Source organism: Nostoc sp., assembly GCF_041747015.1.
Lineage (GTDB): Bacteria > Cyanobacteriota > Cyanobacteriia > Cyanobacteriales > Nostocaceae > Nostoc.
On sequence record NZ_JBGTFY010000137.1, the window covers coordinates 1 to 55237 of the forward strand.

The following is a 55237-nucleotide window of genomic DNA, read 5'->3' on the forward strand; positions in this document are numbered from 1 at the left end:
TACCTTCGCCATTTTTTTGTAGGTTGGGTTGAGCGTTCGCGTAGCGTCCCGTAGGGAAGCAAAACCCAACGTATTTGTTGGGTTTCGTGCCTCAACCCAACCTACGAATCCAGGCATTTTTCGATTTGGCTAAGGTATTGAAGCTAGGATCTATTTTCTATTTGCCAAAAGCATCTTTGATGCTATCAACGGTACGTTCAACAGCATTCTTTGTTTTGTCTACTGCTTCTTTAGTCCGAGATGCATCTTCATTTGCTCTTTTCTCAATTCGAGCGGCATCTCTCTTTGCTTTACGTTCAACAAAACTACCATTGTCTGTTGTGTTGTCAACTTTATTGGCATTGTTCTTGGCAGTTTGCTTGACTTTATCTGCCGTATCATCGATAAAATTCTTGGCTCGTCCAGCATCTTTACTAGTTTTCTCTTGAACTTGATCGCCCACGTCTTTTGATGCGATCAAGTTTACACCATTATCAGCCATTGCTGAAGTGTTTGAGAAAAACGCACCTTGCCAAACAAAAGCGATCGCTAATAGACAAACCAGTGTTGTAGTTATCCAACGTCCAACAGTCGAAAACCCTTTTGTAAAGTAATTCAGTTTCATAGAATCCAATCTTCATGAGATTTAGCATACTATTTTTACTTCATTTAGCTGATCCGCTATATCGTTCTTTAGATAGAGGTTCTTCCGCCATAAGTTGTTAGTTAAATTCACTATTTTGATAGATTGAACTTTGTAACTATTTTTATCTACTAATTAAGGAGCAAATTAAACTGGTTACAGATTTTCAACATGAGCGATCAAAAGTTAGCGATCAATGTCAATACGCTTGGGTTAAGAGAATAGTAGATTGGGTTGAGCGATAGTGAAACCCAACAAAGTCTCGATAATGTTGGGTTTCGTTCCTCAACCCAACCTACACCTACACCAGCTTTAGTTTTTAGCCTTAGCTGAACTGTATTGCGATCAATGTTGGTTAATTAACTTGCAACCGCGACTGACTTTTTGCGGCTAAGATACTTGCATTCTGATTTTTTCTTCAGTCTAACCGCTTGGGCTTGATCGCTATTTAAGCCAGATTGCCCACGTATCACCTCTTTCATAGCTAATACAGCAGAATTTTATATCGCGTAATTATAGTTATAGTTTGATATATTCTTACCGACTTATTTAAGCAAAAATGAAGACAATAAGGCAAATGTTGCTATATCAAAGCAGATAAAATTTAACTCCAACAATTTGTATTATGTTTTTTTACATACTTCTAAATTTCCTTGTAAACCTAACTTATATAGCAATCTTAAATAAGTTATGAACAAAAAGATCCCCGATTTCTTCGAGAAGTCGGGGATCTAAATCTTTCGACCTTTACAAATCAAATAAGATTGCTATACTCGTGAGTATATTTGTTGTTAGGTACAATTTATGCTTTATCGGAGAAAATTCTTAAAAAGAGCAGGATGCACAACCCTTTCTACCTTATTGGCTATGGGGTTTTTAGAAAAAGATAAGCAAAAAGAAGCACATAGCAGGAATGTTGCTATGGCAAGTACAAATGTAAATTCTCCCCTCCGGCAATTAGCTGCCGCTAAGGGAAAGCTTTATGGCAGTGGAGGAATCGCGGCTAGCGATTTACAAGCGAATGCAAAATATTCAGCGCTAGTTGCTGCCCAGTGCGGAATTATAACGCCAAATGGGGAATTAAAATGGAACGCCACGGAACCACAGGCAGGAATATTTACCTTTAAAGATGCTGATTATATTGCTAATTTCTGTCAGCAGAATAATATGAAGTTGCATGGACATACACTTTTGTGGGGTCAGGCATTGCCCAGTTATATCCCTACTTTTCCCCCGACAATGGAACAACTCAAAAGACATATTACTGGGGTCATGGGACACTATAAAAATAGCCCAGTTTTAATTTCTTGGGATATCACTAATGAAATTATTGCAGCCAATCCAAACGCGACAAGCGATCAGGTTTATGGTTTACTTCCAGGATTAACACCGGAATATATTCTAGAGTTGTTTAAATTTGCGGCTTCGGTTGATAGTAGTAAACTATTTTATCTAAACGAGAGTAGCATGGAAGGCGATTCATGGAGAGCAGACCGTTGGTTAGCATTGATCGAATATTTGAAGAATAATGGAGCTAAAATCGACGGCGCGGGTATCGAATCGCATATATGGTTTTCTACTGCCTATGGTTTTGACGCTACAGGATTTAGTTCTGTCTTAAAAAGACTTAATGATCTTCAAGTTAAACCAATAATTTCCGAATTAGATATTATCATTGATTTCCCATTACCCAGCACTATCCAAAAGTTAGATCAAATGGTAGCAGACAGTTACAAACGATATCTTGACCTCTGTTTTGCGGCTGATGTTGATACCGTACTTACATGGGGGATGACTGACAAATATTCTTGGATACTTAATCCCAGTTATATGCCAGCAAAATTTCAAGCCAATCCAAGTGCCCAGAAATTTCTGCGTCCGCTTCCCTATAATAAGTATTTGCAAGCTAAACTTGCCCGCAATGCTATTGCCCAGGCTTTTCAGCAAGCAACTTAACACTCCATCTAACCGTAAATAACGCTTTTAAGTGTTATTTTGATTTTGAGCGAAGTAGGTGGAGAGATACTTTGATGCCCAACTTACGGGTATTCTTGACAAGAGACAGTATGATCGTTTGGTGCGATCGCTAATCTTGTAGGCTACCTTAGCTCTTACATCACATAATACAATCTACTCTGCGATTACGCCGGCATCAATTGCTGGATGCGCTGTGGCTCCTCTCCCAACCAATCTGGATTTTGGGCAGTGCTGTCGAAAATTGATGAGGTTTTGAATGGCTCAAACTCGCCGCGGGAAGCCGCTTCTGCCGTTTTTGCTAAGAGCGATCGCACTTGCTCGTCGTTCATTGGCTGAAACGTCCGTATTGCTTCAAACGCTTGCTCCAGAATCTCCATACTGTCAATTCCTGTAATCACAACCGACGTAGGCAGATTCAAAGCATAGTGTAAACATTCAATTGGCGTTACAGTATTTGACCGTAAAAGAATACCATTTGCTAGGCTTTTCATCCCCAGAACGCCAATGTTTTGTTTGATTAGTTCTGGCACAACCAGCTTTTCAAAGCTTCGGTAGTGTGCATCCATGACATTGAGCGGCATCTGAACTGTATCAAATTTAAACCCGTGAATGGCTGCAACTTCCAGCATATGCAGATGAATATGAGGGTCTTTATGTCCAGTGAAGCCAATGTATCGCAGCTTACCAGCTTCTCGCGCCTCAATAAAAGCGGCATTTGCCCCTTCTTCATCGAAAACTCGATGGGGATCTTCGTAGCGAATGATTTCGTGATGCTGAACTAGATCAATGTAATCCACTTGCAGACGTTGCAGTGATTCGTCTATCTGTTTTGCGGCTTCTTTCTTAGAGCGTCCGTCGATTTTCGTCATCAGGAATACTTTATTTCGGTAGCCATCGCGGAGCGCTTTCCCCATGCGAATCTCGCTGACTCCACCGTTGTAATCCCAACTATTATCCATAAAGGTGATACCACGATCAATCGCCGTGCGAACAATTCGGATACCCAGTTGCTCATCAACAGTCTTCAAGCCGATATGCCAACCACCCAATCCAATCGCCGAAACCCTCTCTTCTGTACCGCCGAGAATTCGGTATAACATTTCGGAATTTGACGTAGTTCCTGACATTTGTCTCCAAGTCTTTCAGCTATTACTTAAGTAGATATAGCTGTGTGCCAATTCAAATACAAGGGAAAGTTGATAATATCTTTCTGTAGATACACTTTTTGACCCAATCAGGAAAAAACTGAAGAAGCCAAAATATCGATGGCAATTTGGCTTCTGTGAGGTAAATAATTGAGTTGATTGCGATCGCATTGTGTTGCTACAATCAACAGAGCTACCCAACACAGGTTTTGTAAGTAAAAATAATGTCAAGCAAAGGTAGAAAAACCTAGATTCGGTGGAATATCCTGAATCCGCCCAGACCCGATCGCTCGTAATGCTTCTTTGAGTAAAATATCCCCAGTATACAAAGCACGTCCGACAATTACACCAGTCACGCCTTGAGGTTCTAACGCCAACAAACTCAACAAATCGGTAACAGAACTTACCCCGCCAGAAGCAATTATTGGGATGGAAATTGCCGCCGCAAGTTCTCGCAAAGCTTCTAAATTGGGGCCTGTAAGTGTACCATCTCGTTGGATATCTGTGTAAATTATGGCGGCTGCACCCAATTCTTGCATTTGTACAGCCAGTTGGGTTGCTAAAATCTCCGAGGTTTCCAACCAACCGCGAGTCGCTACGAGTCCGTTACGCGCATCAATACCGATAATAATCTGTCCGGGAAATTCTTGGCAGAGTTCTTGCACTAGCTGGGGTTGTTCTACAGCGATGGTTCCGAGAATTGCCCACTGTACGCCTAGATTGAATACTTGTTCTACACTGGTGCGATCACGCAATCCTCCACCAATTTCAATGGGTACTGTCACCGCTTGAGCGATCGCTTCAATTGCCCTCAAGTTTACTACTTTACCTGCTTTGGCACCATCTAAATCAACTATATGTAATCTGGTAGCACCCTGATCTACCCACTGTTTGGCAACATCAACCGGGTTTTCACTAAAAACTTGCGAGCGATCGTAGTCTCCTTGATATAGTCGCACACAACGACCTTCTAGTAAATCAATTGCTGGAATTACATCCATTTACTTGTTCCTCATAACTTAATGCAATCAAAACACTAGTCCTGACTCCTGACTCCTGACTTATTCTTCAATAATTTTTCATTTTTAATTGCCTTACAGCTTCCCCAAAACCCAGCACAAGCAAGATATTAGAAAGCGTCAAAAATACTTCTGCGCCGCCGTGCAACCAATCTATATTGGCTAAAGACTCGCCATAATGCAATTGGGCGTAAATTCCGGCGGGGATGGTGACGGCAACAAAGACGAGAGTGCCGTAAAATCCATATAGCGCCAAACGCGGCATTTGTGGACTGCGGCTAATAAACCACAAGAAACCCAAATAGGGAAACAATGAAAGTGCAAATAGGGTTTCTTTAGATATCATGGCTCTGATTTGATAGGTTTTGGTTCAACAGTGTTGGCAGACTTGGTGGAACGCCAAATTAAAAACGCTGCTGCCCAAAGCGTAAAATTACCAACTAAGGTCATGGTAGCTTGAAGCGTTACCAGCCATTCTAGAGATTCGGCGTTATCGAAATAATGCCAGGTACAAGCACACATGGCGCTGACCAAAGCTGGTAACAAGGCAAGGGACAATCCCCACCAATTGCGGTTATTAGTGAGTTCGCCGTAAGTCCAGATTAACCAAATGGCAACAATCCACTCAATAACGCTAGAAATATGAATAATCCAGGTGGGAATTGATAGGGCGTGCATAAGAAAGGAGTGGGGAGTGGCAGTGTCAAGGTAATATGTAGCTTAAATTTTATATTTGTTTAAACAAAATTTTTAGTTGTTCTTTTAAAATTTTGCAACTTCCAAGCTCAAAGGTGCAACTTCCGAGTTCAAAGGTGCAACTTCCGAGTTCAGAGGCTCAATTTCCGAGTTCAGAGGCTCAACTTCCGAGTTCAGAGGCTCAACTTCCGAGTTCAAAGGTGCAACTTCCGAGTTCAAAGGCTCAACTATCGAGTTCAAAGGCTCAACTGTCGAGTTCAGAGGGGCAACTTCCGAGTTCAGAGGCTCAACTTCCGAGTTCAAAGGCTCAACTGTCGAGTTCAGAGGGGGTTTTAACTATCTTCTGTACTATTCAAAGTAGAACTTGGGAATGAGTTTACCATCTGTATCGGGGACAGAGATTTATTTAATAAGATTTGATAATCCAAAATCGTTCGACTGAGCGAAGTCGTTCGCGTAGCGTTCCGCAGGAAAGTCCAAAATGGTCAAGATGCGAGCATTATTGTCTGGGTATTACGGCAAAGGTAATGGTGGTGACGAAGCTTTATTGGCAACGCTTTTGCAAATGTTACCATCTCATGTAACGCCTGTGGTGCTTTCTGGTAATCCAGAGGAAACCCGCGATCGCTACAATGTAGAAACCTACAATCGCATGGCTCCCTTACTTATATTTGAAGCTTTACGCTCTTGTGATGCCTTGATTTGGGGCGGCGGGAGTCTCATTCAAGATATTACCAGTACTATCAGCCCATTTTATTATGGGGGACTGATGGCATTGGCGCAGAAAATGGATTTGAAAACCATTGCTTGGGCGCAGGGTATTGGCCCTTTATTGCGTCCGCAAACTCGCTGGCTAGCACGGCAAACCTTTGGTAATTGTACCAAAATCAGTGTCCGCGATCGCGCCAGTGCTGGATTATTATCTGATTGGAAAATTCCTTGTATCATGGCTCCTGACCCGGTTTGGGCGTTAGAGTCGAAACCAGTACCGGGACTTTGGGATTTACCTGCGCCGAGAGTTGCGGTAACATTGCGATCGCATCCCCAACTTACAGAAACACGGCTAGCAAACTTAACTCGTGCTTTGGTTGACTTTCAAAAAGCCACGCAAGCTTTTATTTTATTACTGCCATTTCAAAAAAGTGAAGATTTAAGTATCGCCGAAGCCATTCAACCACATCTTAAAGATGTCAGCAAGATTTTATGTCTAGAAGATCCGCAACTGTTGAAAGGTGTGTTTCGCGGCGTTGAAATGGCAATTGGAATGCGTCTGCACAGTCTGATTATGGCTGCTGCTGAAGGTTGTCGCTGTTTTGCTCTCAGTTACGACCCTAAAGTAAATCGTCTCATGGAAGACTTAGAAATGCCTGGGTGGGATTTAGCGAGTTTACCAGATGACCCCAATTTGATTAGTCTGACTTGGATGGAGCATTACGCTAATGGTTATCCATTATCACCAGAGCAAATACAATCTTTAGTAGATAGAGCATTAATCCACCGCGAGGTGTTGAGCCAAGCTTTAAGTAATAATTAATACCCAAAAATCTAGAGCGAAGAAAAGCACCAACGAGACGCGCAAGGAACAAAGACCCTGCGTGTAGCGATGAGTATGGGAGGTTCCCCACTTGTACCCCTGCGGGGAAGCAAGCTACGCGCAGCTTCTCCGAGTGGCGTGGAAAGACGCATCTTGTTTATTAAACTTATAGCGGCAAGGAAGTAAATGTCAAAATTTTGTGAAGGGATTATGAAAATACTAGGAAGTAATTGTCAAAATTCTGTGAAGTGTTTATGATTCTATTATAAACACTGACTTCAACGATATTATTTACACAATGCATAAAAAATTACTGAGATCATTCTGATGATAAGCTTTGGCTTTTGGAACCTAATTATAGTAATTTTAGTTGCTTTAGTTCTCAAAAACAATTGGCGATTAGATAACGAAAAAGCAGCCTGGAAAAATTCTTTATTCTTAAAATCTTCTGTCATCCAGCAGTTGATGCAATTTTTTCGTCAACCCATTGTTAACTTTCTCGTCCAAGCAAGTGTAGTATTAGTCGTTACAAGATTCCTTTGTTATACAGGTTGGCTAATTCATTTCCTAAATCAACCAAATCCACCCTTATGGGATTTTCAGTGGTACTATGTGGCGAGTAAATTGGCTCATCAGCATTTGAGTCCTTTTAATGTCGAGATTTTTCACCAAAGTTTCTGTACCAAAATTAACGGGTGTGGATTTATTCCACCGTTTGTTTATCCACCTAATATCATTCCTCTCATCTGGTTTCTCGGTTATTTTTCGATTTATACTGCATTTAAAATCTGGATTGTGATGCATATATTAGCAATCGGTTTGGCTTTATGGGGAGCAAATATCCTGCTGGAGTCGAAGTCACGAGCTTTTAGAACTATTTGCACAATCTCGGTTGCCTTGATTTATGGCTTAGTTCGAGATCTTCAAGTTGCTAATATTGCCATTTTTGTTGCAGTTTTGATTTTATGGATGTTTATCTTCGCTAAAAAACATCAGGATATTCCAGCAGGAGTTTGCTTGGGGCTTGCCCTTTGTAAACCAACATTAGCTGCATTATTCGTTTTATATTTTCTACTTAAAAGACGGTTTTCTCTAGTTTTTGTATCTGTTGTCACAGTAACTTCTTTAGTATTTTTAGGTCTCGCTTTGACGGGCAATTCTTTGACACAATTCCTAGCAGATGCGTCTCAAGGATTTCCCCTCTGGCTAAATGATCCATCGAATAGTCCCTATCTTTCGATTACTCGCCTTGATTTGATGGTCGTAGGCCCGAGATTATTTCCCAATAACCCATTCATTGCCAAGCTTTTCTCAGACTTAATTGTTTTGATACTTGTTGGTTTGGTGGGTTGGTATTGGTATCTACAACAATCTCTCACAGCCTGGTCAAAAAAAATCTACTTAGGAGAAATAGTACTAGTTTCTTGCTTGGGTATTGCCATCAACTATTCACAGCAAACTAGTAGTGTGATGTTAATACCTGCTGTTGTTTTTTTGCTAAATGATTTGCTATATCAGATCAGGCATTGTACATTCTCCTGGAAAAGAATGTCTGTTTGGTTAGCAGGAGTTTGCTGTCTAGCAGTGCAAACAGCAGTTATTCATGGCTGGCTCATCGGCTCTCTAGCAAACCGATGGAATGTGAAAGCAGGGGAATTGCCATACATTATGAAAGTAACTATCTTCGCCCTACCGAGTTATGCCGTTTTAGGAATCACCCTAAGTATTTTAGTCTTAGCAATTAGTTCTCTTCGTCAAAAACAGGTGATGAAATTTGAGCCTTTGAATCGGGTGTCAAATTAGAACATCAGAAATCATAAGTAAACACTTGGGCAGCACAAGATAATCTAGAAGTAGAGTGAACTACTCAGACTTGCCTACGGCTAGAAAATCGTTTTGCCGCTGACAATTCCTGACCATTGAACTTTTTTCTCTTTCTCCCGGCGGTAAGAAAAGAAATGCTCTGGAGTTTGGAAAGTACAATAAGGTGCGATCGCAATTTGTTCTGCACTAATCCCCATATTTTCCAGTTGTAAGGCATTCACTCGCCGGACATCCAACCTTACCTTTCCCGGATTGGGATCTTCTAGCAAAGGTGAATTGGATAATTCATGCAATGCTTGAAGAATTTTTTCTTCATCGTCATGTGGTATGATACTAGCGCCGATTTCAGCAGCCACATCCATAGAGACTTGGTAAACCTCACCAGCGATCGCTGGTCCCATTGCAATTCTCAAATCATCGATTTGGCTGCCTTGAGATTGGAGTCGAGCGATCGCCAAGGGTACAATCTTCTTAGCAGTCCCCCGCCAACCTGCGTGTAATGCTGCCACCCGCCCAGTTTGCACATCCCCAATCAACACGGGTGTACAATCTGCACTAGCTACCCAAACAGCTTGTAGAGGCTGTTCGCTAATTAAACCATCTGCCGATGCTAAATCATCTCCAAGAGTGCTTAACATAGAGTCAATCTCTTGGGGGGTAAGAACAGTATTGCCATGTACCTGCTTTAAGCGATAGACTGATGCCTCAGGTTGCAATACTTCTGTGATAACTTGTGGCGATCGCGGCCAAAACTGCTGAGTAAAAAAGCCGTGATGCCAACGTTCCAGAATACTACAAGTTAGATAAGGCAGTCCTTCCCAATTGCGCCAGTGCCAAGTGTGCATCTTCAACCAAACCTAAACAGAAATCACTAATCAGCCAATCAATGCTAACTTGAACAACGGAATTTGGGTTAATTGCTGTGGGATTTGATCTGCAAAACTTGGAAGCAGCCTTGAAAGCAGGGCGTAAGTATACACATATACCATTTTCCCTCCACTTTTTTGAAACCGTCTCCTCAACTAACCAAACCCTCTGGAACCTACTCAACCAAGGAACTGGTTCAGAAACAGTAGTAATTGCAACTCAGCAGACTGCTGGGCGGGGACAATGGGGACGTGAATGGATATCTCCTGTTGGGGGATTATATATTTCGGTGGCGATTTCCTTCGACCACAAAATAGAGGCTACCGACAGTTATCAGCTAACTTTTGCCACTGCTTGGGGAATTGCGTCTCAATTGCGACAGTGCGGTGTAGATGTTGGCATAAAATGGCCTAATGATTTAGTTTTAAATGGTCGCAAACTAGGCGGCATTTTGACAGAAACCAAAGTAAACAAAGGACAAATCACCCAGGCAGTAATTGGTGTTGGGATTAACTGGGCAAACCCAGTACCGGAAACTGGAATCAATCTGGAATCGTGGCAAGCTTCCCAAGATTGCAGACCAATTTCTTGTCTGGAAATGCTAACCTCTAAAGTCTTACTGGGAATAGAATCCGGTATGGAGTCCCTTTACCAAGAAGGAGTAAGCATACTCTTGTCTCGCTATTTAGATTTGCTTACAAACATCGGTGATCAGGTATACGTCAATAATCTTTCAGGTACTGTAGTTGGGGTGACATCTCAGGGTAATTTACGAGTTAATTTAGAAACAGATGATACAAAGGAACAAATAACACCGGAAATTTATATTGAACCCGGTACAATCAGTTTGGGATACCATAAATCTTCCGTTTAAATTTGAGGTTTGTTCATAATTTCGCTCTTTGGGCAAGACAAACCACTAGCATCATCTCTTTAGGCTAATTACACACAACTGAGAGAACAAATGACGCAGCGCAATAATTCTGCCCATCATCGTTTGCACTACTTATGGCAGCGAGGTCTGACAAAAAAACGTTTGGCGTCTACGCTACCAGCACAGAGCCTCTGTTGGCTGAGTAGCTTCAGCCTCCTCAGTGGCGGCTTCGTGTTTGCCCAAACGGAAACACCAATAGACAACATCGTTCCTACAATTGAAACTTCCCAACCAACAGCATTCAAAAGACAGGCTGTTGCGCCGGAAGCGCAACCGGAATTTTCCCAACGGCGAGTCAAACTCAGACAGAGATTACGCAGGTCAGAGGTTGTTCAATCAAAAGAGCCAGTTAGGCAGTCTACACCCAAAATCGAAGCTGCCCAACCTGTTGTGATTATCAGACAGTCAAAGCCCAATGCCCCTGTCCGCTCTTTACCTGAGAAACTAAGAGAAGTTGCTCAACCATCGAATAACTCAAACAGCACTGCCAATACAACGGCACAGAAAACCAAGGATTATAATAACGCCTATATTGATCCTAATAGTTACGACAGTAGTGCCACAGGTACTTATCAAGCACCAAATTCCGTAATCCTCACAGAACGCTCCGGTGGTTGTCGAACCATTTTACCTTCAGGGCAGAACCTACTAGGCGGCGTTTGCGCCAAATTACCCCAAAGGAGTGTAGCTGATTCTAATAGTAAACCAGCACCTAATTGGCTCAGAAGAAGTCAAAATACACAATTAGCAGTAGTTTCACCTGTGCGGCAGATTGCAACTACTGGCAACACTAGCAGATGGCGTACTCCTCAAAGTGGTTCTAATGGTGTCACCAAGAGCGCATTCCGCCAGAATCGATTTATCCCAAATCCCGGCGAGTTCGCCACTACCAGAGTGAGTACAACTCCCATCGCGCCGAGTGGTGGTACTTTACCTCCACCAATGGCAGATGGCAACGTTGCACCCCGCCCCAGTAATGTAGCTTACGACTTTTCACTTGCCTCAGTATTACCGCAAATTCCCTACACCGGCAGAGTCGCCTATAGTGGTACGGGAATGATGTTTCCACTATCAGTCCCCGCTTCCATTACTTCTATGTTTGGTTGGCGAGTTCATCCAATTACAGGTAATCAACGCTTCCACTCTGGTACAGATATAGGTGCAGCTATGGGAACGCCAGTTTTAGCAGCTGCTGGCGGTCAAGTAGAAACTGCAAACTGGTTAGGTGGTTATGGTTTAACCGTTACCCTAAATCACAAATCTGCTGAACAAACTCTCTACGGTCATATGTCAGAAATCTTTGTTCAACCCGGTCAGTGGGTAGAACCTGGAACGATGATCGGGCGGGTTGGCAGCACTGGGAACTCTACAGGCCCCCACCTGCACTTTGAAGTCCGCCACCTAACACAGGATGGATGGGTTGCTACTGACCCAAGCGCAAATTTACAAAGCGGCCTCAGCCAGTTAGTACAATCTTTACAAACTGCTCAGATAAGCCAGCGACCAGGCAGTTAGATGGGAAATTTTGGATTTTGGATTTTAAATTAATCTAAAATCCAAAATCTAAAATTTAGAGATAGCCGTGTTCTGCTAAGAATGCGGGTGTAACACCATCTAAACTCTTGTCATCAGTGGCTGTGATCTGTGGGTTGCCAGAGTAGAGGAATTTTTCCACGTATTTGCCGAGAATATCCCCTTCTAGATTCACCAAACTCCCAGGAACCAAATAGCGAAGATTTGTCTCGGTATATGTGATGGGAATTACTGCTACTTTAAATTGGGAGAGTTCAGACTCGTATGCGGCTACTGTGAGGCTGATGCCATTGATAGCAATGCTACCTTTAGAGACAATGTACCGGGCGATCGCCTCGGATGCAATAAAGGTCATTTCCCAAGAACTAGCCGTTTGTTCTGCCACTAGCAATCGCCCGATGCCGTCTACATGACCCATCACAAAATGACCGCCAACTTTGCTCCCCACCTTTAGCGACGCTTCTAAATTGACATATTTCTGTGGCGTTTGTTCACCTCCCAACGTCGTGCGGCGTAGCGTTTCTGGTGAAGCCGTGGCAATAAACCCGTCTTTTAAAACTTTTTCCACCGTCAAGCAAATGCCATCTACTGCAACACTGTCACCATAGGCTAAATCTTGCATAATTACTTCACACGAATGGCTTACACAAGTAATTTGCCAAGAATCGCCACCTAAGGGTTCTATCGTTCCTAATGCTTGGATTAATCCTGTAAACACGGCTTTTTTGTCAAACTAACTTTAGTTATTGCCTAATTTTGCCTGAAATCAATTCGTAATTCTCACACAAATTGAGAATATTTCAGTATAAATTCTGACTTTTTTCGTATAGGGATATTAACACATTAGCATCGTTCACAAGTCATACTTGGGTAAGAAGGTTATTGTTTAAGAAGACCAATTTGACTTACTCTGGTTTTCACCACAAGTTCGGAGTTTAATAGAAGCAATTATAGAGAACGAATGCTTATGTTTATTACTCTCACCAAACCGCCTAAAGAAAGGTGCTATTTGTTACATAGTATCCCAGGCTCTCAAAGGATTGTAGAGGCTTAGTCAATGATTGAAATGAAAGTCGCTGGCATAGCATTAGATGCCATAACCCGCAGCCCGATTGTACTTTTGAAAGATTCTTCAGATCGGCGGGCTTTGCCAATTTACATCGGTCAGGAACAGGCTAGGGCAATTATGGGTGCACTGGAGAATCAGAAGCCTCCTAGACCCTTAACTCATGACCTGATTGTGAATTTTCTAGAGACTTGGAATATGACTCTAGAAAAGGTGATTATTCATTCCCTGCAAAAGGATACATTTTATGCAGCTTTAATCGTCCAGCAAGGCGATGTCAAAAAAGAAATTGACGCACGTCCTAGCGATGCGATCGCCATTGCCCTCCGTACAAATACCCCTATTTGGGTAATGGAAGAAGTCGTTGCCGATGCTTCTATCCCTGTTGATCGCGATGCAGATGAAGCCGAACAGCAAGCCTTCCGTGAATTTATTTCCAATCTCCGTCCTGAAGATTTGATCAAGCGCTTTGATAATGGTGACAGCTAAAAGAGTGCTGAGTAATGAGTGCTGAGTAATGAGTATAAATACGATTAGTAGTGTCTGTACAATACTAAAAGTAAAGAGTAAAGAACTTATTTGATTCTCTAGATTCTCTATTCTTTCTCATTACTCAGCACGGGCTAAACGCCCCGCTACCGCTAACAGCACTCTTTACTCAGGACTAAATTTATGCAATACCGACGCTTTGGGAAAACGAATCTGCGCCTCTCGGTTTTTTCTTTGGGAACAATGCGCTACTTGGCTTCTTTTGAAAATGCTCACCAGACCATCGAACAAGCCTTAGCGCTAGGAATTAATCATCTAGAAACTGCCAGAGGCTACGGCGAAAGTGAGGAGTTTCTTGGTACGGCACTAAAAGCTGGGTTGTCAGTACCCCGAACGAGGCTTTATGTTACTACCAAAATCTCAGCCACAGCAGATGCGGACACCATGCGTCGGTGCATCGACGAATCTCTAGAACGATTACAGATAGATTATTTAGATTGCTTAGGGGTTCATGGTTTGAACACTTGGCAACATTTGGAGTGGGTGCAAGCCAAAAATGGCTGTATGCAAGCCGTAGAGGAAGCTGTTGCTGATGGTCGAGTGCGACACGTTGGTTTTTCCAGCCACGGGTCATTAGAATTAATTCTAGCGGCGATAAATACAGATTTTTTTGAATTTGTCAATCTGCATTATTACTATTTCTTCCAAAGGCACGCACCAGCGATTCAGCTAGCAACTGAGAAAGATATGGGCGTTTTTATAATTTCTCCTGCTGATAAGGGAGGACGGCTCTACACGCCACCCCAAACTCTAAAAGACCTGTGTCAGCCGTATTCACCTTTAGAATTAAACTACCGATTTTTACTTGCTGATAACCGGATTACTACCTTGAGTATAGGCCCAGCAACCCCAGATGAATTAATAGAACCTTTGCGAGCTGCTGACGATGATGGAGAGCTAAAATCAGCAGAAATTTCTGCTTTCTGGCGTTTAGAAAATCACGAAAAAGTTGCTTTGGGAACTGATAAATGTAGCCAGTGTTATGCTTGTTTGCCTTGTCCAGAAAATATTAATATTCCAGAGGTATTACGGTTACGTAATCTTGCCGTGGCGTACGATATGAGTGACTATGGACAATATCGTTACGGAATGTTTGAAAATGCCGGTCACTGGTTTCCTGGGATGAAAGGCGATCATTGCACAGAATGCGGCGACTGTTTGCCTCGGTGTCCAGAAAAATTAGATATTCCAGCTTTGTTGGAAGATACTCATGAAAGATTAAGTGGCAAAGCAGGTAGGAGATTGTGGGGTTGACACTCTCCGGTCTAAAGACTTACTGTGTACACAAGTTGGAAAACCTCATCCACATTGGCTTGAATCTGGTAGGTGCGTTATGGACATTAGTCCTAATGCACCGAAAATCTGAGATGGTGCGTTAGTAGGGTGTTGACTTTAAAAAATTAGAATTGGGATATCCACAAAGGAAACAGACAGAGATCTAACGTTCTCAGTTAGCGGCTGCAATAGACCTCAACTCAGCACCACGCCGCCCATCAGTCCGCGGCACTGGGGTTGTTAGGCACGCAGAAACCTGCTTAAGTGAAGTCTTTCTGAATTTGGGCAATGGTTTGGTGAAAACCATCTGAGTGAATCCAACCAACAAACCCACCAAAAATCATATTTCCGCTTTTATCTGCAATAAACACATGGTCTACGCCTACAGGATTTCCCCAAGTTTTCACCACTGAACCATCACAAAGGTCAAATTTCGGCACTGCACGGTTGAAATCCCGACTATGTGCTTGAGTCATTCCTGGCACTTGATTCAAAATGCTTATAACTTGCTCCGAAACATTGGATGTTGATCTTTGACTCTCAGTTTTCTGTCTAGCGTCCCGTGGATTGTCTACAGGAGTTCAGTGCCCGTTATGTTCGCAATAATCCTTGAGAACTTCATATGACTCATTAACCTGCTGTAATTTTAGATGAGTACGCTGCTGTAAATTGGGATTGCCATGAAACCGATCTGGATGCCAGATATGAACCAGTTCCCTGTAAGAGGCTTTAATTTCCTCTAAGGAGGCACCTGGCTTGAGTTCAAGAACTGCTAAGTGTTTATGAAGATCTTGATTATCCATATTTATTGTAAGCTTCTCATTTCACGAGTATTCGTTAGCATCACTGCTAGGTTTGTCAGACTGCCGAAAGGCACGTCCATATTCTATAGCTTCAAGAAAAGCTGCATCGTCAGAAATTGAGCCTATGAGCTTTTCCAGCCAATTATCAGAGCTAGGCTTACTATCAAGTTTATTCTGAAGATTAAAAACCGCTTGTTCAAGAGTCGTTAAGCGTCGTTCAAGAGTTGTTTCGTCTAACATGGCTTCTCCTGGATTGCAAATTATCACCTAGCTATCTGCTAGGTGATAGAACTTTCTCCAGTCTAATTGAAAGACTGCAACTCTGTTTGGTTCAGAACCAGTATTAAACTGCTTAACTAGTTGAGCTTTGAGGCAGACTTCAGTCTACCCCGAAACTCACCAGCAGATTAAAATTGCACCATTAACACCATCAAGCGATCGCCCTACTTTGACCTGTGCAATTGCACCCTCTGGAGCTATATGTATAACGACGTATAACGTTGCCCATCACCTGCCGCAGGCAACCTCAAACGCTCAACTGATAAGCTCTCTTGGCGGTCGGTGTGCATGGGCGTTGTTAGACCGCGCCGTTTACCTGAGTTGGAGCTACCCTGGATAGAAAGAATTGGTAAACTATCAATATAGAACCCAGAGGTCAAAGACTTATGTTTAGGGACTCCTCAATCATTAGCGCATCTCCAGAGATTATGGGTGGCACTCCAGTATTTACTGGTACTAGGGTTCCTGTTCAAACACTTCTGGACTATCTCAAGGCGGGAGAATCCATAGACGATTTCTTGGATGGATTTCCAACTGTAGCCAGAGAGCAGGTCATCGCCTTACTTGAAGAGGCTGGGAAACAGGTGATTGGCATGGTGGCATAGCATGAAGCTCCTGTTGGACGAGTGTATTGATCGTAAACTGGCAAAAGAGTTTGTTGGTTACGAAGTAAAAACAGTTCCCCAAATGGGATGGGCAGGAGTAAAGAATGGTCAACTTCTTACACTTGCAGAAGCGGAGTTTGATGTTTTCATTACAGTCGATCGCAACTTGTCGTTTCAACAGAATCTGCCGCAGTTTGACATTGCGGTAATTGTTTTGCAAGCACCATCCAATCGCTTGGTAGATATAAAGCCTCTAGTACCAAAGGCTTTAGCTATTCTAGCTACCGTAGCCAAAGGACAGGCTATTGTAGTTGGTGCGTGAAATAGAGATGAACAGCATCAACATCCGCTTTTGTGGGAAGGCTACTGCGTCCCAAAAATTGCTCTGCTCACATCTTGCACAGATTGGTTCAAATCGAGTAACGCAAGATCATGAATGATTTCAAGTCGTTTAGATGCGATTTGAGCATCTCCTTGGGAGGTTTCTTTTACGACTGCTTGGGAGGAGTAGAGTTGGAAGTCACTGCGGCGCGTATCCCACCACTCGCACGTTATCTCAATATTTGCAGCCACGACAATATCTCTACTGGGTCGAGCAGTGAGATAGCCTAAGATACTCGTCTCGATGTAGACAGTTTCACTCATGCGGGAAATGGGCGACAGCTTTTTCTATCCATTTTAGTCCACACCACTGCGCGTCCGTCTCAATGCCTTGTTAGCCTCGCAAAGGCCTGTGATTGTTGGGTTTCGTGCCTCAACCAAACCTACAAGATCGGCGATCGCCCTCTCATTTTAGCCTCGCGATCGCATTCACGGTTGCAGCTTAAAGTGCAATCTGGCTTCTGGTTAGTACTAAAGAGAGAAAAGTGATGCTGGGTTTCCTGTTGTCATACCCAGCCTACGGCGATAGGCGATCGCCCTACTTTGACCTGTGCAATTGCACCCTCTGGAACTATATGTATAACGACGTATAACGTTCCCAATCACCCGCCGCAGACAACCTCTCGGCAGCCAGTGTGCATTGGGGTTGTTATGCCGCGATCAGCACGACTATTTCTGTTGATGCTTCAAACCGTCCAATCTTCGATCAGTAACCCTGATACTTTACCAAAATCTCGATGATTACGAGTTAATAGAATCAATCCACGGAACAGCGCAATTGCCGCAATCCGCGCATCCATCTTTGCCAGTTGTATCCGTTGTGATTGTAATTGGTCAAATGTCGTAGCCGCACCAGCATCGAATGAAACAAGGGGCAGCACTTTGAAATCGCTGACGAGCCGCGCCATCATTTCATATCCTTTCACTACATCATTCAGGTTACGAGCGCGATTGATATAAGCGTGACAACCAAGCACCTGTTCATGAAACGTCACAGTTGATACAGCAAAATCCGATACTGGGTATTGATCCATGCGTGCCGAAAGATTGCTGTAATCCTTCCCGGCTTGGCGCTGAAGAACGCTCAGATGATCTGTATCCAACAAATATCTCATAGCTCGTCTTGCACTTCGAGGATAGACTCATCCCCTTGGCGAATCGCTTGTCCATAAGCAAGTACTTCCTCAAAAGCAGGTTCATCCTTGAAAGACCCTGTAATTTGTTGCAGCCAATTCGTCGGCTGAGGAGCCGCAACCTGCTTCTGCAACTGTGCGATCGCTGCTTCTACTGCTGCAAGCCTTTCCTCTAAAGAAGTGTTAGTTGTCATTCGAGTTTCCTCTAATCCCCTAACCTAGTCGTTGTCTGTCTGAAGGATAACGAGTCAAAGAGCATTTGACAATTCAAGAGAATTTTACATCGCCCCTTACGGGATGATTATAAGGTACAAGATTTACAGTAAAATAAGCCAAGTGTGGTATCAGAGGCGACAAATCATGTTGGACTGGTGGAGAAAAATTTTGCAACCTGTGAATTAAGCGATCGCCCTCTCATTTTAGCCTTGCAATTGCATCCACGGTTGCAGCTTAAAGTGCAATCTGGCTTCTGGTTAGTACTAAAGAGAGAAAAGTGATGCTGGGTTTCCTGTTGTCAACCCAGCCTACGGCCATAGGCGATCGCCCTACTTTGACCTGTGCAATTGCACCCTCTAGAGCTATATGTATAACGACGTATAACGACCAAGCTCACCGGACGCAGTTAACCTCTACTACCCACCGACCATCTCGGTAGTTCCGGTGCAGCGACTTGTTAGACCGCGCAACTACTTCATCTACAATCCTAAATTCAACAGATTTTTGATTATCACCTACATTTTACGAAATGCTAAATCCTGGGGAACTATCTGATTTGTTTCTAAAAAACTTCTAACTTCTGAAAGTTGCTTGCGAACCAATCGAATCTTGTCCTCACGATTACTTGTAGAAGAGATTTCATTGATTGACTGAAATAAGGAGCTATAAAAGATGAGAAAATTAGACTCGTCTTCCTGGAGAGAATAAATGAAATCGGAAAAGGTCATAGGCTTATTTTCACCCTCCCGAATCAGCTTTTCTCCAATTCCAGTCACATAGTAATGCCAAATTGTAAAGTTGCGAGAGATTGTACTTCTTAAGTTCTGGGTCAGGTGGAAAAATTTTATTGTTAAAGATTTACTCCGAAATTGTAGAAAAGCAACATCTCTTTCAACCAGAACAATCCATGCTGCAACAGAGGCTACCAAATAAGCTGTGGACGTAACACAATATCCTTCAGTTATAAACCAGCTAATAGATTTTGCATCTTGTAAAGAAGCAGTTAATAAGCCTTCATCGTGGCTGTTGTAGCCTATATCCCTATCATTTATACGTGTCAATCTATATTCAAGTTGATAGCAATCTAACCAGAAAGGCTTTGCATAGAAATACAACTTTTTTCGTGCTTCGAGTGATTCACCCACGAGTGGAGCAATAACGTAGCTCTCTAAAATTTTGAAACTTGCTGCAACTAACCCTCCTCCAATTGCCCCATAGAGAAGGTTACTCAAATTGGTGTTCATGTCTCAACACTTACTAAACTTTGATAGAGAACTCATAATTACTTGAACAGCTTATCATACAACAATCTCCAGATTGCACCTCAACAGAGGAATTAGGTTCTTTTTCTCTACAAAGAGGTATTAAAACAAGATTTAGATTTGAAAGTCGATGCGGTTCGTGCAAAGAAATCTAAATATTTACCAACCGTTTTGACAAAAGATGAAGTTTTAGCATGAATTTTGAACACCTAAAATGGTACAAAGTTAACACCCTAGTGCGTTAGCCTACGGCATAACACACCCTACAAAACTAGTTTTTAGGTTTCAACTTCGGGGTTTTCAGCCAACATTCTGATAAAAATGTAAAATTTATAAAGATTAATATAGAGTTAGGTAGATCCGCCCAAGCTGGGGTATCTCGCGCAAAGAAAGATGAAAACTAAAAAAAAAGAAATATCTTACGCCAATCACTGACGGTTTTCCGCTACAGTGGACGGGCTGTAAGTTTAGTATGGACTACTAGCCGATCGCTTACTATTCTTTTGGCTAGTTTAACTTTAGTGGGTGGTCTTTTGCCGGCGGCGATATCTTACATTGGTAAGTTGATTGTTGATGCGGTGGTATTTGCCTCTCAAGTTAATTCAGACACCAATGGTTTTGTCAATATTTATCCCTCTCTGTGGTATGTAGGATTAGAAGCGATCGCAGTAATTTTACTAGCAGGTAGTCAGCGTGGACTGCTCATGTGTCAGTCGTTACTGCGGGCATTACTGGGTCAGCGTGTGAATGTACTCATCCTAGAAAAGGCGCTGACACTGGATCTTAGGCAGTTTGAAGACTCAGAATTTTATGACAAATTGACCAATGCCCGACGAGAAGCATCGGTTCGTCCCCTTTCCCTAGTAACCCGCACCTTCGGGTTAGTGCAGAATGCTCTTTCCCTAATCACCTACGGTATTTTGCTAGTAAATTTCTCATTTTGGGCGGTGGTAATGCTGATTGTGGCAGCTATGCCTGTATTTATTGCAGAAACAAAGTTTGCTGGAGAAGCCTTTCGCTTGTTTAGTTGGCGTGCGCCAGAAACGCGTCAACAGCATTATTTAGAAAATCTGCTAGCAAGAGAAGATTTTGTCACAGAAGTCAAACTCTACCAGTTGGGAGAGATGCTGCTAGGACGTTACCACGATTTGTTTGATCAACTCTATGGTCAAGACCGCGATTTGACTCTGCGGCGAGGACTGTGGGGGTATCTGCTAAGTTTAGTCAGTACTGGCGCTTTTTACGTAGCTTATGCTTGGATTGTCCTGGAAACAGTGCTAGGTAAGATTTCCTTGGGAGACATGACACTGTATCTCACCGTGTTTCGCCAAGGACAGTCTACTTTCTCCAATGCCCTGACTTCTATTGGAGGGATGTATGAAGACAACTTATATCTATCAAATCTCTACGATTTCCTGGAAGAGGAAGTACCAAAGTCTTGGGGAAAGGCAACCATTGGTTTAAATCCTCAAGATGGTATCCGTTTCGAGAACGTATCATTTACCTATCCAGGAAGTTCTCAGCCAGCGTTGAGAAATATTTCGCTGCATTTGAAACCCAGAGAGAAACTGGCAATTGTCGGTGAAAATGGTTCTGGTAAGACTACCTTAATCAAACTACTTACCCGACTCTACACCCCTGACTCTGGGCGAATTTTCTTAGATGGCTTGGATTTGCAGGAATGGGATGTAGATGTGCTGCGGCGACGCATTGGTGTGATTTTTCAGAACTTTGTTCGCTACCAATTTACTGTGGGTGAGAATATTGGCGTGGGCGATGTAGAACATCTCGAAAATAAAACCCGTTGGCAAACTGCTGCTAATAAAGGCATGGCCAAATCTTTTATTGACCAATTACCCGAAAGCTTTCAGACTCAGCTTGGTCGTTGGTTTAAGGGAGGACAGGAACTTTCGGGGGGACAGTGGCAGAAAATTGCTCTATCTCGGGCTTTTATGCGATCGCAAGCAGATATCTTGGTATTAGATGAACCAACATCAGCAATAGATGCCCAAGCTGAGTTTGAGATTTTCAATCATTTTCGCGCTATTACTCAAAATCAGATGGTACTTTTGATTTCCCATCGCTTTTCCACAGTACGAATGGCTGACAAAATCGTAGTAATAGAAAACGGCGAAGTTATCGAACAGGGAACTCACGAAGAATTGTTACAGCTAGGAGGACGTTATGCCAAATTATTTCTGTTACAAGCAGCTGGTTATCAATAAGCAGTCTTTGTGAATTTAGATAGCGATGCCTACGGCGGGCTGCGCCTACGCCTACGTTATACAAAGAACTGGCTCTCTATCTAACCACATTAGACTGTTCGGTAAATATGGGTAAAATATCTTTAGTACCCAGACATTCTGTATCGTTAAATATTGCTACCCAATAAAATTATGCAAATAACACAACAGCGATACTATACCCTAGAGGAATATTTAGAGCTAGAAGAAGCTGCTGACTACAAAAGTGAATACATTGATGGGCAAATAATTCCTCTGGCAGGTGGAACAGTAAATCACAATCAAATAGCACTCAACTTAAGTACTGAGTTGAATTTTGCTTTTAAAAAGCAGAACTACCGGGTTTTTAGGGGTGATGTTCGTCTGTGGATATCCCAAAAGCGAACCTATAGGTATCCAGATGTGATGATTCTGGCGGGTGAACCAGAGTTTTTTAACAACCGAAGGGAGATAATTCTGAACCCACAGGTCATTGTTGAGGTTTTATCAAAATCTACCAAATGTCAAAATAGACTTAATCTCAGTATTCCCAGAAATAATCTTGGTGTATCACTCGTTCTCTACAAAAGAGCGATCGCCCTACTTGGGCAGAGGATCTTGAAAAGATTTAAGCAACTTTTAACGGTTTCTGAGGAAAAGTAATTGGCTCTGGCAAAGCTTTTCCTTGCTCTTGATACCATTCAACTAGAGACTCAATCACTTCCTGTCCATGTTTAGCGGCTTCTTCATAACTCTTGCCATGAGTGTGGAATTGCTGCCAAGGGAATTCTGGTAAGTGTACTAAGTAGCAATTATCCTCATCTGACCATTGAATTACCATACAGTAGCGATCGCTCATTATTCTTCCTCTATTTCTCCTAGTTGCTTCAAAACACGATTGACTTGCTTTTCCAAGTATCGGGGTGCATCGTCTCCATCCTTTCCAGCAATGGTAACTGGTTCCTTAGGTATCAATGGGTGAGTCCAGAACGTATGACTACCTTTAGCAGGACGGTAGACAAACCCAGCCTTCAACAAAATTGCTTTTAACTCTCTAATTTTCTTGGGCATCTACCCTCAATTTAAATCGCCATACTGATTATTGTCTATTAAGTTGATGAAGCGATCGCTTATTTTTGCTAAAGTGAGAAGTGTTAATACTGCTTATACTAAATACTAGTCATTAACTCTTTGTTGTCTCCGGCTAGCAAAATTATGTTGAAGACGATAAAAATAGAAAATTTCCGCAGTTTCCAATCTTTTCAAAATCCATGACTTGTACACCTGATTAACTGAAAAGACCGAGAGATTTCTAGCTTGAGTATTTTCAGTAATATAACTTAATTATTGGTATTATTTAAAGCTTTGATGAAGTGATGTAAATAATACCCATTACCCAAAGCGACTTTATATAAACTCAGTTTCAATTTCCGAAACCAGCCTGACAAAAGCTGTAGAAAGAGGTTAGGTTAAGTGTTAATCATAAGCCGTACTCCAGCAGCAATGGTAAAAGAATTAGCAATTTGCACTCGTGGTCTAACTAAGCAATTTGACCGATACATTGCTGTCAATAATGTTGATTTAGAAATTCAGGCGGGTGAAGTATATGGACTGATTGGGCCGAATGGCGCGGGTAAAACAACTCTTATCCGAATGTTGGCAACTGCTGAGGAACCAACTACGGGTGAGATTTACATTAATGGCGATCGCCTCCTCCGTGACAAGAGTAATCCCAAGCTCAAGCGTCGTCTAGGCTACTTACCCGATGACTACCCCCTATATGAGGATTTGACAGTCTGGGACTACCTAGATTATTTTGCTCGACTGTATCGCCTGCGGGAACCACGTCGCACTCAACGCTTACATGAAGTTTTAGAACTAATTCAACTTGGTAATAAACGCCACAGCCAGATTTCTACTCTGTCGCGGGGGATGAAACAGCGCTTAAGTTTAGCGCGAACCATTATCCACGAACCGATTTTACTACTACTGGATGAGCCTGTTTCTGGGCTTGACCCTATTGCTCGGATGCATTTCCGCGAAATCATTAAGGCTTTACGAGAAGCTGGGATGACTGTAATCATTTCTTCTCACGTTCTCAGTGATTTAGCGGAACTCTGTACTTCTGTGGGAATTATGGAACTTGGCTTTTTGGTAGAAAGTACTTCCCTACAGCAACTTTACCAACGTCTTGCCCATCAGCAAATTATGTTATCAACTTTAGGGAACCTAGAAGCACTTTTGAGTGAACTAAAACATCATCCTTTAGTAGAAGAGTGGGAGGTAATACCAGGAAAGAACAGCGTGCGGGTGAATTTTTCGGGTAAAGATGAAGATAGTGCTGAGTTGTTGCGATCGCTCATCAAAGCAGGCATTCCTCTGACTGATTTTCACTGCATACAAGAAGACTTAGAAAGTATTTTCTTAAAATTAGGTCACAAACAAGCATCTTGATACGTCAATAAATATCACTCCCCATTTTTGGAGAAATTTTTCTATGATACCCAATTTGATAGACAAAATCGGCGATTGGAATCCGCAACTATTGCGGGAACTCAAAGGACGGCTGAAGTTTTTTAATGTAGCGATCGCAGTTGCAACATCCTTATTATTGCAACTGGTAGTTTTTTTATATCAGTTCCGCGAGTTTCCTAATGATCAATACCCCTTAGTCGGTACATACTGTCATTTGCGTCAAGTATACGAACTGCAACAAAAAGAGGTTTACCAGGAATCAAATCAATCCAAAATTGCTGACTTAAGTAGTTTTCTTTCAAAGAATTTTTGCGCCCAAAACGAAATTGATTGGCAATTGTGGTGGCGAGACCACTGGGAATACATATTCCTAACCTTTAGTGTAATTTTTGTATTTACACTATTAGTTGCAGGAACTTATTTGCTAATCAACGATTTAGCCAAAGAAGAAACTCGCGGTACGTTGAATTTCATCCGTCTCAGTCCCCAATCAGAAACAAGTATATTGACTGGCAAGTTGCTAGGAGTTCCGAGTTTAATTTATCTCGTAGTCTTAGTAGCAGTTCCTTTACATTTGTGGGCTGGGCTTTCTGCCAAAATTGCCTTTAGTTACATTTTGAGTTACTACGCAATTCTTGCCGCTAGCTGTATTTTCTTCTACAGTGCTGCACTACTATTTGGCTTAGTTAGTCGTTGGTTTAACGGTTTTCAGCCTTGGTTAGGTAGTGGTGCAGTTTTCCTTTTTTTGTTCACAACGATGGTGCTGGCATCATCTTATAATAGACACGGTTTAAATAATTCAACTGCTTGGTTTAGACTCTTTAATCCTTGGGATACCACAAATTATCTATTTCCTAACTTGTTCCATATATCCAATGGTTCTCCCCTGAAAAACTACCAGTTTTTCTATTTACCATTAGGGATAAATGTTGTTAGTGTTGTTAGCTTCCATTTATTAAACTTGGGATTGTGTAGTCACGGTATTTGGCAAGCTCTTAAACGTTGCTTCCGTAATCCTCAAGCCTCAATAATTAACAAGAAGCAAAGTTATTTACTAGTAGCTTTTTGCCAGTTGATGATGTGGGGATTTGCCCTACAATTTGGTAAAGATGATTACAGATGGGATGAACAAGTTGGGCAAAATTATATTTTGCTGGCACTGTACAACTTGGTGTTGCTTTTAAGTTTAATTGCGGTTCTTTCCCCTCACCGTCAAGATGTACAGGATTGGGCAAGATATCGACATCAGGAAGTTTCTAGCCATAAGAGTGTTTGGCAAGATTTAATTTGGGCGGAAAAAAGCCCTGCACTCGTAGCGATCGCAATTAATCTGACAATTGCTACTATCCCCTGGTTAGTTTGGCTTTCACTTACATTTGTTATTGACGCAAACGGTGTTAAAACTCTGCTGAGTAACGATATTGACAGGTTTAAAGCACTTTTAGTTATAGCTTTGTCTATCAGCTTAATGATGATTTACGCTACCATTGCCCAATTAATACTTTTGCTAAAAACTCCCAAACGTTCTTTTTGGGCAATTGGGACTTTAGGTGCTGCAATCTTTTTACCACCGATGATTCTAGAATTTATCGGTATCTCGTCGTGGAAATATCCTACTGTATGGATGTTTACAACTTTTCCTTGGGTAGCTATAGAACACGCTGGGCTAATAACAATTTTTATGGCACTCTTAGCTGATTTGAGTGTTCTAGCGTTGTTAAACTTCCAGTTGACAAGGCAGGTGAGATTAGCAGGCGAATCTGCTACGAAAGCATTATTGGCAGGACGTTAAGTAAGTAGTTATCGATACAGGTTAATATCCCCGACTTCTCAAAAAAGTCGGGGATATTATTTTCCACAAATGATTTAGCGGCTAGATTAAGAGAACTGGGGGAAAATCCAGATATGTTGTGATACATTTTGGTTTTTATGATAGTCTGCACTTACTCACGGAGTTATAGATGAAGAGACAAGTAATTATTTATCCAGGAGAAGACGGTTACTGGGTGGCTGAATGTCCTAGTTTACCTGCTTGCATCAGTCAAGGTAAGACGAAAGAAGAAGTTGTTGCGAATATCAAAGAAGCAATTGAACTATATATTGAGGTGTTAAAAGAAGAAAGTAGGGCTATTCCAGAAGATCATCTGGAAACTGTTTTGGTTGATGTATGAGCAAGTTGCCAATAATTTCTGGTCAAGAGTGCATTAAAGCTTTGGGAAAGGCTGGTTTTTATATTTTGCGACAACGCGGAAGCCACATTATTTTACGTCGAGATGAACCATTTGGTGAAGTCGTTGTTCCGAATCATCAAGAATTAGATAAAGGAACTTTGCGAGCAATTATTAGACACGTTGGGCTGAGTGTTGATGAGTTTATCGAGCTGCTGTAAAATAAGAGATTGGATGCGATCGCTATTTTTAAATGCCAGAATAAGCAAGTGCGTAGTTTACCGCCGTAGGCATCGCTATTAAGTAAACCTGCAAAATCAAGGTTTAAGTTTAATCGGCATAAATTCATATTTATCAGTCCCAGATTTTTGTTGAACTTTGACTAAGAAGATGGCATCGTCTTTGCGATCGCCTGATTGTAAAAACTGAATTTTTCCTGTAGCACCATCGACTGAAAAACTTGGACTGTGTAGCCTTTTTTGTAGTTCTTCACGAGTATTACTATTACTGTTCTGCAAACCTTTAACTATTACTAGAGTTGCATCATAAGATGTCGCTGTTCGCCAATTTATAGGGGCTTTCCAAAGTTGCATAGCATTTGACCCAAAAGAATTATTAGGAAATGCTGTAGAATCCCAAGCCCAAGGTACAGGGATAGTCATGTCGTTGATATCTTGCCCTTCTTCTAAGGTTTCTTTAGTCAATGCTGCTGGAGTACCAAATAAAGCTAATTGACCTTTATTAGCTCGGACTAACGCACGACCTTGCCCAGTTTTGTCTCTTGATTTGTCAATGTAGAAAGCTAATATTAAAGCATTTGCACCTTTATTTATAGCTTGGGAAAGGACTGCTTGTGGGTTAAATTGAGAGTCCCGAAGATCACATTTTGTGAGGTTGATAGTGCCTCCAGCGTTTGTTATCGATGTTACCAAATAACCCTTAACCGATTCATTATCTGGATTTTTATCCGAACAGATCAGAAAGTTAGTTTTGCCCCTGTTATTGATGGCGTAACTAGAAACCTTTTCTGCTACCTTAACAACATTAGGAGCAGTACGGAAAATATAGTTGTCTTGACTTTGATTATCAAAGCTGATATTTCGGGTATAACTAGTAGGAGATATCATCACCAACTTACCTTGATACACTAGACCTCCGGCCCTGGAAGCTTTACTTGAATTATGTCCCACTACAGCCAAGATACTGGGGTAATCGACAAAGTTCTTTGCAATGGTTGGGGTAATGGTTTCGCTATTATCATCATTAGCGATCGCTTCGCTACTTCCAATGCTTTGCCATTGATACCAAGACCGCTATTCACTTCATTTTGAGCTTGAGCCACACCGCGTAACATCTCTTGCGCTATGTTTGGACTTTCACCAATAGGTACACTCACAGCAATTTTGAGTCTATTTCCTTGTTGACGAGCTTTAGCATTGTTCAAGTAAATCAATGCTTCTGGATCACTAGGATTTGTTTTTCGATATGCTTGAAATTTACTAATAGCAGTCAAACAATCACCTTCAGCTAATGCTCTAACTCCAGCTTCTTTATCTGAGTTTGTATCCTGCTTCAATAAAATTTTTTCACCTAAGCTAATTCTGTTATTCAAACTATACGTCTCTTTCGCACATAAATTTACTGGAGTCTGAACTACAGGTGGAGGCGGATTGGGGGTTATAGGCAGGAAAAAGTGGACTAAAGTACCACCAATAAATACTCCAATTACTCCGATGATGCTGGCTCCTATGTATTGTATAAAATTGTTATTTCGTGGGCGTGGAGGATTTCCTGGAGGTGCGGTAGATGGCTGTTCGGCAATTATCGGAGCTTCAATTAAGGCTATATTTTCGTCTGTAAATCCTAAAACTTTCTGAAAACGTTTTAATTGTTCACGAGTGTTATCACTAATAGGATACTCACGCTGAATTTCTTTAATAAATCTTTCCTCATATCGCTTCAATTTTCTCTGATACTCTCGGTGAGGTTCTAAACCCTTATCCTCGATTGCCACAGCCTCCTCAGATGTTAGTTCTAGATTATGTCGTAACTCATCTAACACATCGCGCCCAGCATCCGAAATGCGACCATCACCTGCACTTATCAAATACTCAACTTCTCGACGATATATGAGATATGGATCGTCACTGGGTGCTTTAGCAAGGAGAATTTTAAAGCCTTCTCTAATTGCATATATCTCCGGTTTCATTGCTGGAGCAACTTCTTGAACCTTACTTTTGGCGTACTCATGCAATTCATCAACAGAAATCCAACCATCTTCATCCCGGTCTGCTGCACCAGTCTCTAGTCCTTCAACTATGTAGCGGGTATAAGTTGAGGTATCTGCTCCCTGTTGTTCAAAAGAATATTGGGTTGAAGTCGAAGATGTGAGAACAGCCCGTCCTTCTCCACCCAATTGGTTTTTAATATCTACAAAATCATCATCTCTTGCTAACATTCCCTCAGCAAAGGCGCCACTAAAGCAACAATCGAGAATCACTACTTGGTGCTTAGAGCGACTATCACTCATGAACTTATGCACAGAACTAGCTGCTACTGCGGTTGTCTCGACAAGCCTTCCTTGTAAATTTTTACGGGTATTACGAGTAGCAAAGTAAAGCTTACCACTTTCATCCTTAATTCCATGACCAGAGAAGAATAGCAGCAAGAGGTCATCTCTTTGACAACCAGTAAATAAAGTTTCAATGGCTTCCTCCATTACATATCGTTGAGGATTTATTAGCAGTGTTACATCATCAAAACCGCCAATCTCTGGATGCAGCAAAACTCGCTGCATGGCTTCGACATCTTTTGCTGCTGCTGGCAATGGGGTAAGGCCAGGCTCATACTCACTGACTCCGATTAGCAGTGCTACTTTCGCCATCTCGTTATTCTTCCTTAGCTCATGGATTTCTTAGTTACCTGCGACAAACTTTTGAGCTTGTTCAATGGCGGCGGTTAATTCTTCCCGACTGCTGGCTTTCACTTTCAACTTTTTGCCGTTAGCTTCGACTTCCAATTCAATGCTTTTGTTACCCAAGCGATCGCCCAAATATCCCAACAATTTCTTAAAATTGGCAAGGCTCACCTCTGCCTGCAACACACCTACCAGAAAACCGCCAACAGACTTGCTTCCTTCGGGTATTTCTGTAACTGCTACGAGTTCCGCACTTTCAACATCTTGCTCTTTGATATCTCGCAACAGATTCCGTGTTTCCCGTTCTTGCTCGTCTGCATCTAAATCTGGATTAGCAAGAGCGATCGTCAGTTTGACGTTAGATTCAAAACTCATTTTGTACCTTTTTTGGTTTTAAGCAGTTGACTGTCAACTATAATTACCGTGATTTCTCTATTGACATCATATCCGCTATGTAAATTTCCTGAAATTTCTTCAAGATTTTTACAAAAACTTCTTAAATTTAGGTAAAAATAAGTAGAAGTCGCCCTTAACTCGAAGCACTGGTATAAAACCGCAACGCAAACCGCCAAAACCAGGTAGATAGATAGTTGTCTATTCTGATGACGAGGCGTTTATCTGCGTAGCCACCAATAAGAAGACTTTTCAAACATCCTCTTAGACTAAAACTCTTGTCTGGTGATGATTTTCTTTTTATCGGTTGTTCCTGTGATCATCTTGATTTATGTATGTTAAAACCCTAAATCTACGGCAATCCGGTGGGCACAGGCAAAGCCAGAAAAAGCGACTGCATTCAACCCTTGACCCGGAAAGGTACTATCCCCTACACAATACAATCCTGGAATCGCCGTGCGATTAAAGGGCATCTTCAATAAACCCCGTAACTTGCGACGGGGAATTGGCCCATACGTGCCATCCTCACGACCCAAAAAGCGGCGATGGGTCCGGGGTGTCCCCACCTCTAAATAATCCAATCCGGCATCTAAGCCTGGAAAAATCTTCTCTAAGCGGTCAATAATTCGCTCAGCCGCTTCTTCTTTCTTCGCTTCGTACTCACTCGGAGAAAGTTCTTGCCAATCATCAATCCAGTGAGGCGTGAAGGCATGAATGATGTGATATCCATTTGGTGCTAAATCTGGGTCAAGCAATGTAGGAATTGAAACAAAAATTGTGCCTTCCACTGCTGTCATCTTTTCCCAATCTTCTAACAAAATATGATGGCACTCTGTCCCCCCAGGTAAAACTGACTCCTTTATCCCTATATGCAAACTCAAGAAGCTTGGAGATTTTTGATAATTTTGTTGCCATTTTTTCTCATTACGTGGGATTTCTGGTGGTGGTAGTAACTGTTCAAATGTATCCCAGCGTGTAGCATTAGAAACTATGCGTTTACCTCGATATACTTTACCATTAGCCAGTTCCACACCTACCGCTTTTCCCTGTTCTATGATAATTTTCGTGACTCTAGCTTGATACTGAATCTTACCTCCAGCCTTCTCTAGACCTTCCACTAGTTTTTGGGCAATTTGTCCCACCCCGCCTCTGGGATAGTTAACTCCGCCATAATGCCTGTCAGAAAAGACCATCCCAGCATTAATCATTGGTGTCATGTCTGCTGGAACCACCGACCAGCAATAACACTCCATATCGATAAATTTCAGTAATTGGGGGTCTTTGATGTAGCGCCGCGCCACATCCCCGGCATTTTGAGGGAGATACTTGACTAAACCGAGACACGCCAAAGGATGCTGGAAAAATACCCGCAGTAAATACTGAGGTTCTTCAAGAGAGAGCAAATCCATACTATTGAGGCACTTGAAGACTTTTTGGCATTCGTCATAAAAGCGACGAATCCCCTGCTCTTCATGGCGAAAATGAGCAGTAAGATTTTGTAAAAATTTTTCATAAACTCGGTCAACTTTCAGGTCTAAACCTTGGGGTAAATGATAGTGAATCTGCACCGGATCTGCGATCGCTTCTTGGCTGACATTCACAGCTGACAAGGCGCGGGTGAGTAAGTTGGTAGTGCCGTTTTGTCCCAGCCCAAAAATCATCGATGCTCCAACATCGAATCTATAGCCTTGGCGTTCAAAATAACCAGCGCTACCACCTGGAATCAAATAACGTTCCAGTACCAGTACTTTCGCTCCCTTCGCTGCTAACTGGGTGGCTGTTACTAATCCACCAATACCAGACCCAATCACAATCACATCAATATCTTGCATTTTTGCCGTTTCACAAAGTCCAACGTCAAAAGTCTATAGTCCAGAGTAGCTTATTTTGACTCTTGAAAAAAAAGAGGGACGAGCCTGCTGTCGCTGGCTAATCCCGTCTGCCGATCCTTAAAAGAGAGGAGAACACTGGATAAGAATATAGCCTTAATTAGGAATAGATGTCAACTACTAATAGCAAAATTTATCAATAAAAGTGAGAGTGTTAATTTCTAGGTGTCAGCCGTATACAGGAAAGAGTATTATGGTGTTTCAGTTCTTGTACAATAAAAAGTCGCCTATTTCTGGCTATGACGCTACAATTACGCGTTTATGTTCCACCCCATCCCCTGATAAAACACTGGCTGGCTGTCGCCCGTGATGCAAGCACCCCTTCAGTATTATTTCGCAGTGCGATGACTGAGTTGGGAAGATGGCTGACTTATGAAGCTGCGCGAGACTGGTTGCCGACCCAAGAGATAGTGGTGCAAAGTCCCTTGGATTCCTGTCTAGCAACCGTGATTGATCCGCAGATACCTATGGCGGTAGTGCCGATTTTGCGAGCTGGGCTAGGATTACTTGAGGGAGCGCAGACTTTACTGCCTTTGGCATCGATTTACCATTTTGGCTTGGTGCGAGATGAAGAGACACTGCAACCTCATTGTTATCTGAACAAGTTACCAGAAAAATTTGACCCGCAGACACGAGTGTTAATTACCGATCCAATGTTGGCAACAGGAGGGTCGATAATGGCGGTGATGACAGAATTAACACAACGGGGTGCTGATCCAGCCTTGATGCGGATTGTTTGTGTGGTGGCGGCTCCACCAGCTTTGCAAAAACTGAGTGCAGCTTATCCAGGTTTAATAATTTACACAGCTACTATTGATCAAGAAGTTAACAACAAGGGGTATATTTTACCGGGATTAGGAGATGCAGGCGATCGCATCTTTGGGACTTAAGCTAGTATGCAGCTAGGGAATAGAAATAGCATAACTACTGTAAGAGTTGCAAGGTTTGTTGAAGGCAGTAAATATATGAGTCAGCGAGATGGTTTTGGCAGTGGTTTTGTAGCCGGGGCGTTTGTCGGTGGCGTATTTGGTGGTGTCATCGGCGCACTGATTGCTTCTCGACGCGAGCCTCAATTGCTAGCAGAGGAGGAAAGAGAACTGACGGAGAGCCTTGCCGAAGCTAAGAGAATAGCAGCAAAGCGGCGTCAGATGAAAGCCTCAGAAAGTGAGAGCAGCGGCATAGAAACGGCCAGGCGATCGCTCGAAGATAAAATTGCCCAGTTAAATGCCACAATTGATGAAGTGCGAGAGCAACTGGGGAATGTGAACGGCGGTTTACCACAGACAATTGGCGATCGCTCTCTTACTAAAGACTCCTGAGGTTTGTTCGGGCGTGGTGAAAGTGTCAAGTGTGGTAAGTACCCAATCCGCAGCCACGATGACATGGACTAAATTAAAATTAAAGAATAAGACCGCGTTTGATACTTAGTAGGAAATTAACCACCCATGAATTTACTGATTACGACACTAGCTACCTTCGTCACCTTTTATAGCTATTTGCTCATTGTTCGGGTTTTGTTGACCTGGTTCCCGACAATTAACTGGTATAACCAGCCATTTGCCGCTTTAGCCCAGATCACCGACCCTTATCTGAATCTGTTTCGCAGAATTATTCCCCCATTAGGCGGAATGGATTTTTCGCCAATGTTAGCTATTATACTGCTTCAAATAGTAGGTGGTGGTCTGCAAGCCATCTGATAACACAGAATTTGCAGTTTGCTGCACTTCAAGTAAAGAATTTTAGGTCTGGGCTAACTAGCTCAGACTTATGCACTAATGATGGATGCAATAATTGAAAACTGACGCCATATTCTACGATATATTTCAAGAATTTCCGAGCATTTTATTTGAACTTATTGGTCAATCTAATACTAATACCAATGCTTATCAGTTTATTGCACCAGAAATTAAACAACGTTCTTTTCGTTTAGATGGAGTATTTTCTCCTGTAGAAGAATTTATTAATGAGCCGCTTTACTTTGTAGAAGTTCAGTTTTACAAAGATGAAGAATTTTATGACCGTCTATTTACAAGTATTTTCCTTTACTTTTCTCAATATAAACCAGTCACTCCTGAGTGGTATGCAATAGTTATTTATGCTCAGCACAGTAATGAAACATCCTGTCATCTACGTTATCGTGCCTTGTTAGAGCCTCATTTACGCTGCTTTTATCTGGACGAACTTGAGGTAGTAGCGGAAGAATCTCTGGGTGTAGGAATTGTCAGATTGGTTGTAGAAACTGAGAATAAAGCCCCAGAACTTGCTAAACAGCTAATTGACAAAGCTAAATTGGAATTAGCAGATGTTCTCATCCAAAGAAAAGTTTTAGAATTTATAGAAGAGATTATTGTTTACAAGTTTCCTAATTTTAATCGAGAGGAGATAGAAACTATGCTGAATTTAAATTTACTTAAACAAACCAGAGTTTATCAAGAAGCAAAAGAAGAAGTAAAAGATGAAGTCAAGCTAGGACTAGTACCAAAATTACTACAAAAAGGGCTAAGTATTCAGGAAATAGCAGAATTATTAGAATTAGACGTTGAAATCATTAGGAAATCTCTTAATTAGAGAACTACTATTTCTGTCAAGAGACTATTCCTATTTGTGCGCTATTCATCCCGACACCGAATCTTTAGATAAGGTGAAGGACTTCTAGCAAAAAAAGTTAAAATTTATTACTTACGGACTTGAGCGCTAAATCCCGCGGCTTTAAACTGCTTCAGCTTCAACGGAGTAGGCTGATTCGCAGGTACAGAAATTCTCAACTCAAAATCGCTAATACCTGGGGGCACCTCAGTAATAGAACCAAGACGGGTGCGGTTTTGCATTACTGAGTCATTGTTGGCATCATAGATCCGCCCAAAAATATCTGCGTCGTAGACTGTTTTATAAGTGCCATTTTCTGCTTTGCCAACGACGAGAAAACAACTGGCAGCGGCGCTCCCACTACTGGTAACAGCCCCTTGTGCTAGTTCTGGTGGACAATCTTTATAAGATACATCAAATAGTTTAATCTGTGTCAGCGCTATAGATGAGGGAGCGATCGCCCACGATAGAAAGGTGATGAGACAAGAAATAAAAACGACCGTGAGTGAGCGCAACTGCATAAAAGACCCCGTGATTTTATTCAATAATTATGTAACTTATAACGTTAGCTTACAATATACCCCTACTCCCTATTCTTAACTTCTCTCATTGATTCGCAACTGCAAACACCTGCTCTACGATCAATTCCCAATCGGCTACTACATCTGATGCAATTGTCGCCGTACCCTTCAACACAGTATCCTCATACTGTCCCTCCACCCATTTGCAAACGGTGATTTGTTTTAACTCTGGATCAACAATCCAGTATTCGGTAATGCCTCTAGCTGCGTATTCCGTGCGTTTGTAACGGTAATCGCGGCTGTGGTTCTCAGTTCCGGGACTGACGACTTCAACCACCAGCGCAGGCGGGGGCATATTGCGGGTAATCAGATTGCGGTGGCTGCCAATCAAAGCCGCTTTCGACTCTTCCGTATGCACCACAAGATCCGGTAGACGACAGGTTGCTCGCCGCCCACTAACTTCAACTTCAATGTCTTTGTAAGCCAGCAAGGTGATCGGAAAATGCTTTGCCAACTCGAACAGCAGAAATTTGGCAATACCACAGTTTTCCTGGCTCTGGGTTAGCGTCTTTACTAGCTCCCCATCCACTAATTCATAGCGGGTATCAGTGCGTAGGCGTAGCCCGTCGTAGACATCGTCATCAGCCAGAAATTCCTCAAAAGTCAGGAGTTTGGTGGGATGCTGAGTTTGAGTCATGGCAATTTCTCTAACTAGGTGATAAGTAGGTCAACACTAGAAAATATCAAACCGATACCAAGAACTCAGGAGATAGAAGACAGAATAAAGTTTTTCTCCTGACTCCTGGCTTTCCTGAATATTAAGCATCTTAGTTTAATTATGTCTATATTTAACTACAAGAAAATTGGAGACTTTAATTTAAACTTTGTAATAATTAGGGAAATAAACTCTCAATTGCGATTAATTTATGACTCCAGATGAGATTGAAACAGCTATGCTTGCAGCCTTTAATCGTTGTGATGCAGCCAGTTGTCCTCTCACTGACACCCAAAAAGAGATATTACTGCAAGTGATCGAGCAATTTCAGGGAAACTCTAAGTCTGGGGTGACAGATATTGCTAATCCTTTAGACGAACTTAACTCAGAGGAGTTAGAAGTATTTTTACAGTTTGTTAAGGATGAAGAACAACGCAACCGCACTTGGAAAGTGCAATTACTCAACGACTGGCTGCTGGAAAATGATTCTGGGACAGTACAATTTATCCGGCAACGCTATGGTTTACAATGGCTGAATCGTGTTGAGTCATACCATTTTGATAAGTATTCTTATTTTGAGGATGCACTGAAGCTGAGAGTAGGCGATCGCATTGAAGTTTCCAATGCACTATGGGAATGGGTGCAAGAAGATGGGCCTTGTAAGCGCGAATGGTTTCCCTGTATGGTGATTAAGGTTGATGAAATTAGCAACGGTGATCATACCTCTACTAATTGCGTCGTCCGCTTCTTCAATGGCGCTGAGTATGAAATTCAAGGCATCTACGAATGGAACCGCTACAATTGGCGCTGGCCTCAAAAGTAGATATTGAAATATTTTTAAACGATTGAGTTGCTAGATAGTAAAAGGCATAACCGCTCAATTTTTGCTTGTGGAAACGATAGTTTAGACACCTATATAGTTAAATTTGCATCTCAAGACCTGAAGAAAAAAGTCGCTACAGTGTTTGTTTTGATTGACTGTCTACGTTTTGAAATTTAAGTGCATTTTAATAAAATTATTGCTTGAACAACGCCCAAGCCAAAAACCTCTCGGTATAATATAACGCTAATTGATTGCTGACACCATTGAAAACAGCATCAAAAGCGTGTTCTGCCCAAGGAATTTCTAGATAAACCGCAGTATTACCAGAGTCATGTAAACGTTCATACATCTGTCTGCCAAATCGCGCTTCTACTAAATGGTCACGACTACCGTAAATTAATAAAGTTGGTGGTAAAGGATGCGTCAGGTAATTTATCGGTGACGCAATTTTATACTGATTTGGCAATTCTTCGAGAGAACCACCGAGAAATGCTTTTAAAACAGCACGGGTGTTGATCGGATCGGGATTTGGCGGGGTTTTGTATCCTTCAGGTAAGTTAACAGGCCCGTAATAGTTCACCACGCCACGGATTGGTGGTGCATCTGTTTGATAAGCCGCTAACATGGCTAGATGCGCTCCCGCAGAACGTCCTAAAAGTACCATGCGTTCTGGATCGGCTTCATATTCAGCTGCGTGTTTGCGAATAAAATTTAGGGCTGTACGCACGTCATCTAACTGAGCTGGAAACCGATATTTAGGTGCGTGTCGATAGGCGATCGCAAATACTGTATATCCATGATTAGCGATATATTGATTAAACTCAGCATTAGCTCCAGGATTGCCACGTTGCCAAGCTCCACCATAAATTACTACCACTGTTGGATATTTCCCTACCTCTGGGGGTTGGTAAACTTCCATTTTTAACGGAACTGCCGCAGGAGAAGCAAAAATAATATCTGTTTGATGACGTGTTTTGCCTAATGGAATACCCCGGAAGAAATTAACTAAGTTAAAGGGATGGGTTTGCATCTTATCCCTTACTTGGACTGGAATTTGCTCTAGATAATTTGCTCCCAATCCTTGTTTCATCGCTTTGTCCATCTGCATTTGAGTTAGTGGGATATTCACTAGTACCCATCCACAAATTAGCAATCCTATCAAACTGAAAATACAAGCTAAACGTCGTAGTTTACGGCGACGGATGTAGGATAAAGAAAGCAATAAAGGAAGCAAATTTAATAAGAATAACCAAGGACTGACTTCTGGCGCTCCGACTGCTAGAGTGAGTAAAAACATATTTGGAGCAGAAAGAATAATCCAAGAACTAAGAAATAGACTTGCACAACTAAGGAAGAATGCAAGCCATGATAAAAATATTTGGGGTTTAGCAAACATAGATTCAAGCGTGATATATAACGACTCCAAAACAGATTTGAGTGAGCGAGTTTCTGCTACACTTGCCTTTTATAACATCACCCGCTCTAATGTTTTGACAACCGACCCAAATGATTCTTGTTTTTCTATCCAAACAGGCAAGCAGCAAAGTCGGGGTGTTGAATCTGACATTGCAGGCAAAATTTTGCCGGGATGGAATATCATTGCTGAAATTCTTAAGGATAATACATTCGCTCGGTCATAGGGTGCAAGAGACACTACTCAGTCAGTGGTAAATACTCAATCCGGTCTTGATATTCATCATCAAATGACCCTTCGGCTACAACGAGCAACTCATCTAGGTTCTCACCAATGCTCAAATTGGGATTCAGGATAAAAATACCGGGTATATGCTGACCTTGGGCAAGATGGTCAGCTAAGTGGACGGGCATCGACTTGCGATTGTTCGTGACTAAAATAAACTTTGTAGCTTCGCACCAGCTGATAATCTCTGGGTCAAGTGTGCCTTTAGGTGGTGTGGCAGGTTCGCCGATCATCCGCACAGCCAAGTCTGGTTTTTGTCGTCTCAGTTGGCGAACATACGCAGGATCAACGTTTTCATCCAATAGATACTTGAGGGTCATTCGATTTTCTCAATGGATCTCGTTCTGCCTTCAAATTTCGCAGTTTCATTCTCGCTGGTGATGGGTTGCGCCGTTGCTCCTCCCGCATCCTTTCGCCATGCTCAACCCAATCTCCCAAATACTGACTCATTGCTTCTCGATTATGCAGGTAATAAAGAATCGTGGCGTAAACCTGCTCCAAAGTCAAAGACAAATAAGTTTGTGCAATTTCTTCGGCAGTCCGAGCATGGTAAATATAGTCGTAGAGAATCGTCTCAATACCAATGCGTGTTCCTTTTAGCCGGATGTCATCTGGCGCAAGAACATTGAAATACTCTTCCAGTTGCATGAAAGAAAGACCATTTGAATGAACATTACACCCCAATCATAGTACACCACCCAACTACTAACTAATTCGTAATTAAATAGGTACAAGCCTCTTGATTCATCAATGGAGACATAAAAACGTATAGCATCATTATTTCAGAGCAAGCGACTTCAGTCGTGGGGTAATAATTACGACTTACGTTAGCGACGTAGGAGCGTCATTGTAAATTACGAATTATTTTGAGAAGGATAACAGAGGCTCAAAAAGAAACTTTGAAAGCGTTGGGAGCAATTGAGGAGGAAATTTTTTCTCCATCAACCCAAACCCAAATGCTCTCTCAATGTTTGACGCATCACTTCTACGGGTATAGTTTCCTGTTGTAACCAAATTTTTAAGGCTGCTACTCCTTGTTGAACTAGCATTTCTAAGCCATCGATCGCAATTGCGCCTTGTTTTTCAGCTTGCTCTAGAAATTGCGTCGGTTTAGGAATATATATTAAATCGTAAGCGATCGCACCAGTTGGTAAATTTGCGATTTCCTCTCCACTCAAAGGCGACTCATTAACTTTGGGATACATCCCGATAGGGGTTGTGTTTACTAGCAAATCTGCTTGAGGAATCAATTTTGCTAGTTCGTCCCATGTACCGACTTGCAAATTCTCTTCTATAGGTGAATTACTCCAACTATCGCAAAATGCTTGTAATTTCTCCGCATTGCGCCCCAACACATAAATTTTAGCAAAACCTAGCTGGTGACAACCTGCGACAACTGCTCTAGCCGCGCCACCATTGCCTAAAATTACCGCTACTTTCTGACTCCAATCCTGCTTATAGGTTGTCTGCAAAGGGGCGATAAATCCTTCTATATCTGTGTTTGTACCTATCCATCTATTATCTTGGCGACTAACAGTATTGACTGCGCCGATAGCTTGAGCAACGGGAGTAATTTCTGACAGCAGGGGGATGATAGCCTGTTTATGAGGAATTGTCACATTAAAACCGACAACATCAATAGCGGCGAAACCTGCGATCGCAATCTCTAAATTCTCTGGTGCAATAGGAAAGGGAAGATAAACGTAATCTAATCCCAAATGAGCGATTGCAGCATTATGCATCAGTGGCGACAGCGAATGTTCCACCGGATGTCCAATGACTCCTAGTAGTTTAGTCTTGCCTGTAATTAATACTTTTGTCATTTGTCATTTGTCATTTGTCATTTGTCATTTGTCAAGCTTCAGCATCAAAAGCTCAACGTCGAGGTTCAGAGGCTCAACGTCGAGGTTCAGAGGCTCAACGTCGAGGCTCAAAGGTGCAACGTCGAGGCTCAAAGACTCAACATCGAGGCTCAAAGACTCAACATCGAGGTTCAAAGGCTCAACATTGAGGTTCAAAGGCTCAAACTTCCGACATTTTTGCTTCTTTATCTCCCAATACGCTTCGATTAAGATCCCCCCGCCTCCGGCAACCCCCTTAAAAAAGGGGTAAAAGAGACATTAGCCTCCCTTTTTAAGGGGGGTTGGGGGGATCTCCTCTGCTTTCTCTGCCCCCACTCCTTCCACTAGCCTACAATTATTAAAAGCTACTTAACATTTCTTTTAATTATGCAGGCAATTACAGCCCCCTCTACAACCCCAACTCCTGGTAAATATTGGCAGTGGCGAGGGCACAGTATTTATTATGTGCGTGCGGGAGAGAAACAACCGCAACGTCCGCCCTTGCTCTTGGTACATGGATTTGGTGCTTCTACAGACCACTGGCGCAAGAATATCACAGGATTGTGTCAAGATTTTGAAGTATTTGCGATCGACCTTTTGGGATTCGGGCGATCGGCAAAACAAAAATTGCAGTATAGTGGCGACTTGTGGCGCGACCAACTTAACGATTTTATCAGTGAAGTCATTGGTCAAAAAGCAGTATTAGCAGGTAACTCCCTTGGTGGCTATGCTTGCTTATGTGTTGCAGCCCAACATCCCAACAGTGCAACTGGTTTAGTTTTGCTCAACAGTGCAGGGCCATTCAGCGAAAGCCAGCCGACATCTGAACCTGAAGCTTTACAATCAGAAATTCAGCCTCCTAAACAATCTGCTACTTTGCAGAAACTTTTTGGTGACTCGGTTAAGTGGATTTTTCAACAACCTTTAGCCCAGTTTTTATTATTTCAATATGTGCGACAAGGCTGGGTAATTCGCCAAACTCTAGAAAAAGTTTATCTTGACAAGAGTGCGATTACAAACCAATTAGTCGAAGAAATTTCTCGCCCTGCTTACGATCCTGGTGCGTTAGATGTATTTGTTTCAGTTTTTAGCACTCCTCAAGGGGAAAAAGTTGATGTGCTATTAAAGCAATTAACTTGTCCTTTATTGATGTTGTGGGGAGAAGCTGATCCTTGGATGAATGCTAAAGAACGTTCTCAAAAATTTCGTCAATATTGTCCAGAATTGACAGAACATTTTTTAACTGCGGGTCATTGTCCTCATGATGAAATACCCGATAAAGTAAACCAACTTTTAAGCGAGTGGATGTTTTCTATTACCAAGTGATATCACAATACGGTTCGGTTAAAAATATTGTAGGTTGGGTTTCGCAAAGCTTCAACCCAACCTACGCCGCAAAATGTTGGGTTTCGTTCCTCAACCCAACCTACGCATTTTTATTTTTGAGCTTAACCGAACCGTATTGAGTGATATCAAATGAGGTAACGCTCTAAATGCCAACCAGAAGTATGAATTAAACGCCCAGTTCCTCCTAAAAACAGTCAATATCTAGCGGTGATCGCCATTCTGGGTTAGGATTATCACTAGCGATGCCCAGACTTGGATATCGATGTTGAATTTTTGAGATTTTATGGACCATAGTCCACAAGATGGCAGTATCACACTCCTCTGAGTTGGTGAGGAAGTCTCCCAGCGCGGGGGAGATTTTTGGGAGGACATATAATGCTTACACAAGATATTCGTGATTTGCTGACTGATACTACCGATTTAAATCAGTTGAAATGGGATTTAAATCGTTTACAACCTGTAGATGTGGGAGAATACATTACACAATTGCCTGAAAAACAACGAGCGATCGCATTCCGTTTACTCAACAAAGGTCAGGCAATTGATGTATTTGAATATCTGCCAACAGAAGTGCAGCAAGAACTAATTAATTCTCTCCATGATGTTCAGGTAGTGCAGCTTGTAGAAGCCATGAGTCCCGACGAACGGGCAGAATTATTTGATGAACTCCCGGCTGGGGTAATCAAACGGCTACTACAGCAACTAAGTCCAGAAGAAAGGCAAGCAACGGCAACGATTCTCGGTTATGCCGAAGGTACCGCCGGGCGAGTGATGACAACGGAATATGTTCGATTACGGGAAGGGTTAACTGTCGGTGAAGCCCTGAGCAAAATCCGCCGTCAGGATGAAGACAAGGAAACGATTTACTACGCCTACGTTACAGACGACAACCGGACGCTAGTGAGAGTTGTTTCACTGCGCCAATTGCTGTTTACCTTTCCCGATGTTTCCATCGGGGATATTGCTAGCAATCGCGTCATCAAAGTGACAACTGAAACCCCTCAAGAAGAAGTAGCGCGAATCATGCAGCGCTATGACTTAATCGCTATCCCCGTGGTTGATCGAGAAGACCGATTAGTAGGCATTGTCACTATTGATGATGTCATGGATATTTTGGAAGAAGAAGCTACAGAAGATATCCAAAAACTGGCTGGTGTAAGTGGTGATGAAACTGCTTTGTCCTCTCCTTTACTCACTATCCGCAACCGTTTGCCTTGGCTGTTAGGCATCATGGGCTTGTATATTGGTGCAGCCAGTGCGATCGCGCCTTTCCAATCTGTAATTGCCGCAGTGCCAGTTTTAGCAGTGATCATGCCGATTTTTTCTAACACAGGTGGCACTGTTGGTATTCAATCGTTAACGGTAACAATCCGCAGCTTGGGAGTAGGTGAGGTAACACCCAAAGATACTCTAAAAATTCTTCGCAAAGAACTTCTAGCTGGTTTAGCCACAGCCGTAGTTTTAGCCACAACAATGATCCTGCTTTCCTTAATTTGGGCGCGACCCCAAGAGCGATGGGTGGCTTTAATTGCCGGCATGGTAATGGCAACTAATACAATTGTGGCTGTTACACTCGGCACTTTACTGCCAATGGGTTTGAAACGGCTGAAGCTCGACCCAGCGCTAGTTAGTGGGCCGTTAGTGACAACAATGTTAGATACAATTGGATTTTTGACGTTCCTCACTCTGATTTCTTTTGCTTTGCAAGTACTACATTTACCAGCGTGAAAGGTATTGTATTTGGGCATTGGGCATTGGGCATTGAAACTCGCTAAAGAGTCTTTGATACTCACTAACCAGTCTTTGATACTCGTGAATGAGTCTTTAATCTCCACTCTCCTCATCTTATGACTACTAATACCTGGAATCGTCATCACATTCTTTCCCTAGCTGACTTCACTACTACTGAATACGATACAGTTTTGCAAACTGCTGCTTCTTTTCAAGAGGTGCTATCACGGCGGACGAAAAAAGTGCCAACCTTGCAGGGACAAGTGGTGGCAAATTTATTTTTTGAATCCTCTACCCGTACTCGCAGCAGTTTTGAACTCGCTGCCAAACGCTTAAGTGCAGATACGCTGAACTTCGCCGCAGCCACTTCTTCTATGACTAAGGGAGAAACAATTCTCGACACGGCGAAGACCTATTTAGCGATGGGAACTGATATTATGGTAGTCCGCCATCGAGAGGCAGGAGTACCCAATGCGATCGCATCTGAAATGGATCGTCTAGGTGTAAAAGTTAGTGTCCTCAATGCTGGTGATGGTCAACATGAGCATCCTTCCCAAGCACTGCTAGACTTATTTACCATTTGTACCTTAATAGACTCGCATCATCCCAGATTAGAACTTTTAAAGGATAAAAAGATTGCGATCGTTGGGGATATTCTCCATTCTCGCGTGGCGCGATCGAATATTTGGAGTTTAATTGCCAGTGGTGCCCAAGTGCATCTCGCAGCACCACCTACCCTCTTACCCAAATTATTTGCCGAATATATCTCTGAGGAGATAGGAGTCAGGAATTATTCCCCCACTCCTCAACTTTTTCTACATTGGCAGCTAGAACCAGCTTTGGAGAATGCCGATTTTGTCATGACTTTGCGCCTGCAAAAAGAACGGATGACGGCTCATTTGCTACCAAGTTTACGAGAATATCATCAGCTATTTGGTATTACACGCACAAAACTGCAACTTTGTAAACCTAACGTCAAAGTTTTGCATCCAGGGCCAGTTAACCGTGGTGTTGAAATTAGTTCTGATTTGATGGATGACCCAGAATTTAGTCTCATTCAATCGCAAGTTACCAGCGGTGTCGCCGTTCGCATGGCCTTGCTGTATTTGTTAGGTAGCGGCAAGGCTACATAATCTGTTGTAAATGCAGCACAAATCCAGGTAAGACATTTTCTCCTGATAAACTATTAGGATTGTTTAATATCTCTACATCTTTGCCTGGACGATAAATTTCTACTCGCTTATTTTTTCGGTCAATTAACCAACCTAATTGAGCGCCATTTTCGATATACTCCTGCATTTTCTCCTGCAAATCTTTTAGAGAATCACTAGGAGAGCGTAACTCTACTACAAAATCAGGACAAATCGGAGCAAATTTTTCTTGTTGTTCTGGGGTTAAAGCATTCCAACGCTCAAGCTTCACCCAAGAAGCATCAGGAGAACGTTCTGCACCATTGGGTAGAGTAAAGCCAGTTGAAGAGTCAAAAACTTCGCCTAAATTACTCTCAGAATTCCAAATATCTAATTGAGTAGTAATTTTCACATTACGTCTGCCAGTATCACTACCTGTAGGTGGCATAATTAATAATTCCCCTGATGCTGTACGCTCAAATCGATAATCGCGGTTTTTCTGACATACCTGGAAAAATTGATCATCAGTCAAGTCGATTTTCAATTTGAATAAAGTGGTTATCGTGGCATCCATAGGCTATCCTGAGCATCTTACTTTCTAGTTTAGTGGTGTGGTGTGCGTAGGCGTAGCCCGTCGTAGACATCAAATGATCGAGTGCGATCGCAGTTCATCCAATTTGCAATAAAACGTAAGGTACGATCATAGTCGTAGTAGAAGTGATGCAATTACATAAATAATTAACTTAGGTAGATCAAAAAGTTCTTTCACTTTCAACTCCTCGGAATAGTTTTCCTATGCTCCAAAGACTATATATACACAACTTCAGATGTCTAGAAAACTTTCAACTGCCCATACAGGGGATGTCATCTGCTCTCTTGATTGGAAAAAACGGTGCAGGTAAATCAACTATTGCCTCTGCATTAGAGGTACTTCAGTCTATAGGTCGAGGCATTAATAGAGTTGGCCAACTTGTCCAGTCGAAGGATTTCGCTAGTGGAAGGTCTGATGTTCCGATTCGGTTTGAAATAGAAGTATTAATTGAAAAGAAATTATACAAATATGTCCTAGCTTTAGAGTTACCAGAAAAATTTAAAGAGCTTCGAGTTTTTGAAGAGCAATTGATAATTGCAGGAGATCCAATATACTCTCGAAAAGAAGCTCAAGTCACTGTTTACAACAACTCACAAAATCGTGAGGCTCAGTTTTTAGTAGATTGGCATCTTGTTGCCCTTCCAGTAATTCAGACTGATCCTATTCATATTTTCAAGACTTGGCTTGCTCGCATGATCATTTTAGCCCCGATCCCAAGCTTGATGACAGGAGAATCTAACGACGACACTTTGGAGCCAAAACGGGATGCTTCAAACTTCGGAGAGTGGTTTTCTGGGTTACTCAGTCGCTATCCTGGTGCCTACACACAGGTTGACCAATATCTTCGAGAAGTTATGCCTGATATTAAGGATTTTCTGAATGAGCTAATCGGCAAAGATTTCAAAAGCATGATTGTTCGCTTTGAAGAAAATAATGCGAATCTGAGTGTTAACTTTAAAGACTTATCTGACGGTGAAAAATGCTTTTTTCTTTGTGCTGTTCTTTTGGCTGCTAACAAATCATACGGTCCACTTTTTTGCTTTTGGGACGAGCCGGACAACTATCTATCCTTGTCAGAAGTTGGACTTTTTATAACATCACTGCGACGCTCATTTAAGAATAGTGGACAAATTTTGATGACTTCGCATGATGAGGAAGCAATCCGAAAGTTTTCAAATGAAAATACCTTTGTACTTGATCGAAAAAGCCACTTAGAGCCAACTTTGATCAGATTACTCAGTGATATGTCTGTTCAAGGTGATCTTGTAGATGCCTTGATTAGTGGCGATATAGAACTATGAGCATAAATAAGGATAAACCTCATATTCTTGTGTTGCCCGAAGACGATGCTAATCGCCAGATTGCGAACGGATTTATTGTTTATCTACCCAATAGCCCCCTTATTCAAGTCTTACCAGTGGCTCGTGGTTGGAAAAACGTTGTGAAGAAATTCACAAATCATTATGCCTTTAAAATGCGACAATATCCACACAGGATGATTGCTTTGCTGATTGATTTTGATCAAGATAAAGATAGATTGAGTTATGTAAAGCTTCAGATTCCAGATGATTTAGAAGATAGAGTATTTGTTCTTGGAGTGTTATCTGAACCAGAAAGTTTAAAGAGAGATATTAAGAAGGATTTTGAAAAGATCGGAGAAGCTCTTGCAAAAGATTGCTCCGATAACACGAATGAATTGTGGGGACACGATCTTCTCAAACACAATAAAACTGAGTTAGATCGGATGATTTTATCTGTCAAACCATTTCTGTTTAATTAAAGTAGATATCAGACACTTTATAAGTTGCGGGATTATTATAGCAATCTGATAGAAACTTGCGATCGCAGTTGTTCGCTAAGAATGATTTCAAAAATTTCACCCTTAGCGATAATCAAGAGCGATGTCTACGACGGGCGTAGATGCAGCACTGCTAGCTAACTAACCCACAGCATCCATAACTGGATGGAAGTAAAAGGCGAACCCTAACACCGTATAGGCAGCTAATAACAAGGTGCCTTCCAGCCAATTAGACTTCCCATCAGAACTAATACTGTTTGCAATCAACACTGACACAACCACAGCTACTAATTCAAAGGGTTTGAAATCCAAATCCATTGGTTGACCCAATATCCGGCCTGCTATCACCAACACGGGCGCAACAAATAGGGCAATCTGCATACTTGATCCCACAGCTACCGAAACGGAGAGATCCATCTTATTTTTCATCGCCACGGTAACAGCTGTGGCGTGTTCAGCCGCGTTACCGACGATGGGAACCAAAATCACCCCTGTAAACAGCGCCGTCAAACCTAGCTGAGATGTGGCCACCTCCAGAGAATCGACTAGCATTTCTGACTCAATTGCCACTAGCAAGGTACATACTAGCAGCACGCTAACCCACAGCGCCATATTTGGTTTAGCATGAGAGGTTTCCTCTGCTTCTATCTCCGCTACACCCACATCATATAAATAGGAGTGGGTTTTCATCGAAAATAGCAGTGTTAGGGCATAAACCAGGATTAATACTACAGCAACAGCAATAGAAAAGTTTTGAAGTGTTTCTTCGTTAATTCCTTGAGAAGTGTAATTCATCGCCGTTGGCATCAAAATGGCAATTACCGCCAAATTCATCGAAGCAGCATTCACCCGCGCCACAATTGGCTGAAATGTTTGTTCTTTGTAGCGCAGTCCTCCCAAAAGCATGGATAAACCCATCACCAGTAGTAAGTTGCTAATAATCGATCCCGTGATACTGGCCTTGACTACATCTACTAACCCAGCGTTCAGCGCTACTAGGGCGATGATTAATTCCGTAGCATTGCCAAAGGTGGCGTTTAACAAGCCCCCCAATGATGGCCCCACTACGACAGCAATTTCTTCTGTAGCTGTACCCATCCAAGCTGCTAAGGGCAAAATTGCTAATCCAGCTGTAATGAAAACTATCAATTCTCCCCACTCTAGAAAGTGAGCTGCTAAGGAAACCGGGATAAACAGTAATAAAACGAGAAGAATAATGTTTTTAGTTGACATTTGTTGTCTTGAGTTGAGGGTATTCTACGGAGTTATGAGTGCTGAGTCTTGAGTGAACAAGAAAGAAATGGTGTCAAGTAAGTGAGCATAGTTAACTGAAGATACTTCATGGTTTGTAGTTGGGGCTTTAGGGCTAACTACGAACTTTAACTTAATTTATATTTAGCTATTTATCTTCTTTCCTTTAATTTACTCAGCACTCACTACTCACTACTCCCATAGGATACTCTCAACCGTCTGTAAATCAATTCAGAAATTGTACTGTTTTTAGTCCAGTGTTAAGATGTAAAATAAGATTGCGATTTAAGGATTTTTCGCAATCTTTTGTTGCAAAAATCCGAATTTGAGGTATGATACCATGCCAGAAATGAGGTTTAATATATTAAAATACAATCAAAATTTTAATTGGCGTTGAAGAAGAGAAAACCCATAACTGAGGCGTTATTCAATGGCGAATTACTTTGAGCCTTCAGGGAAAAGGCTGTCTTGCAAAGTTCCTTTAAGTCGGCAGAGCCGCCCAACGGACTTTGCGTGCGCTGTGCAATAACGCAGATTTCCTACTATACTAGAACCAATTTTGCAAAAATTTGACTGTATTCCATAGTTGTCGTCTATACCGGATTTTGTGTTCAAAACTATTGTAGAAAGTTTTACGCACAATGTTTTCGGTGCAACTGCAAGTTTTTTGTTTTGGATAAATATACATGACTTCTGCTGCCCAAATGCCAGCTAACTCTGGCTCAACGTTAACATTACATTCAGATCCCAATAACACCAAAGAAACCGATCCCCTGAGAAAGGCTAATGGTGTTTATGTGACGGTACATGGTCATTTTTACCAGCCACCAAGGGAAAACCCTTATCTGGACGCAATTGAACGCCAACCGAGCGCTGCGCCTTTCCATGACTGGAATGAGCGGATTCATTGGGAATGTTATCGCCCAAATGCTTTTGCCAGAGTCTTGAATGACCGAGGCGAAGTGGTGGAAATCGTCAACAATTATGAGTATTTTAGTTTTAATATTGGCCCAACGCTGATGTCGTGGCTAGAACGCTACGATGTGGAGGTTTATCAGCGGATTTTGGAAGCGGATGCCAAGAGTAGCGATCGCTTGTATGGTCACGGCAATGCGATCGCGCAAGTATATAATCACATCATCATGCCTCTGGCGAACGAACGCGACAAATATACCCAAATTCGTTGGGGTAAAGAAGATTTCCGCTCCCGCTTTGGCCGCGATCCCGAAGGTATCTGGCTAGCAGAAACCGGCGTGGACTACGCAACCCTAGAAGCTCTCGTTGCTGAGGGTATTCGCTTCATTATCCTTGCACCCTCTCAGGCGCTGCGTTGTCGTCCCCTCCCCACTCAAGATCATCCCAATCCTGAATGGTACGAAGTCGGTGGTAGTCAGATTGATCCCACCCGTCCTTATCGTTGTTATTTGAAAGCTAGTCAAGAGTCAAAGGAAACAAATGACCAAGGACAAATGACAAATGACAAACCCTACATTGATATCTTCTTCTACGATGGGCCAATATCGCGGGACATGGGTTTTAGTGATGTCGTTTATAATTCTAGTCGCTTTGCCGGACGTATCGGTTCAGCAGTGCGTGGGGATCATCGTCCAGCCCAGTTGATCTCTGTGGCGACGGATGGAGAAACCTTTGGACATCATAAGAAAGGAACTGAGAAAACTTTAGCCTTCGCCTTTACAAAAGAGTTTCCCCAACACGGTTGGACGGTGACGAACTTTGCCCACTACCTCAGCTTAAATTCTCCCGATTGGGAAGTTGAGTTGAAGTCAGTCACAGCCTGGAGTTGCGCCCACGGTGTAGATAGATGGCAAGATGATTGTGGTTGCGGTGGAGAAGGCGGTGTTTGGCATCAGAAATGGCGTCGTCCCTTGCGGGATGCCTTAAATTGGTTGCGAGATCAGCTAACTGAGGTGTATGAAGAAAATGGCAGACAGTTATTTCGTGATCCCTGGCTAGCACGAGATGAATATATCCAAGTAATGCGCGATCGCTCTGCTGCCAATGTTAACCGTTTTCTGTCACGTCATCAAACCCACAAACTAACAGCCATCGAACAAGTTGACGCCCTCCGTTTATTGGAAATGCAGCGTCACGCTTTATTGATGTTTACTAGTTGCGGTTGGTTTTTTGAAGAAATTTCTCGTCCAGAAGGGACACAAATTCTGCGCTACGCCGCCCGTGCTTTGGAATTGGCGGGGGATGTGGCAGGTGTGCAGTTAGAAAAAGGCTTCGTCAAGCGTCTTGGTTTAGCCCCCAGTAATGTCGAGCACTTCAAACATGGTGCCGAGATTTATCGGCAACTGGTGTTAACTGCCCAGCTTGGTTTCAAGCAAGTAGCAGCCCATTACGCCATTACCTCCCTGTTTAAGCATCAGAAACCAGCAGAGACGCACAATTCTTTGGCTACAAAAGATGCTGCTGATAAACAGCCTCAGCGTTACCATAAGCGGGTTTATTGCTACGCAGCCAATGAGCTAGATTACCAACTGCAACGGATGGGATCGCTAACTCTGGCTGTCGGAAATTTAAAGCTGGTATCAGAAATTACCTGGGAAAGCGAGCATTTGGTATTTGCTGTACTGCATTTGGGAGGCTGGGATTTCCACTGCTGCATTCAACAATTTACCGGACGGCTTGACTACAGCCAATTAAAAGAAAAACTGTTTGTGGCACTACAACAAGCTAGTGCGGCTCAGACTATCTTGGCGATGACGCAGCTATTTGGGGAAGAGACTTTCAGCTTGCAAAATCTATTTGCTGAAGAGCGCCACCGGATTATGCGGTTACTTAGTCAGGAAACACTGACACGTTTAGGACAGTTGTATAACCAAGTCTACCGCGATAATTATGGTGTGTTGATGGCGTTTCATCGAGATGAGCTAGCAGTGCCGCCAGAATTGCAAGTAGCAGCAGATATTGCTTTAGGGCATCGCTGTCTGATGACATTACGATCGCTTGAGCAAGACATCGCTGATCCTCAAAAAAGTTGGAATCACATAGTAGAATTAGAAGCGATCGCCACCGAAGCAAAACATCTGCGTTGTCGGCTGAATATTCCCGACGGTAAGCAGATTTTAGAACAGTTAATTGCGCGATCGCTCTGGCAATTATTGCATGACGCCAATGGTAGTTTTAATGCAGATATCCAACAATTGGAGCGGTTGATTGATGTCGGGGATCAACTAAATATTGATATTTCTTTACAGCGATCGCAAGAACTATATTTTAGTTGTCTGCACAGTCAGATAATACCTCTGTGTATCACCACCCTTGGTAATGAAGAAGATACTCATCAGTGCCGTCAGTTGCTTAAGCTGGGGCAAAAATTAGCCGTTGATGTCAGCATGATTTCAAATCAGTTGGCATAACTGCGTCTACACAAGCAAAACTCCGAAGTTCTAATCAAAGAAAGCCTCCGCTCAGACTTCTCTGCGGCTGCACGGGTTAAAAACCTTAATTTTCTCTGAACTCAGGTTGCTGGGCTTTGTTTGTGTAGCCGCGAATGATCTTCGCCCTGGCTCTAAGTTGATACTTTTCTAAAAAGTTGGGAATCTGAGTCTTTCAATTTTCAAAATGGCGTCTAAACCGGGGATCGATGTTGTCTGTTTTCTGCTGATTGCAGACAAAGCAGAGGGTTTGGAGATTGCTGATATCGTTTTGACCGCCACGCGCCAGGGGAATGATATGGTCAATAGTGAGGTTAATTTCTACAGTGGTTTTACCGCAGCTTTGGCATTGATATTTGTCACGTTGCCAGACATATTTCTTTACTTCTGGTGGAATCCGAATGCGGGGAGTTTTGCTCATAATTATTTACGAAACTATTAATAATCTAGTTCTACTTTGGGGAAAATAGCGGCGTCCATAGCTCCAAGCAGATAAGTGAGCAAATTTAATTACAGCAGTTTGCGATGCCTTCTCTTCTCTACGAGAGGCTGCGCCAACGAGACGCTTTGCGAACGGCGAGCTACGCTAACGCACAACCTTAGATCCCAAGCTGTGACTTCAGCTATTGTTAACATTAAATAAAATAAGCGGAACCAAAATATAGAAAATGTCTCAAGAACTAAACGAAATTAAGCAACTTGCTTACAAACTCACACCCGAAGAGCAATTGGATCTAATTGCTTACCTAACGCAAAAACTGCAACGTTGCGAAATCAAACGTAAACCAAGCCGCGATATTATGGAATTTGCCGGTATAGCACCTAATCTCATGGGAGGAATGGATGCTCAGGAATATGTCACTCGGATGAGGCGTGGCGAGTTCCCTGATTTAGAAATTGCAGAAAAGCAATTAGGGCAACAGGAGTGAGTATTACAAATAGATTACAGGGTATGAGGCGCTTGTTTCTGGATACGGCACCAGTTATTTACTTCGTTGAGCGACATCCACAATACTTTGGTTTGGTCAGAGAAGCGTTTGATCAACTTCAAAATACACCACTGGTAGGTCTTGTTTCACCTATTACTTTAGCTGAATGCTTAGTTCAACCTTATCGTTTGGGACAAACAGAATTACAGCAAGAATTCATTGAGTTGATGACTGACAATGACAATATTGAGTTTGTGCCATTTGCTAAGGAAACCCTAGCAATAGATGCTGCTCAAATCAGAGCTAAGTACAATCTACAATTACCTGATGCTTTTCAGATAGCCGTAGCTTTAGCAGCAGGCTGTGATGCTTTTTTAACCAATGATGTCGCATTCAGGCGCGTTACAGAGTTACAAGTTTTAATGCTCAATGACTTTAGTACTGCTGAATAAACAAGAATGATCAAAATAATTTTAGGCAGTGTCTCAACACAGTAACACACCACCTAAAATTTTTCAGCACTCAGGACTGCTAGGGCACAATCAGCACTGGGCAAGGGGAAAGGTTAATCACACGAGTGGTAACACTATCATCCGCTCCCTCTTCAGTCAAGCCTAGCCCCCGACAGCCCATGATGATTAAATCAGCCCCGATTTCATCAGCGACATCGCAGATGGTAAAAGCTGGTTTGCCTTGTTTTTCTAGAACTTCAGCTTTAATTCCTTGCCCAGAAAATAAAGATTGGGCATTTTCTAGCAGTTTGGCAACTATCTCTGGCGACACCATCGGATCTGCACTAGGCGCATCTGGCGGTGGTTCTTCTACCACAGACAGCAGCACCAAGCGACTGCCGTACTTTTGGACGATATTGGTAACTACGTCAGCAGCTTCCCGCGTTTCCCGGCTTTGATCAATTGGAAATAGTACTGTCTTAAACATCTCACTCACCTGGGCACCCCTGACTCCGGTAAAATCTGGATGGTTCTACTTTCAAAACAATAACAAAAAGGCAATCAGGAGAGTTTGGTGTGTCCAAAAAAAGTTTAGCAAGTTTATCTTCGGCTGATATCTCTGGGAAACGTGCCTTAGTGCGGGTTGACTTTAATGTGCCTGTGGACGATCGAGGCAACATTACCGACGACACTCGCATTCGCGCCGCTTTGCCAACCATCAAAGATTTGACGCAGAAGGGAGCTAAGGTGATTCTAGTAAGCCATTTTGGTCGTCCTAAGGGTGTGGATGAGAAATTACGCCTAACTCCTGTTGCCAAGCGTCTCTCGGAGTTGCTAGGGCAAGAAGTTGTGAAAACTAATGACTCCATTGGCGATGAAGTTGCAGCTAAAGTCGGCGCCCTGCAAAATGGTCAAGTGCTGTTACTGGAAAATGTCCGTTTTTACAAAGAAGAAGAGAAAAACGATCCAGAATTTGCGAAAAAATTGGCAGCCAATGCTGATTTTTATGTAAATGATGCTTTTGGGACTGCACATCGCGCCCATGCTTCTACTGAAGGCGTGACTGCATTCCTAAGTCCTTCTGTAGCTGGATATCTGGTTGAGAAGGAATTGCAATATCTGCAAAATGCCATTGAAAATCCCCAACGTCCTTTGGCAGCAATTATTGGTGGTTCCAAAGTTTCTAGTAAAATTGGCGTGATTGAAACGCTGCTAGAAAAGTGCGACAAGCTAATCATCGGCGGTGGAATGATTTTCACATTCTACAAAGCCCGTGGTTTGAATGTCGGTAAGTCTTTGGTGGAAGACGACAAGCTAGAACTGGCGAAGTCTTTGGAAGCTAAGGCTAAAGAACGTGGTGTCAGCTTACTTTTACCTACAGATGTGGTAGTAGCAGATAACTTTGCCCCAGATGCGAATTCTCAAACCGTTAGTATTGAGAATATCCCAGATGGTTGGATGGGTTTGGATATTGGCCCAGACTCAGTAAAAGTTTTCCAAGACGCTCTTGCAGATACCAAAACGGTAATTTGGAACGGGCCGATGGGTGTATTTGAGTTTGATAAATTTGCCGTAGGTACGGAAGCGATCGCTCATACTCTGGCTAAAATTAGCAAAACTGGCGCAACTACCATAATTGGCGGCGGCGACTCGGTGGCGGCTGTGGAAAAGGTTGGTTTAGCAGATCAAATGAGCCACATCTCCACCGGCGGCGGCGCTAGTTTGGAGTTACTTGAAGGCAAGGTTTTGCCTGGTATTGCAGCTTTAGATGATGCGTAATAAAGTTAGCTCTTAAGCTATTGTCAACATCAGCTAATTGATTGCAAATTTAGTAGGGGCACGATGTACTGTGCCCTTGCTATTTTTGTTAGTATTTCTGCAATTATGCGACCAAAGTTATGGAAGTGATTTTTTAATGGCAAGAATTGAAGAAATTTCAGTCAAAAACTATAGAGTTCTCCAAAATATAACCCTAAAAGATATCAAACCTTTTTCTGTTTTCCTGGGGCCTAATGGTAGTGGCAAGACTACTTTTTTGGATGTGATCGGTTTCTTGTCAGATTGCCTTACTACTAATGTTCGCAAAGCGTTAGAAAAACGAGGAAGATTTCAAGAAGTCATCTCCCGTGATTGTCAAGGTCAAGAAATTGAAATTTTAATTAAGTATCGTGAAGATAATAAATCTCCTAAAATCACCTATACAGTTGCTATTGGTTTACAAAATGGAGCGCCAATTGTTTCAAGAGAAACTCTCAAATGGAAACGCGGTTCTCATGGAAAACCATTTGATTTTCTTAAGTTTGAAAATGGTGGAGGTGAAGTAATTAGTGGTGAAAATCCAGAAATTAATGACAAAAGAATTCACTATCAAATGGATGACCCTAGTTCTCTAGCTATTAAAACTATAGGTCAATTAACAGATAACCCACGCATTGCTAGTTTGCGCCGTTTTATTGAGGGATGGTTTCTCTCTTATTTCATACCAGATCAAGCTCGTCAGCTAGCGACTGCTGGTGCAATGGAACATCTATCTCGTGAAGGAGACAATATTGCCAATGTAGTTCAATACCTTGCTGATGAACATCCAGAAACTTTATCCAAAATTTTGAAGTTACTGGCTAGCCGTGTTCCCCA

Annotated in this window: 62 protein-coding genes and 2 pseudogenes (1 of these 64 cut by a window edge); 32 read left to right on the top strand and 32 right to left on the bottom strand. The window is 42.3% G+C overall.

Features of this window, described 5'->3' with window-relative positions:
• Window positions 1-157: 157 nt before the first annotated feature.
• Window positions 158-604 (bottom strand): hypothetical protein, encoded by a 447-nt coding sequence (locus ACEW80_RS09910; RefSeq protein WP_373526408.1) that lies wholly within the window; start codon window positions 602-604, stop codon window positions 158-160.
• A gap of 939 nt (window positions 605-1543) precedes the next feature.
• Here ACEW80_RS09910 and ACEW80_RS09915 point away from each other — a divergent pair.
• On the top strand, window positions 1544-2578 hold the full coding sequence (locus tag ACEW80_RS09915) for an endo-1,4-beta-xylanase (RefSeq protein WP_373526409.1): 1035 nt from the start codon (window positions 1544-1546) through the stop codon (window positions 2576-2578).
• Between the two features lie 185 nt (window positions 2579-2763).
• Here ACEW80_RS09915 and ACEW80_RS09920 read toward each other — a convergent pair whose 3' ends face one another.
• The 5 genes from ACEW80_RS09920 to ACEW80_RS09940 all read right to left on the bottom strand — a co-directional run bounded on the left by ACEW80_RS09920 (window position 2764) and on the right by ACEW80_RS09940 (window position 5762).
• Window positions 2764-3726 (bottom strand): aldo/keto reductase, encoded by a 963-nt coding sequence (locus ACEW80_RS09920; protein ID WP_373526410.1) that lies wholly within the window; start codon window positions 3724-3726, stop codon window positions 2764-2766.
• A gap of 245 nt (window positions 3727-3971) precedes the next feature.
• Complete coding sequence (gene hisA / locus ACEW80_RS09925; RefSeq protein ID WP_373526411.1) at window positions 3972-4745, bottom strand: 1-(5-phosphoribosyl)-5-[(5-phosphoribosylamino)methylideneamino]imidazole-4-carboxamide isomerase; 774 nt, start codon at window positions 4743-4745, stop codon at window positions 3972-3974.
• Window positions 4746-4812: 67 nt separating this feature from the next.
• Window positions 4813-5109 carry a DUF3593 domain-containing protein gene (locus ACEW80_RS09930; RefSeq protein WP_373526412.1) on the bottom strand — a complete coding sequence of 99 codons (297 nt, stop codon included), beginning with the start codon at window positions 5107-5109 and terminating at the stop codon, window positions 4813-4815.
• Window positions 5106-5441, bottom strand: a complete 336-nt coding sequence (locus tag ACEW80_RS09935) for a DUF2499 domain-containing protein (RefSeq protein ID WP_373526413.1) — start codon at window positions 5439-5441, stop codon at window positions 5106-5108. The genes ACEW80_RS09930 and ACEW80_RS09935 overlap by 4 nt, the downstream gene beginning before the upstream one ends.
• Window positions 5442-5525: 84 nt before the next feature.
• Complete coding sequence (locus tag ACEW80_RS09940; RefSeq protein WP_373526414.1) at window positions 5526-5762, bottom strand: hypothetical protein; 237 nt, start codon at window positions 5760-5762, stop codon at window positions 5526-5528.
• 187 nt (window positions 5763-5949) lie between these two features.
• On the opposite strand from ACEW80_RS09940, the gene csaB reads away from it, so the two are divergent.
• The gene (csaB, locus tag ACEW80_RS09945; RefSeq protein ID WP_373526474.1) at window positions 5950-6993 is read left to right on the top strand and encodes a polysaccharide pyruvyl transferase CsaB; all 1044 of its coding nucleotides are present in this window, start codon (window positions 5950-5952) and stop codon (window positions 6991-6993) included.
• A gap of 327 nt (window positions 6994-7320) precedes the next feature.
• Window positions 7321-8796 carry a glycosyltransferase family 87 protein gene (locus ACEW80_RS09950; RefSeq protein WP_373526415.1) on the top strand — a complete coding sequence of 492 codons (1476 nt, stop codon included), beginning with the start codon at window positions 7321-7323 and terminating at the stop codon, window positions 8794-8796.
• Window positions 8797-8876: 80 nt separating this feature from the next.
• Here the strand turns inward: ACEW80_RS09950 and pgeF are convergent, their stop codons facing one another.
• On the bottom strand, window positions 8877-9662 hold the full coding sequence (pgeF, locus tag ACEW80_RS09955; RefSeq protein WP_373526416.1) for a peptidoglycan editing factor PgeF: 786 nt from the start codon (window positions 9660-9662) through the stop codon (window positions 8877-8879).
• Window positions 9663-9739: 77 nt separating this feature from the next.
• On the opposite strand from pgeF, the gene ACEW80_RS09960 reads away from it, so the two are divergent.
• Window positions 9740-10558 carry a biotin--[acetyl-CoA-carboxylase] ligase gene (locus tag ACEW80_RS09960; RefSeq protein WP_373526417.1) on the top strand — a complete coding sequence of 273 codons (819 nt, stop codon included), beginning with the start codon at window positions 9740-9742 and terminating at the stop codon, window positions 10556-10558.
• A gap of 90 nt (window positions 10559-10648) precedes the next feature.
• Window positions 10649-12133 (top strand): M23 family metallopeptidase, encoded by a 1485-nt coding sequence (locus tag ACEW80_RS09965; protein ID WP_373526418.1) that lies wholly within the window; start codon window positions 10649-10651, stop codon window positions 12131-12133.
• Window positions 12134-12188: 55 nt separating this feature from the next.
• Here ACEW80_RS09965 and ACEW80_RS09970 read toward each other — a convergent pair whose 3' ends face one another.
• The gene (locus tag ACEW80_RS09970; protein ID WP_373526419.1) at window positions 12189-12869 is read right to left on the bottom strand and encodes a riboflavin synthase; all 681 of its coding nucleotides are present in this window, start codon (window positions 12867-12869) and stop codon (window positions 12189-12191) included.
• Between the two features lie 339 nt (window positions 12870-13208).
• Between ACEW80_RS09970 and ACEW80_RS09975 the strand changes: the two genes are divergently transcribed.
• The gene (locus ACEW80_RS09975) at window positions 13209-13706 is read left to right on the top strand and encodes a bifunctional nuclease family protein (RefSeq protein ID WP_373526420.1); all 498 of its coding nucleotides are present in this window, start codon (window positions 13209-13211) and stop codon (window positions 13704-13706) included.
• A gap of 183 nt (window positions 13707-13889) precedes the next feature.
• A complete protein-coding gene (locus ACEW80_RS09980; protein ID WP_373526421.1) occupies window positions 13890-15020 on the top strand; it encodes an aldo/keto reductase in 1131 nt (376 codons plus the stop codon).
• 281 nt (window positions 15021-15301) lie between these two features.
• On the opposite strand, the gene ACEW80_RS09985 is transcribed toward ACEW80_RS09980, so the two are convergent.
• The 3 genes from ACEW80_RS09985 to ACEW80_RS09995 form a co-directional block, all read right to left on the bottom strand.
• Entirely contained in the window at window positions 15302-15517 is a 216-nt protein-coding gene (locus ACEW80_RS09985; protein ID WP_373526422.1) for a hypothetical protein, read from the bottom strand.
• 105 nt (window positions 15518-15622) lie between these two features.
• Complete coding sequence (locus ACEW80_RS09990) at window positions 15623-15844, bottom strand: J domain-containing protein (RefSeq protein WP_373526423.1); 222 nt, start codon at window positions 15842-15844, stop codon at window positions 15623-15625.
• Window positions 15845-15865: 21 nt separating this feature from the next.
• Window positions 15866-16111: a transferase hexapeptide repeat containing protein gene (locus ACEW80_RS09995; protein ID WP_373526424.1), complete on the bottom strand. Its 246-nt coding sequence runs from the start codon at window positions 16109-16111 to the stop codon at window positions 15866-15868.
• Between the two features lie 100 nt (window positions 16112-16211).
• Between ACEW80_RS09995 and ACEW80_RS10000 the strand changes: the two genes are divergently transcribed.
• The 3 genes from ACEW80_RS10000 to ACEW80_RS10010 are packed head-to-tail and all read left to right on the top strand — an operon-like array spanning window position 16212 to window position 17050.
• Window positions 16212-16463, top strand: coding sequence for a hypothetical protein (locus tag ACEW80_RS10000; protein WP_373526425.1), 252 nt, complete (start codon window positions 16212-16214; stop codon window positions 16461-16463).
• A gap of 46 nt (window positions 16464-16509) precedes the next feature.
• Entirely contained in the window at window positions 16510-16728 is a 219-nt protein-coding gene (locus tag ACEW80_RS10005) for a DUF433 domain-containing protein (RefSeq protein WP_373526426.1), read from the top strand.
• A 1-nt stretch (window position 16729) separates the two neighbouring features.
• On the top strand, window positions 16730-17050 hold the full coding sequence (locus ACEW80_RS10010) for a DUF5615 family PIN-like protein (RefSeq protein ID WP_373526427.1): 321 nt from the start codon (window positions 16730-16732) through the stop codon (window positions 17048-17050).
• A gap of 41 nt (window positions 17051-17091) precedes the next feature.
• Here ACEW80_RS10010 and ACEW80_RS10015 read toward each other — a convergent pair whose 3' ends face one another.
• The 4 genes from ACEW80_RS10015 to ACEW80_RS10030 all read right to left on the bottom strand — a co-directional run bounded on the left by ACEW80_RS10015 (window position 17092) and on the right by ACEW80_RS10030 (window position 19702).
• A complete protein-coding gene (locus tag ACEW80_RS10015) occupies window positions 17092-17373 on the bottom strand; it encodes a hypothetical protein (protein WP_373526428.1) in 282 nt (93 codons plus the stop codon).
• 422 nt (window positions 17374-17795) lie between these two features.
• Window positions 17796-18212: a type II toxin-antitoxin system VapC family toxin gene (locus tag ACEW80_RS10020; RefSeq protein WP_373526429.1), complete on the bottom strand. Its 417-nt coding sequence runs from the start codon at window positions 18210-18212 to the stop codon at window positions 17796-17798.
• An 8-nt stretch (window positions 18213-18220) separates the two neighbouring features.
• Complete coding sequence (locus ACEW80_RS10025; RefSeq protein WP_373526430.1) at window positions 18221-18436, bottom strand: hypothetical protein; 216 nt, start codon at window positions 18434-18436, stop codon at window positions 18221-18223.
• Between the two features lie 537 nt (window positions 18437-18973).
• On the bottom strand, window positions 18974-19702 hold the full coding sequence (locus tag ACEW80_RS10030) for a hypothetical protein (RefSeq protein WP_373526431.1): 729 nt from the start codon (window positions 19700-19702) through the stop codon (window positions 18974-18976).
• 434 nt (window positions 19703-20136) lie between these two features.
• Between ACEW80_RS10030 and ACEW80_RS10035 the strand changes: the two genes are divergently transcribed.
• Both ACEW80_RS10035 and ACEW80_RS10040 read left to right on the top strand, forming a co-directional pair.
• Window positions 20137-21945, top strand: a complete 1809-nt coding sequence (locus tag ACEW80_RS10035; RefSeq protein WP_373526475.1) for an ABC transporter ATP-binding protein — start codon at window positions 20137-20139, stop codon at window positions 21943-21945.
• Window positions 21946-22116: 171 nt separating this feature from the next.
• Window positions 22117-22605: a Uma2 family endonuclease gene (locus tag ACEW80_RS10040; RefSeq protein ID WP_373526432.1), complete on the top strand. Its 489-nt coding sequence runs from the start codon at window positions 22117-22119 to the stop codon at window positions 22603-22605.
• Here the strand turns inward: ACEW80_RS10040 and ACEW80_RS10045 are convergent.
• Both ACEW80_RS10045 and ACEW80_RS10050 read right to left on the bottom strand, forming a co-directional pair.
• A complete protein-coding gene (locus ACEW80_RS10045; protein WP_373526433.1) occupies window positions 22571-22801 on the bottom strand; it encodes a type II toxin-antitoxin system HicB family antitoxin in 231 nt (76 codons plus the stop codon). The genes ACEW80_RS10040 and ACEW80_RS10045 overlap by 35 nt on opposite strands.
• Window positions 22801-23013, bottom strand: coding sequence for a type II toxin-antitoxin system HicA family toxin (locus tag ACEW80_RS10050; protein ID WP_373526434.1), 213 nt, complete (start codon window positions 23011-23013; stop codon window positions 22801-22803). Before ACEW80_RS10050 ends, ACEW80_RS10045 begins: the two co-directional genes overlap by 1 nt.
• A 432-nt stretch (window positions 23014-23445) precedes the next feature.
• On the opposite strand from ACEW80_RS10050, the gene ACEW80_RS10055 reads away from it, so the two are divergent.
• The 4 genes from ACEW80_RS10055 (at window position 23446) to ACEW80_RS10070 (ending at window position 26806) form a co-directional block, all read left to right on the top strand.
• Window positions 23446-24396 (top strand): ABC transporter ATP-binding protein, encoded by a 951-nt coding sequence (locus tag ACEW80_RS10055; RefSeq protein ID WP_373526476.1) that lies wholly within the window; start codon window positions 23446-23448, stop codon window positions 24394-24396.
• Between the two features lie 43 nt (window positions 24397-24439).
• Window positions 24440-26209, top strand: coding sequence for an ABC transporter permease subunit (locus ACEW80_RS10060; RefSeq protein WP_373526435.1), 1770 nt, complete (start codon window positions 24440-24442; stop codon window positions 26207-26209).
• A 169-nt stretch (window positions 26210-26378) separates the two neighbouring features.
• Entirely contained in the window at window positions 26379-26588 is a 210-nt protein-coding gene (locus ACEW80_RS10065) for a type II toxin-antitoxin system HicB family antitoxin (protein WP_373526436.1), read from the top strand.
• Complete coding sequence (locus tag ACEW80_RS10070) at window positions 26585-26806, top strand: type II toxin-antitoxin system HicA family toxin (RefSeq protein ID WP_373526437.1); 222 nt, start codon at window positions 26585-26587, stop codon at window positions 26804-26806. Before ACEW80_RS10065 ends, ACEW80_RS10070 begins: the two co-directional genes overlap by 4 nt.
• 96 nt (window positions 26807-26902) lie before the next feature.
• Here the strand turns inward: ACEW80_RS10070 and ACEW80_RS10075 are convergent, their stop codons facing one another.
• The 4 genes from ACEW80_RS10075 to crtH form a co-directional block, all read right to left on the bottom strand.
• Window positions 26903-27874, bottom strand: a complete 972-nt coding sequence (locus tag ACEW80_RS10075; protein WP_373526477.1) for an ABC transporter substrate-binding protein — start codon at window positions 27872-27874, stop codon at window positions 26903-26905.
• Window positions 27775-29469 carry a caspase family protein gene (locus ACEW80_RS10080; protein WP_373526438.1) on the bottom strand — a complete coding sequence of 565 codons (1695 nt, stop codon included), beginning with the start codon at window positions 29467-29469 and terminating at the stop codon, window positions 27775-27777. The genes ACEW80_RS10075 and ACEW80_RS10080 overlap by 100 nt, the downstream gene beginning before the upstream one ends.
• A gap of 30 nt (window positions 29470-29499) precedes the next feature.
• Complete coding sequence (locus ACEW80_RS10085) at window positions 29500-29877, bottom strand: hypothetical protein (protein WP_373526439.1); 378 nt, start codon at window positions 29875-29877, stop codon at window positions 29500-29502.
• A gap of 356 nt (window positions 29878-30233) precedes the next feature.
• Complete coding sequence (gene crtH, locus ACEW80_RS10090; RefSeq protein WP_373526440.1) at window positions 30234-31727, bottom strand: carotenoid isomerase; 1494 nt, start codon at window positions 31725-31727, stop codon at window positions 30234-30236.
• Between the two features lie 296 nt (window positions 31728-32023).
• Between crtH and upp the strand changes: the two genes are divergently transcribed.
• The 4 genes from upp to ACEW80_RS10110 all read left to right on the top strand — a co-directional run bounded on the left by upp (window position 32024) and on the right by ACEW80_RS10110 (window position 34352).
• A complete protein-coding gene (gene upp / locus ACEW80_RS10095; protein WP_373526441.1) occupies window positions 32024-32674 on the top strand; it encodes a uracil phosphoribosyltransferase in 651 nt (216 codons plus the stop codon).
• 75 nt (window positions 32675-32749) lie between these two features.
• Complete coding sequence (locus ACEW80_RS10100; protein WP_373526442.1) at window positions 32750-33103, top strand: hypothetical protein; 354 nt, start codon at window positions 32750-32752, stop codon at window positions 33101-33103.
• Window positions 33104-33229: 126 nt separating this feature from the next.
• On the top strand, window positions 33230-33481 hold the full coding sequence (locus tag ACEW80_RS10105; RefSeq protein ID WP_373526443.1) for a YggT family protein: 252 nt from the start codon (window positions 33230-33232) through the stop codon (window positions 33479-33481).
• A 94-nt stretch (window positions 33482-33575) separates the two neighbouring features.
• On the top strand, window positions 33576-34352 hold the full coding sequence (locus tag ACEW80_RS10110; protein WP_373526444.1) for an Rpn family recombination-promoting nuclease/putative transposase: 777 nt from the start codon (window positions 33576-33578) through the stop codon (window positions 34350-34352).
• A 107-nt stretch (window positions 34353-34459) separates the two neighbouring features.
• Here the strand turns inward: ACEW80_RS10110 and ACEW80_RS10115 are convergent, their stop codons facing one another.
• Complete coding sequence (locus tag ACEW80_RS10115; RefSeq protein ID WP_373526445.1) at window positions 34460-34891, bottom strand: biotin carboxylase; 432 nt, start codon at window positions 34889-34891, stop codon at window positions 34460-34462.
• 85 nt (window positions 34892-34976) lie between these two features.
• Window positions 34977-35588, bottom strand: a complete 612-nt coding sequence (locus ACEW80_RS10120; RefSeq protein ID WP_373526446.1) for a Uma2 family endonuclease — start codon at window positions 35586-35588, stop codon at window positions 34977-34979.
• A gap of 229 nt (window positions 35589-35817) precedes the next feature.
• On the opposite strand from ACEW80_RS10120, the gene ACEW80_RS10125 reads away from it, so the two are divergent.
• On the top strand, window positions 35818-36429 hold the full coding sequence (locus ACEW80_RS10125; RefSeq protein WP_373526447.1) for a hypothetical protein: 612 nt from the start codon (window positions 35818-35820) through the stop codon (window positions 36427-36429).
• Window positions 36430-36622: 193 nt separating this feature from the next.
• Here ACEW80_RS10125 and ACEW80_RS10130 read toward each other — a convergent pair whose 3' ends face one another.
• Entirely contained in the window at window positions 36623-37825 is a 1203-nt protein-coding gene (locus tag ACEW80_RS10130) for an alpha/beta hydrolase (protein WP_373526448.1), read from the bottom strand.
• Window positions 37826-37853: 28 nt separating this feature from the next.
• Here ACEW80_RS10130 and ACEW80_RS10135 point away from each other — a divergent pair.
• Window positions 37854-38051: pseudogene (locus tag ACEW80_RS10135) on the top strand (TonB-dependent receptor domain-containing protein); the annotation flags it as partial.
• Between the two features lie 31 nt (window positions 38052-38082).
• Here the strand turns inward: ACEW80_RS10135 and ACEW80_RS10140 are convergent.
• The 4 genes from ACEW80_RS10140 to ACEW80_RS10155 all read right to left on the bottom strand — a co-directional run bounded on the left by ACEW80_RS10140 (window position 38083) and on the right by ACEW80_RS10155 (window position 40146).
• Entirely contained in the window at window positions 38083-38448 is a 366-nt protein-coding gene (locus ACEW80_RS10140; RefSeq protein ID WP_373526449.1) for a DUF5615 family PIN-like protein, read from the bottom strand.
• Complete coding sequence (locus ACEW80_RS10145; protein WP_373526450.1) at window positions 38423-38776, bottom strand: DUF433 domain-containing protein; 354 nt, start codon at window positions 38774-38776, stop codon at window positions 38423-38425. Before ACEW80_RS10145 ends, ACEW80_RS10140 begins: the two co-directional genes overlap by 26 nt.
• Before the next feature lie 293 nt (window positions 38777-39069).
• Entirely contained in the window at window positions 39070-39951 is an 882-nt protein-coding gene (locus tag ACEW80_RS10150) for a shikimate dehydrogenase (protein WP_373526451.1), read from the bottom strand.
• 24 nt (window positions 39952-39975) lie between these two features.
• Window positions 39976-40146: a hypothetical protein gene (locus tag ACEW80_RS10155; protein ID WP_373526452.1), complete on the bottom strand. Its 171-nt coding sequence runs from the start codon at window positions 40144-40146 to the stop codon at window positions 39976-39978.
• A gap of 210 nt (window positions 40147-40356) precedes the next feature.
• Between ACEW80_RS10155 and ACEW80_RS10160 the strand changes: the two genes are divergently transcribed.
• The 3 genes from ACEW80_RS10160 (at window position 40357) to ACEW80_RS10170 (ending at window position 44180) form a co-directional block, all read left to right on the top strand.
• Window positions 40357-41295, top strand: a complete 939-nt coding sequence (locus ACEW80_RS10160) for an alpha/beta fold hydrolase (protein ID WP_373526453.1) — start codon at window positions 40357-40359, stop codon at window positions 41293-41295.
• Between the two features lie 396 nt (window positions 41296-41691).
• Window positions 41692-43044 carry a magnesium transporter gene (gene mgtE / locus ACEW80_RS10165; protein WP_373526454.1) on the top strand — a complete coding sequence of 451 codons (1353 nt, stop codon included), beginning with the start codon at window positions 41692-41694 and terminating at the stop codon, window positions 43042-43044.
• 119 nt (window positions 43045-43163) lie between these two features.
• Entirely contained in the window at window positions 43164-44180 is a 1017-nt protein-coding gene (locus ACEW80_RS10170) for an aspartate carbamoyltransferase catalytic subunit (RefSeq protein WP_373526455.1), read from the top strand.
• Here the strand turns inward: ACEW80_RS10170 and ACEW80_RS10175 are convergent.
• Window positions 44173-44751: a Uma2 family endonuclease gene (locus ACEW80_RS10175; RefSeq protein ID WP_373526456.1), complete on the bottom strand. Its 579-nt coding sequence runs from the start codon at window positions 44749-44751 to the stop codon at window positions 44173-44175. The genes ACEW80_RS10170 and ACEW80_RS10175 overlap by 8 nt on opposite strands.
• A 221-nt stretch (window positions 44752-44972) precedes the next feature.
• Here ACEW80_RS10175 and ACEW80_RS10180 point away from each other — a divergent pair, with 221 nt between their 5' ends.
• Together ACEW80_RS10180 and ACEW80_RS10185 are read left to right on the top strand one after the other, a co-directional pair.
• On the top strand, window positions 44973-46070 hold the full coding sequence (locus ACEW80_RS10180) for an AAA family ATPase (protein ID WP_373526457.1): 1098 nt from the start codon (window positions 44973-44975) through the stop codon (window positions 46068-46070).
• Window positions 46067-46549, top strand: coding sequence for a hypothetical protein (locus ACEW80_RS10185; RefSeq protein ID WP_373526458.1), 483 nt, complete (start codon window positions 46067-46069; stop codon window positions 46547-46549). The genes ACEW80_RS10180 and ACEW80_RS10185 overlap by 4 nt, the downstream gene beginning before the upstream one ends.
• A gap of 159 nt (window positions 46550-46708) precedes the next feature.
• Here ACEW80_RS10185 and cax read toward each other — a convergent pair.
• A pseudogene (gene cax, locus ACEW80_RS10190) lies at window positions 46709-47806 on the bottom strand (calcium/proton exchanger); the annotation flags it as partial.
• A gap of 698 nt (window positions 47807-48504) precedes the next feature.
• Here cax and ACEW80_RS10195 point away from each other — a divergent pair.
• Window positions 48505-51204, top strand: a complete 2700-nt coding sequence (locus tag ACEW80_RS10195; RefSeq protein WP_373526459.1) for a DUF3536 domain-containing protein — start codon at window positions 48505-48507, stop codon at window positions 51202-51204.
• Between the two features lie 193 nt (window positions 51205-51397).
• Here the strand turns inward: ACEW80_RS10195 and ACEW80_RS10200 are convergent, their stop codons facing one another.
• Window positions 51398-51643 (bottom strand): HNH endonuclease, encoded by a 246-nt coding sequence (locus ACEW80_RS10200; protein ID WP_373526460.1) that lies wholly within the window; start codon window positions 51641-51643, stop codon window positions 51398-51400.
• 247 nt (window positions 51644-51890) lie between these two features.
• Between ACEW80_RS10200 and ACEW80_RS10205 the strand changes: the two genes are divergently transcribed.
• Window positions 51891-52151, top strand: a complete 261-nt coding sequence (locus ACEW80_RS10205; protein WP_373526461.1) for a hypothetical protein — start codon at window positions 51891-51893, stop codon at window positions 52149-52151.
• Window positions 52148-52603, top strand: a complete 456-nt coding sequence (locus ACEW80_RS10210; protein WP_373526462.1) for a type II toxin-antitoxin system VapC family toxin — start codon at window positions 52148-52150, stop codon at window positions 52601-52603. Before ACEW80_RS10205 ends, ACEW80_RS10210 begins: the two co-directional genes overlap by 4 nt.
• A gap of 79 nt (window positions 52604-52682) precedes the next feature.
• On the opposite strand, the gene ACEW80_RS10215 is transcribed toward ACEW80_RS10210, so the two are convergent.
• Window positions 52683-53090 carry a universal stress protein gene (locus tag ACEW80_RS10215; RefSeq protein WP_373526463.1) on the bottom strand — a complete coding sequence of 136 codons (408 nt, stop codon included), beginning with the start codon at window positions 53088-53090 and terminating at the stop codon, window positions 52683-52685.
• A gap of 89 nt (window positions 53091-53179) precedes the next feature.
• On the opposite strand from ACEW80_RS10215, the gene pgk reads away from it, so the two are divergent.
• Together pgk and ACEW80_RS10225 are read left to right on the top strand one after the other, a co-directional pair.
• Window positions 53180-54382, top strand: a complete 1203-nt coding sequence (gene pgk, locus ACEW80_RS10220) for a phosphoglycerate kinase (protein ID WP_373526464.1) — start codon at window positions 53180-53182, stop codon at window positions 54380-54382.
• Window positions 54383-54518: 136 nt separating this feature from the next.
• On the top strand, window positions 54519-55237 hold the 5' portion of the coding sequence (locus tag ACEW80_RS10225; RefSeq protein ID WP_373526465.1) for an AAA family ATPase. It continues 454 nt past the right edge of the window; only the first 719 of its 1173 coding nucleotides appear in the window; it begins with the start codon at window positions 54519-54521; its stop codon lies off the right edge, out of view.

Excerpts from the sequence above, each read along its gene's own strand:
- ACEW80_RS09910 (WP_373526408.1), bottom strand. The coding sequence starts at position 604 with ATGAAACTGAATTACTTTACAAAAGGGTTTTCGACTGTTGGACGTTGG.
- ACEW80_RS09915 (WP_373526409.1), top strand. The coding sequence starts at position 1,544 with ATGGCAAGTACAAATGTAAATTCTCCCCTCCGGCAATTAGCTGCCGCT.
- ACEW80_RS09920 (WP_373526410.1), bottom strand. The coding sequence starts at position 3,726 with ATGTCAGGAACTACGTCAAATTCCGAAATGTTATACCGAATTCTCGGC.
- hisA (WP_373526411.1), bottom strand. The coding sequence starts at position 4,745 with ATGGATGTAATTCCAGCAATTGATTTACTAGAAGGTCGTTGTGTGCGA.
- ACEW80_RS09930 (WP_373526412.1), bottom strand. The coding sequence starts at position 5,109 with ATGATATCTAAAGAAACCCTATTTGCACTTTCATTGTTTCCCTATTTG.
- ACEW80_RS09935 (WP_373526413.1), bottom strand. The coding sequence starts at position 5,441 with ATGCACGCCCTATCAATTCCCACCTGGATTATTCATATTTCTAGCGTT.
- csaB (WP_373526474.1), top strand. The coding sequence starts at position 5,950 with ATGCGAGCATTATTGTCTGGGTATTACGGCAAAGGTAATGGTGGTGAC.
- ACEW80_RS09950 (WP_373526415.1), top strand. The coding sequence starts at position 7,321 with ATGATAAGCTTTGGCTTTTGGAACCTAATTATAGTAATTTTAGTTGCT.
- pgeF (WP_373526416.1), bottom strand. The coding sequence starts at position 9,662 with ATGCACACTTGGCACTGGCGCAATTGGGAAGGACTGCCTTATCTAACT.
- ACEW80_RS09965 (WP_373526418.1), top strand. The coding sequence starts at position 10,649 with ATGACGCAGCGCAATAATTCTGCCCATCATCGTTTGCACTACTTATGG.
- ACEW80_RS09975 (WP_373526420.1), top strand. The coding sequence starts at position 13,209 with ATGATTGAAATGAAAGTCGCTGGCATAGCATTAGATGCCATAACCCGC.
- ACEW80_RS09980 (WP_373526421.1), top strand. The coding sequence starts at position 13,890 with ATGCAATACCGACGCTTTGGGAAAACGAATCTGCGCCTCTCGGTTTTT.
- ACEW80_RS09985 (WP_373526422.1), bottom strand. The coding sequence starts at position 15,517 with ATGACTCAAGCACATAGTCGGGATTTCAACCGTGCAGTGCCGAAATTT.
- ACEW80_RS09990 (WP_373526423.1), bottom strand. The coding sequence starts at position 15,844 with ATGGATAATCAAGATCTTCATAAACACTTAGCAGTTCTTGAACTCAAG.
- ACEW80_RS10005 (WP_373526426.1), top strand. The coding sequence starts at position 16,510 with ATGTTTAGGGACTCCTCAATCATTAGCGCATCTCCAGAGATTATGGGT.
- ACEW80_RS10010 (WP_373526427.1), top strand. The coding sequence starts at position 16,730 with ATGAAGCTCCTGTTGGACGAGTGTATTGATCGTAAACTGGCAAAAGAG.
- ACEW80_RS10015 (WP_373526428.1), bottom strand. The coding sequence starts at position 17,373 with ATGAGTGAAACTGTCTACATCGAGACGAGTATCTTAGGCTATCTCACT.
- ACEW80_RS10025 (WP_373526430.1), bottom strand. The coding sequence starts at position 18,436 with ATGACAACTAACACTTCTTTAGAGGAAAGGCTTGCAGCAGTAGAAGCA.
- ACEW80_RS10030 (WP_373526431.1), bottom strand. The coding sequence starts at position 19,702 with ATGAACACCAATTTGAGTAACCTTCTCTATGGGGCAATTGGAGGAGGG.
- ACEW80_RS10040 (WP_373526432.1), top strand. The coding sequence starts at position 22,117 with ATGCAAATAACACAACAGCGATACTATACCCTAGAGGAATATTTAGAG.
- ACEW80_RS10045 (WP_373526433.1), bottom strand. The coding sequence starts at position 22,801 with ATGAGCGATCGCTACTGTATGGTAATTCAATGGTCAGATGAGGATAAT.
- ACEW80_RS10050 (WP_373526434.1), bottom strand. The coding sequence starts at position 23,013 with ATGCCCAAGAAAATTAGAGAGTTAAAAGCAATTTTGTTGAAGGCTGGG.
- ACEW80_RS10055 (WP_373526476.1), top strand. The coding sequence starts at position 23,446 with ATGGTAAAAGAATTAGCAATTTGCACTCGTGGTCTAACTAAGCAATTT.
- ACEW80_RS10060 (WP_373526435.1), top strand. The coding sequence starts at position 24,440 with ATGATACCCAATTTGATAGACAAAATCGGCGATTGGAATCCGCAACTA.
- ACEW80_RS10065 (WP_373526436.1), top strand. The coding sequence starts at position 26,379 with ATGAAGAGACAAGTAATTATTTATCCAGGAGAAGACGGTTACTGGGTG.
- ACEW80_RS10070 (WP_373526437.1), top strand. The coding sequence starts at position 26,585 with ATGAGCAAGTTGCCAATAATTTCTGGTCAAGAGTGCATTAAAGCTTTG.
- ACEW80_RS10080 (WP_373526438.1), bottom strand. The coding sequence starts at position 29,469 with ATGGCGAAAGTAGCACTGCTAATCGGAGTCAGTGAGTATGAGCCTGGC.
- ACEW80_RS10085 (WP_373526439.1), bottom strand. The coding sequence starts at position 29,877 with ATGAGTTTTGAATCTAACGTCAAACTGACGATCGCTCTTGCTAATCCA.
- crtH (WP_373526440.1), bottom strand. The coding sequence starts at position 31,727 with ATGCAAGATATTGATGTGATTGTGATTGGGTCTGGTATTGGTGGATTA.
- upp (WP_373526441.1), top strand. The coding sequence starts at position 32,024 with ATGACGCTACAATTACGCGTTTATGTTCCACCCCATCCCCTGATAAAA.
- ACEW80_RS10100 (WP_373526442.1), top strand. The coding sequence starts at position 32,750 with ATGAGTCAGCGAGATGGTTTTGGCAGTGGTTTTGTAGCCGGGGCGTTT.
- ACEW80_RS10105 (WP_373526443.1), top strand. The coding sequence starts at position 33,230 with ATGAATTTACTGATTACGACACTAGCTACCTTCGTCACCTTTTATAGC.
- ACEW80_RS10115 (WP_373526445.1), bottom strand. The coding sequence starts at position 34,891 with ATGCAGTTGCGCTCACTCACGGTCGTTTTTATTTCTTGTCTCATCACC.
- ACEW80_RS10120 (WP_373526446.1), bottom strand. The coding sequence starts at position 35,588 with ATGACTCAAACTCAGCATCCCACCAAACTCCTGACTTTTGAGGAATTT.
- ACEW80_RS10125 (WP_373526447.1), top strand. The coding sequence starts at position 35,818 with ATGACTCCAGATGAGATTGAAACAGCTATGCTTGCAGCCTTTAATCGT.
- ACEW80_RS10130 (WP_373526448.1), bottom strand. The coding sequence starts at position 37,825 with ATGTTTGCTAAACCCCAAATATTTTTATCATGGCTTGCATTCTTCCTT.
- ACEW80_RS10140 (WP_373526449.1), bottom strand. The coding sequence starts at position 38,448 with ATGACCCTCAAGTATCTATTGGATGAAAACGTTGATCCTGCGTATGTT.
- ACEW80_RS10145 (WP_373526450.1), bottom strand. The coding sequence starts at position 38,776 with ATGCAACTGGAAGAGTATTTCAATGTTCTTGCGCCAGATGACATCCGG.
- ACEW80_RS10150 (WP_373526451.1), bottom strand. The coding sequence starts at position 39,951 with ATGACAAAAGTATTAATTACAGGCAAGACTAAACTACTAGGAGTCATT.
- ACEW80_RS10160 (WP_373526453.1), top strand. The coding sequence starts at position 40,357 with ATGCAGGCAATTACAGCCCCCTCTACAACCCCAACTCCTGGTAAATAT.
- mgtE (WP_373526454.1), top strand. The coding sequence starts at position 41,692 with ATGCTTACACAAGATATTCGTGATTTGCTGACTGATACTACCGATTTA.
- ACEW80_RS10170 (WP_373526455.1), top strand. The coding sequence starts at position 43,164 with ATGACTACTAATACCTGGAATCGTCATCACATTCTTTCCCTAGCTGAC.
- ACEW80_RS10175 (WP_373526456.1), bottom strand. The coding sequence starts at position 44,751 with ATGGATGCCACGATAACCACTTTATTCAAATTGAAAATCGACTTGACT.
- ACEW80_RS10180 (WP_373526457.1), top strand. The coding sequence starts at position 44,973 with ATGCTCCAAAGACTATATATACACAACTTCAGATGTCTAGAAAACTTT.
- ACEW80_RS10185 (WP_373526458.1), top strand. The coding sequence starts at position 46,067 with ATGAGCATAAATAAGGATAAACCTCATATTCTTGTGTTGCCCGAAGAC.
- ACEW80_RS10195 (WP_373526459.1), top strand. The coding sequence starts at position 48,505 with ATGACTTCTGCTGCCCAAATGCCAGCTAACTCTGGCTCAACGTTAACA.
- ACEW80_RS10200 (WP_373526460.1), bottom strand. The coding sequence starts at position 51,643 with ATGAGCAAAACTCCCCGCATTCGGATTCCACCAGAAGTAAAGAAATAT.
- ACEW80_RS10205 (WP_373526461.1), top strand. The coding sequence starts at position 51,891 with ATGTCTCAAGAACTAAACGAAATTAAGCAACTTGCTTACAAACTCACA.
- ACEW80_RS10215 (WP_373526463.1), bottom strand. The coding sequence starts at position 53,090 with ATGTTTAAGACAGTACTATTTCCAATTGATCAAAGCCGGGAAACGCGG.